The sequence below is a fragment of the Massilia sp. BSC265 genome, assembly GCF_000740675.1.
Classification (GTDB): Bacteria; Pseudomonadota; Gammaproteobacteria; order Burkholderiales; family Burkholderiaceae_D; genus Telluria.
Genome location: NZ_JPXI01000027.1, coordinates 1 through 44,101, shown reverse-complemented (window position 1 = coordinate 44,101; position 44,101 = coordinate 1). Strand labels below are relative to the sequence as shown.

Genomic DNA, 44,101 nt, shown 5'->3' with positions numbered 1-44,101 from the left:
CCAATACGCAACCCTCACCACGGGCCAGCTTGCGCGGAGCGGCCATACGTTCCTCGCGGCTCGATTGTCCGGTAACGCACAGGGCGGGCAAGCCAGCACGAACGAATTGCCCTGTCATGAAACGTGCGTGATCAACGCTTACACAGAAAGCGATAGCCCGGCTCTCACGCGGATTTGCGCACAAGCGGTGCCATTCATTCACGATCAAGCGGGCGCGAATATGATTTCCGGTGAAGAGGCCATCCAGCGCCTTTTGTTCATCGGCCCGGTTCCATGGAACTTCCTTCAGGTCCGTTTCATCATCACAGGCAAAATACTCAAACGGTGCCAACAGTTGCAAGTCGAGCGCATGCCATAATCGCATCTCCACTGCCGGGCTACCGTCAGGACGGCAGTCGAAATACTTGAGAATGGGCCTGCCGTCGCTGCGTTCCGGCGTCGCAGTCAGCCCCAATAGAATCTGGGCTTGGATGCGGGTCGCTACCTCGTCAAAGCTGGCAGCAGCCATGCGATGGCACTCGTCGAATACGACTGTATGCCAATAGCCTTCGCCATAACGACCGAGCAGATCCTGAGACTGCAGACTGTCGATCGTCACGAACAGGTGGTCTGGGCTGTCGAGCTGGATACCGCCCGCCAGCAGCTGACCAAACCCGGGGTCCCTGAGCACTTCACGGAAAGTGCGTATTGCCTGCTGCAAGATCTCAAGCCGGTGTGCGATGAATAAAAGACGTGGGCGACCGCCATTCTGGGCGCAGGTCCGCTGGTAATCAAATGCTGCGATCACGGTCTTGCCGGTGCCGGTTGCTGCTACGACCAGGTTGCGCTTGCGCCCATGCTCACGCTCGGCTTGCAGCTGCTCCAGCATCTCGCGCTGGTAGTTCTTTGGCTGCAAATCGAAAAAGCTCAGCACTTGTGGTGCAGCGTCGTCCCTATACGTGCCACGCTCACGTGAAATGGCTTGATCGAGGGCGGCACGGTGACCCTCGTTGTCAGGGTGATACGGGAAAAACTCGCTGTCATGCCACAGGGTCTCAAAATGCGCGCGGGCCTGCGTGTACATATCGGCCTGGCCGCGCTCGGTAAATTTAGCCGTCCACTCCAATCCACCGGCCAAGGCCGCCTGAGTCAGGTTGGCACTGCCAACGTACGCCGTACCAAACCCGCTGTCGCGTTCAAAAATCCAGGCTTTCGCATGCAGCCGCGTGCGTCGTCCGTCCAGCGACACGCGTACTTCGCAACCAGGCAGGCGTGCCAACTCATCGAGTGCCTGCGCTTCGGTAGCGCCAATATACGTTGTGGTAAGTACCCGCAACCGTGTTGTGGACTGTCCCTTGCCGCCGGTGGCGGTAATGCTCTGCAGGATGTCCCGGATCTTGCGCATGCCCGAGACAGTGATGAAACTCATCAAGATATCCACGCGATCGCTGCTACTCAATTCGTGCCGCAATTCACTCAGCAACGAAGGCGACGATTTTGATGCGGCAAACAGCCAGGGTGTCGTTACGCCAATATCAGGCATGACAGGCGCCGGGCGTTCGCGATGGATAGATGTCAGGTGTCGCGCAGGGCTGGTCAGCAGGCGAATGCTGTCGGCATGGTCCCGTTCCGGATAGCGCTGGTCTAGCTGAGCACGCAGGCTTACCAGCAATCCATTGATGAGCTCAAGCTGCGCATTGACACGTGCATGACGCCCCTCCTGCTCGTCGTCTTCGCCAGTTTCTCTCGGTATGTCTTGCAAAATCTTGCCAAGTTGCTCGGACAACGCATCGATCAACTTCTGCGGCGCTGCCTGAACACCAAGATCACTGAGCGTCAGCTGGTCCGCCCGATACTGTCCAATTTGTTCCGATAGCTCATCAGTGAGCAACAGGTCATAAAGGCCATTGGGCAGCAAGTTTGCCATCGTAGAGCTTCTAGGGAAAAAGAAACTCAAGTATATCTTGCACAGAGGACCACATTGCCTCGGCGCTTAACGGTGCCTCAGCTGCTCAGGAGGCTGGTACACCTCGGGCGTCGCGCATCATGCGCCGGATCGTCACGACATTCACCGCCGCGATCACCACCTCCAGCGCGGTGCCGCCGACCGAGCCGGCGATGATGTTGTTGATGATCCAGAGCACGGTCCCGCACAGCATCGCCACGCGCATCCGCACCCCTTCCAGCAGGAACAGCGCCAGCGTACCGATGCAGGAAGCGCCCAGCGGCAGCCAGTCGCTGGCGCGCGTGGCCAGGGTCAGCCCGAGCGCGAGGTTGGCGGCGACGACGAGGAAGGCCACCCATTTGGAGCGCGTGTACAGCGAGAGCACCGAGCGCAGCAGCGACATGGTCGAACTGGCGACCGCGGTCGGCCTGCCGAGCAGCGCGAAATGGATGATGTAGGCGAGGCACTCGGCCGCCATGAAAATCTTGAAGCGGCGGTCATCCTTCTGCAGGAAGGAACCGACGCCGAGGACGAAGGCAGCGTAGCCGACGTACTGCGCCGGAGAGAACCAATCGATTGTCATCAAGCAGGAAGGTGGAGCACCGCGGGGCACCGCCGGGTGCCATGGACCGGGTCAAAAGAGAAGGATTATAGCCGCCCCATCCATTTCATCCGGGCGCTGCCCGGACGTCACGCCTTCTTGAGCGCGTCCGCCTTGTGCGCCGCTTCGGCGCCGGTCTTGTCACTGACGACCAGGTATTCGGGATGGTCGCGCGAGGCGGCGACGTGGTGTCCCTCGATCTCGGTGGGGGACGTCAGTTTTTTCTTGACCGTGCCGTGCACCGTACCTTGCGACGATTGCCATTGCACCTTGTCGCCGGCTTTGAAAGTGTCTGCCATGCTGGGCTCCTTCGGAGAAAAGGCCAGGCTTGTCCCGACACTGTACCGCGCCGGGATAGGCTTGAACCGGGATCCGTATTGGAACACGGATCACTGCCCTCCTCCACACCTTACCGCGACGACCGTTCCAGATAGGTTGGCTCAGGCGGGCTTGCCCGGCAAGGGCAGGCCTTCCGCCAGCGCCAGCCTTTCCATCGCCGCTTCCAGCACCATGCGGGCACGGCCCGAGGCGAGCTCGAGCTCGCGGTGCAGGCGTGCATCTTCCTGGTTGCGCGAGGCGCACTGCGCGCTGTAGCGCTCGAAGCTGCCGACCATCATCAGGATGTCCGACAGGTGGCGCGGGCATTCGCAGGACAGGCGGTTGCCGGCGGCCGTGATGGCGGCCAGCGCCTGCTCGTCGAAGCGGCGCGGGGCCACCGGCTCCGCGGCCGGTTCGGGCGCGGGCAGGCCCTGCCCCGCCAGGGCCGAACGGCACAGCAGTACCAGTTCGCCGATCTCGGCCGGCACGCGCGCCACCAGGCAGCCCTGGGCACGCAGCGCGCGGATGGTGGCGCTGCCGCAGAAGCGGTACAGCACCACGGTCGTGGCGGGACGCGTCATGTCGCGCGCCGCCACCACCTGGGCCACGGCGGCTTCGTCGAGTTCCGAGGCTTCGATCAACAGCACGTCCAGCGCCGTGCCGTCCGCCAGCGAAGCCACCTGGTCCAGCCGGGCGCAGTGGCGCTGGACCTGCAGCGCGCGTCCGTCGCGGCCGCTGGCGGCGATGCGGCGCACCAGGCTGTCGCCGACCACCAGCACGCGCATCGGTCCGCTGACATCGGCGGCACGCGCCGCGTTCGGCGCGATCATCTCTTCCAGCCGCTCGACCGGTAACCCGGTCAGCACACCGATCGGGTGTCCCAGGTCAACCAGCTGCTTCAGCAGGCCGAGGCGCCGCACCTGCTCGGCCGTGTAGAGGCGCTGGCCGTGGGCCGAGCGCTGGGTTTCCGACAAGGCATAACGTCGTTCCCAGACGCGCAGCGTCTCCACCGGCAAACCCGCCAGCCGTGCGGCGACGCCGCTACGGTAGGTGACTTCGCGGCTTTCGCCCCGCTCTTGATCCATTCTGTCGTTCATTTGACCCGCCCCTGAACCAGTTCATCCAAGACATTCCCGCGACATTTGCGAGACATTGTGAGTGTAACTCAGAATCGTCAAATATAGCTGTTCAGTATCGTTTCAGGCACTGGCCGCAGGGCAGGATCTGCTTACCAGGTGAAGTCGTCCGGAATCTTGAAGTCGGCGTAGGGATCGTCCGCATCGGCGTCAAGCGTGGACTGCTTGACCTGGATGACGCTGGCCGGGTCGCGCTCGGCGATCTTCTCACCGATCACCTTCGGCACCAGCTCATAATTCCCTTTCAGGAACACAATCACCAGCCGGCCCGCGACCAGGTGCTGCTGCACCTGTTCGGACACGTAGATGCGCTCGATCTTGGTACCGTGCGTGAAGTTGTAGGCGATGTCGCCCTTTCCGCTCTTGGCCCGCGGCTGGCGGTTCTGCTCCACCAACTGGGCGATCTGGGCCTTCACTGCCTTTTCGGCGGCGGCAGCGTCGCGCTGGGCATTCAATTCGCGCGCCCGCTCGGCATTCTTGCGCTGCATTTCCAGCGCAGCCTCGCGCGCTTCGTTGACCGACTCGGCACCGGTGCGGCGTTCGATCTTTTTCTGCTTGCTCTTGTCCTGGTTGACCTTCTGGACCTTCTTCTTGTCCACCAGGCCGGCTTTCAGCAACTGCTCCTGCAGCGAGACCATCGTTCTGCTCCTTCGTACTTGCATGGGCCGGGCGGCACGGCGCCGCCCGGCGAAGCCGCTAGCATAGCAAACCGCGCAGGCAAAGGAAGACCAGCTCGCACGCACATCCCATGCCTATGCGCCAGGCAGGTATTGCCGAGTCGTGCAGTGCGTTGCGCGGACAGCACATATTTCGCCACGACATCAGGTTTGGCCGCATAATCGCTGTAATAACAGCAAGCTCGTCACGCGATGTCCTGTCGTTTCCTTCCGCCGCTGCTCCCTGCATCATGACCGCTAAGGAAGCATCGCGCACGTCCCGCATCTCGCGCCTGTATGAAGTCATGGACCTGATGCTCGACTCGGTCGGCGAACCGCTCGCCCTCGACGGCCTGGCGGCGTCGGCCAGCTATTCCAGCTATCACTTCGACCGCATCTTCCGCGAACTGACCGGCTTTTCGGCCGTGGAATACCAGCGCAAGCGGCGCCTGCGCCGCGCCGCCCACCAGTTGCGCCACGAACCCGACGTGCCGATCGTGCGCATCGCCCAGGATTGCGGCTTCCCCTCGAACGCCGCCTTCGCCAAGGCCTTCAAGCAGCAATTCTCGATGTCGGCCAAGGCCTGGCGGGAAGGCGGCTGGCGCGCCTACATGGACCAGCAGGTCGGGCGCGAGAGCGACGTCAGCTTCTTTGTCGCCGAGCCGTCCAACCTGGACGTGATCCTGGCTCCCTACAGCCCGCCCGAACCGGGCAGCATCGCCGCCCGCATCGAAGTGCGCAGCCTGCCGGCCGTGAGCTTGCGCTACCAGCGCTTCTTCGGCCAGTCCGGCGCCGCGCTCTCGATCGCCTGCAATACCTTCATCTGCGAACGCGAACGCCTGGACGGCATCGCCCACGGCGCACCCTGGTACGGCGTCTTTGACGAGGATCCCGGCTTCACCGGCGAGAGCGAGTACTGCTACGACTTCGGCCACACCGGCGCCGCCTCCGACCAGGCCCTGGGCATGCGCGTGCTGCCGGCAGGCACCTATGCCTGCCTGGATTTCCGCCACGAGTGGCCGCGCTTTCGCTCGATGTACGAGGACTGGCTCGACAAGCAGTCGGTGTGGCGCTTCGACAGCACGCGTCCGCACATCCAGCAGGTCGCCCGCGATTGCGACAGCAAGTGGCGCGGCCTGCTGGCGCTGCCGATCAAGAAGCGCTAGCGCTTTCCCGCCAGACGAAGCGGCTCAGCACCAGCACCGGCAGCGCCGCCACCAGCACCCACAGGAAGAAAGCCTGGTAGCCCAGCGCCGCCTGGATGTCGCCGCTGATCATCTTGAACAGCACGAAGCCGAGCTGCATGAAGCCGGTGCCGAGGGCATAGTGCGCGGTCTGGTAGGGGCCGCTGGCGACCACCTGCATGATGAACAGGATCACGCCCACGAAGCCGAAGCCATAGCCGAACATTTCAACACCCAGGCCGGCCGCAATGACGCCGAGCGATTCGGGCTGCGCCACGCCCAGGCCCCAGAACACGGCGTTCGGCAGGTTCATGGCGACAATCAGGAAAGGCATGGCGCGTTTGAGCCCGAGGGCGGCGGTGAAGTAACCGCCGGCGATGCTGCCCGCCAGGAAGGCGATGGTGCCGGCCGTCCCGTACACGGCTCCCACCTGCGCCGTGCTCAAGCCCAGGCCGCCGACTGCGCGTGCGTCGCGCAGGAACAGCGGTCCGATGGTCTGGATCTGTCCTTCCCCTGCGCGGAACAGGATGATGAACAGGATCGCCATCCAGATGCCGGGCTTGGCGAAAAAGGCGCGGATCACGTCGATCAGTGTGGCAGCCACGCCGCACGCCCCGCCCTGCGGCCGCGCGCTTGCCGGCGTCTCGGGCAGCGCCCACAGGTGGTACAGGCCGAGGCCCGCCATCAGTGCGCCGAGCAGGCCAAACACCGTGGCCCAGGCCGGCCCCGGCCCCATGCGGTCCTCGAGGAAACCGGCCAGCATCACCAGGCCGCCCATCGACAGGAACTTGGCGGCGTTGAAGAAGGCGCCCTGCCAGCCGGCGTAGGCAGCCTGCTGGCGCTCGCTCAGGCTGGAGATATAGATGCCGTCGGCGCAGATGTCGTGGGTGCTCGATGCCAGTGCCACGATCGCGAACAGCACGAGCGATGCCGTGAACCAGCCCGGCAGCTGCAGGGCCAGGGCCATCGCGGCCATGGCCAAGCCGCCCGCCAGCTGGAAGCACACGACCACGCCGCGCTTGCTGCGGGCCAGTTCCAGGAAGGGGCTCCACAAGGCCTTGAATACCCAGGCCAGGCCGAGCAGGCCGGTCCAGCGGGCGATCTGCTCGTTGGGCACGCCCATCGATTTGTACATCAGGCCCGCCACCAGTGCCACCGCGTAGAACGGCAGACCCTGCGCCAGGTACAGGGTCGGCACCCAGGCCAGAGGATGGCGGGTTGCGGCGCCAGGGGCGGCCTTGATGAGGTCGTTCATCGCTGTCATGGCTGTTCCACGTTCAGGGTCACAATGCGGCTGGCACGGCCGCGGGTATCGAGGCTGGCGAGCTTTGCTTCGCGTACTCCGTCTACCGGCACGGGCGCATCGTAGCGCGGGCTGTGCACCGAGGGTTCCAGCCCATCCAGAGTGTAATGCACGGCCAGGCCAGGCAGGGCGACATTCACATGCAGCCAGCCCTCGCGCAGCACCGCGCCGGGCGGCGGCAGGCGGTAGTCCCAGGGGCGGGGCGCGCGGTCGAGGCGTGGCAGTTCGCGCCGGCCGAGGCGGTTGGCGAACTCGTTCCAGTCGCGCAGCGCCGCGCCGGCGCGCTGCTGCGGGTCGGGGATGTCCTGCCAGCCGGGGTCCGGCGCCCAGGCCCGCTCGCTCAGGGCGATCAGGCGCGGCAGCGCCAGGTACTCGAGGCGCGCCCGCGAGCGCGCGTTCTCGCCCCACAGCTGGCCCTGCAGGCCGGCGATGCGGTTCCTCCCCGCGCCGTCGAGGGCCTGCAGCGTGCCACCCTCCAGCGTACGCCCCATCGGATCGACGGAGGGGATCGCTCCCACGTCCAGCGGACAGAAGCCGAAGGCATTGCGGGCACCCACGAAGCCGGCCCAGTAATAGCCCGGTTCCTGCGGGTGCTTGGCATAGGCCAGGTCGAAGTACAGGTTGGCGGCGTTCGACAGCACCACGTCGTAACCGGCATTGGCCAGGCGGAAGGCGCAGTCTTCCTGCCCCGAGCCCCAGGCATTGTTCCAGACGTAGACGTGGAAGTCGGGTCCGGCAAAGCGCGGGTTCGGCAGCAGGCGCTCGCCTTCGCGGACCAGGGCGGTCTCGTCCCAACCGGCGAATTCCACCCCATGGCGCGCCAGGATCGCCCGGCAGCGTTCCAGGAAGTCGTCGTGCAGCTGCTGCACGCTGCTCCATCCGCGTTCTGCCATCAGGGCGCGGCAGCGCGGGGAGCCGAGCCAGGCCCCCGGGGGCACTTCGTCGCCGCCGGTGTGGATCACGCGCAGCGGCACGCCCGCTTCGCGGTACAGCATGCAGACTTCGCCCACCACGGTGTCGATGAAACGGTCTACCGAGGACAGCGCGATGCAGATCACGTTGTCGTGCCACAGCTGCACCGATTCGTAGCTCGACGTGTCGTCCGGGTCGCTCAGCAGGTAGGCTTCGGCCCCTTCCCTGTCGCCGGCTGCCAGCAGGCGTAGGTAGCGTGCGCGCATCGCGGTCACGGCGGCGCGCGCATGCCCCGGCATGTTGAATTCCGGGATGACCTCGATGTGGCGCGCATGGGCGTGGCGCAGGATGGTGATGAACTCCGAGGCCGTATAAAAGCCGCTGCCGGCGGAAGCATCGATGTCCGCGCCCGAACCGAAGGAAGGCGGCAGGCACGGGCTGCCGTCGAGGGACACCCCGCGACGCGCCCCGACCGCGGTCAGCTCCGGCAGCGCGCCGATCGCGAGGCGCCAGCCTTCGTCGTCGGTCAGGTGGAAGTGAAAGCGGTTCAGCTTGTAGCTGGCCATGCAGTCGAGCAGGCGCAGGACCGTGCCGACGCCGGCGAAGTGACGGGCGACGTCGAGCATCATGCCGCGGTAGGCGAAGCGCGGCGCATCCACGACCCGGCCGGCCGGCAGCTCGCCCTGCGGCGACAGCAGCTGGGCCAGGCTCTGGATGCCGTTGAAGACGCCGTGCGGGCTGGCGCCGCGGATGCGTACCCGGCCGGGCGCGATATCGAGCAGGTAAGCCTCCATGCCCGTCATGCCTTCGACCTCGCCGATCTCGAGCCTGACTGCGGCGGAGCCGTCGGACGCCGTGCCGGGCAAACCGGCCAGCATGGAGGCCAGCAGCGACGCCTCGTTCCACAAGGCCGGCTCGTAGCTGAGCGGCGCGTGGCGCGACAGCAGGCAGCTGCGGCCATCGAAACGGGCGGACTGCGGGCGTGGGGTGATGCGGCCCACCTGGCTGTCCGGCAGCAGGTGGAGCGACGCGTTCTGCTCGAAGCGCCAGGCCGCGTCGGCGGTCGGCAGCAGGTCGCCGCGCATGCGGTGGCGCTGCTCGGGACGCGCGAAAGGAGCGATCTCCGGGTCGCCCAGATCGCAAGGGGCGCCGCCTTCGGCCGGCAGCAGGTAGAAGCCGAGCGGCGCGTCGGTGATGCTGATCGCCCAGTGCAAAGCCTCGTACTCCACCGTATGCGTCTCGCCCGGCAGCCAGGCGCTTGCGCCCGGCATGGTCAGGCGGAACAGATCGCCGTTGACGTGTTCGACTGCATAGCCGGGACTGACGCTGGAGGCGATGACCTTGCGGCAAGTGTTGAAGCACAGCGCCCAGCCGGGCGCGATGGCCTCAAGCGAATCGTTGCGCAGCGTGAGGCGTGCGCTGAACGCGTCGTCGCGCGTGTAGTTGCTCAGGCATTCCCAGGCGATGGCGATCGCCGGTCCGCCTGGCCTGCGGTCCGTGTTCGGGATCATGTATGTGTTCCGCTGCTGGGGAAGGACGGGCACCGCCCTCCCCTTGGGTGAAGCTTACAACTTGCCGCGCAAGCCGATGTAGAAGGTCCGGCCATTCGAGTAGAACGCACGCGGGCGGTCCTCGTTTTCGGCGTACATCTTGATCGTCTCGTTGGTCAGGTTCAGCGCGTCGAAGGTCAGGGTCAGCTGCTCGGTGAGCTTGACGTTGAGCGAGGCCGCCAGCGAAGGCTGGCTGTCCACGTGCTGGCTGGCGCCGCGGTCCACCCCGGCCTTGTACTTCGACCGGTAATTGTAGGCCAGGCGCGCCGAGAAGCGCTCGTTCTCGAAGTAGCCGGTGAGGTTCCAGGTGTTTTTTGAAGAGTTGAGCAGCTCGCCGCCGTCGTCCAGCTTGCCGTCGGCATGGGTGTAGTTGACCAGGGTGCCGAAGTTGTTCCACAGCGGCTGCTGCCAGCTCACTTCGATACCCTTGTTGCTGCCGGTGGTGTTGTAGGGCGAGGTGATCTGGTACACCGTCTGGGTCCCGCGCTTGTTGTTGTAATACGTGCCGGTCGAGGTGCCCTGGGCCACGATGGAGCGGAAGTCCATGTAGAAGAAGCCGGCCGACAAGAGCGCCTTGGGCGCGTAGTACCACTCCACGCCGACGTCGAAGTTGGTGGCGCGCACCGGGTCGAGGTTGACGTTGCCGCCACTGCCGCTCAGGGCGTCGTCGTTGAGCGAGACCGAGCCGCCCAGCGCGCTGTAGTCCGGACGGGCGATGGTCTTGGCCAGCGCCGTGCGCACTACCAGCGAGGGCGACACTTCGTACTTCAGGTTGGCGCTCGGCAGGTAGTCGCGGTAGCTACGCTTGAAGGTGGTCGGGGTGTAGGGGCCGAAGGCGGATCCGGTAATCGGGTTGGGGCCGCCCGGCAGGTTGACGACCGTGGTCTGGCGCGTCTCGATGGCGCGCAGGCCGACGTTGCCGCTCCAGTTGTCGCCGCCGAAGTCCGCCATCGCATACAGGGCGAAGGTCTTCTCGCCGACCTGGAATTCGTCCATCCAGTTGTGCCGCAGGGTGTAGTCGAGCAGGCGGTTGCCCGGGGCGGCGCCCCACACGCCGAGCGCGGCGCCGTCGTACTTGAAGTAATTCGAGGACAGGTTGCCGCCCAGGTTGCTGGCGAAATCGCGCGGGTACATCTGGCCGCTCCATGCCGGACCGGGCGCCGTGAAGCCGTTCGGACCCGGACGGGTTTCGAGCGGGTGCTCGGCGGTGCGGTGGTGGTCGGTCCAGCGCGCGCCGAAGCGGACTGCCTGCACGCTGGGGTGCTGCAGGCGCCATTCGCCGTCCACCTGCGCGTATTTTTCCTGGTCGACCGACTGCGCCTCGCCGCCGCCGGCCCAGGCAGTGCTGCCGGGCGACGTGGTGTTCCCGCCCGGGTAGCTGACCGACGCCGGCGCCAGGCCGTTCAGGGCATAGACCATGCCGCCGTCGACGTTGTTCTGGTAGAAGACGTCGTCGCGGTCCCAGCCCACGCCGTGGGTCTTGCCGACCTTGCCGGAGAGGGTCAACCGCTCGCTGACGCGGGTCTTGCCGTTCAGGTCGAGATACCAGGATTCGCCGCCGGCGTCCGGGCGGTAGATGTTGTCGACCTCGCCCGCGTTGCGGATGAAGGCGGCGCCCACCAGGGTGCCATTGCGGACAACCGGGTTTTGCGGAATCAGGTTCAGGCTGTTGATCGAGTTGGCCGGCGCCGCCAGCCAGTTGGTGTTCAGGTGCGGGGCGTCCAGCTTGGAATAGAAGCCGTTCAGGTCGATGCTGGTGCCGCGCTGCGGGCGGAACTCGATGTCGAAGGCGCCGCCCTGGCGCTTCTTGGTCTGCTCGAACAGGCTGGCGCCGATGAAGGTCGGCAGCACCACGCCGACCAGCGACGGATCGGCGAGGGCGGCCGCGCTGGTCGGGCTGATCGGGGTATAGCCGAGGATCTCCTGGCCGTCGCGGCGCACGGTGGCTTTTTCGGAGAAGCCCTGCAGCAGCACGCCGAAGGTGTTGGCGGGATTCTTCCAGCTCACCAGGGCCGACAGGTGCGGCTCGGCCTTGTCGGACAGGTCGTTGTAGTTGGCCTGGATCGAGCCTTCCACCGTCAAGGGGTTGCGGAAGTCGAGCGGGCGGCGGGTGATGACGTTGATGGCGCCGGAGACGCCGCCCTCGACCAGGTCGGCGGTCGGGCTCTTCTGCACCACGATCGAGCCCACCAGTTCGGAGGGCAGCAGCGAGAAGCTGCTGGAGCGGCCGACGTTGCCGCCGATCTGGTTCAGCAGGAACCAGTCGCCGGTGCTGATCGCGTGGCCGTTGAACAGGGTCTGCTGCAGGCTCGGGCTGGTGCCGCGCAGGCTGACGCGGTCGTTCTCGCCGAAGCCGCCTTCGCCGCCGGCCGAGGACTGGGTGTTCACGCCCGGCAGGCGCTGGATGGCGTCGGCCACGTTCTTGTCCGGCATCTTGCCGATGTCCTCAGCGGTGACCACCTCGACCACGGCATCGGCATTGCGCTTCTGGCGCAGCGACTGTTCGAGGGCGGCGCGCACGCCGGTCACCACCACGGTCTGGGGCTCGACGGGTTCCTGCGCTGCCACCTGTGCGGACATGCCCATCACAAACACCGAGACGCCCGTTGCGATTGCGGTGCGCCTGACCTGCTTCCCTGCCATCATCTTATTCATGTTCTCTCCAAAACTGAATGGTGATTCCGCGACCGCCGGAACCGCGTCTCTTGTTCACATCGGCCTTCCGGTCTGCTGCCGTGGACGTTCGGGCGTCTCTCGTGTGGAAGGCATTGTGGAGGGAAGTGTCAGGCGATGTTTGTCAAATCTTGCTATGCCAAACAGATTCATGAAGCGGACATATGGGCGTGCTAGCGCACGCCCTGGCCACCAAACAGGAGGGATTTAGAAGAACAGCCTATAGAACCATATTCTTCTATAAGCAATGCTAATAGTTCTATAGAGGGAAAGGCGTGCGCGCGATGGCGCTCTTCAGGGCGGCAAAGCAGGCCGGATCGAGCGCGCTGCCGACCGTCTTCTCCATCATGCCGAGCGCCTGCTCCAGCGGGATCGCACCGCGGTAGGGCCGCTCCGCCGTAATGGCATCGAAGATGTCGGCGGTGGTGATGATGCGGGTCTCGAGGGAGATCGCCTCTTCCTTCAGGCCGCGCGGATAGCCGGTACCGTCCAGGCGCTCGTGGTGGGCGCCGGCGATCGCCGCCAGTTCGGCGAAGGCGTTGATGCGGCCCAGGATGGTCTCGGTAAATGCGGCATGCTGGCGCACCGCCGCCCATTCGTCGCGGTCGAGCGCGCCGGCCTTGTCCAGCACGCTGTTGCTGACGCCCAGCTTGCCGACATCGTGCAGCAGCGCGCCGCGCCTGAGCCAGCGCCGGCGCTGCGCGCTCAATCCCAGCGCCTCGCCGATCATGTCGGTGTACAGCGCCACCCGGGCACTATGGCCGCTCGTATAGGGGCTCTTGGCGTCCACGACCTGGCCGAAAGCTGTCGCAATGTCGTCCAGGTAGTCGTCGTCGAGCACCACTTCCCGCCCGGCCGGCTCGAGCGCGAACACGGCCCGGTCGACATCCTTTGATGCCAGCACGCGCCAGAACCCGGGATCGGCCGCAATCTCTTCGAAGACACGCACCAGGCGCGGGTCGAACCAGCTGCCGGCGCGCCTGCGCACCTCGACCAGCGCGCTGTCGCGACCCGCGGCCGTGTGGAACACGTCGACCACCTGGGCCAGCAGCGCGATGCGCGCGTACACGGGAATCGCCTCGCCCGCCAGCCGGTCCGGCTTGCCCTTGCCGTCGAAATGCTCGTCAAGTGAGTAAATGCCGCAGGAGACGGCGGTTGGGAAGCGCAGCAGGCGCGCGATCTCGGCGCCGCGCTGGCAGCGGGTGGCGATCAGTTCCCGGGCGATCGCGGGACCGTCGCGCAGGATCGTCATCACGCTGCGGAAGCGCTCGGCCAGGCCCGCCTTCAGTCCGGTGTGGCTCAACACGAAGGACAGCACCTGGGGCAGGCTGTCGCCCACAAGCTTGAAGTCGCGCTTGAAGCCCAGGTCATCGGTCAGGTAGAGCTCGCAAATGCGCGCCGCATTGCTGCTGCAGCCGAGGTCCTTCAGCAGCAGGGTGTAATACAGCTCCCACAGCTGTTCATCGGGCAGGCCGGCCGCGCGGCCGATGTGCATCCCGATCCAGCACGCGCGCACGCAATGGCCGGCCGGCTGGCCCTCGGTGATGTCGAGCGCATAGCTCAGCGCACCGATGAGTTCGGACAATTTCATGGCGCTCGGGGCGCGTACCTGCGGCGGGATGGTCAAATCCATGTTCGGGCTCCGGATGCGCAATTCTTTTAGGCAATTGAAGTTGATTCTACGCCACGTAGACGCCTTTGCAATGGGAAATTGACGGTTTTGCTGAAGACGCGGCGACAATGCCACAGACCTGCGGCGGCATCGTGCTCCGGCCTTTTGCACGGCACAGTAGACTGTCCCCAGATTGATGGACGCGCGCCGCCGTTATCCCTTCCTGCGGCGCCCCTGCTCAGAAAGGATGCGACATGACTGCTTCCACCAACGGCACTTCGGTATCGGTCTGGCTCGACACCGCCGAAGTCCCCGCCTACCCTCCCCTGTCCGGCGACCTCGATACCGAGGTCTGCGTGATCGGCGCCGGCATCGCCGGCCTTACCACCGCCTACCTGCTTGCCAAGGAGGGCCACAGCGTCGCGGTGATCGACGCCCTCGGCATCGGCGCCGGCGAGACCGGGCGCACCACCGCACACCTGTTCCCGCCGGACGAGTGGTACACCTTCATCGAAGACAAGTTCGGCGCCGACAGCGCGCGCCTGGTGGCGGACAGCTACGCGCGCGCCATCGACCTGGTCGAATCGATCTCGAATGAGATCAACGTCAAGGAGAACATCGACTGCGAATTCGAGCGCCTCGACGGCTACCTGTTCGCCTTGCCCGGCAACGGCTTCCAGGATCTGGAGAAGGAATACCAGAGCGCCAGGCGCGCCGGCGTGGCGGTGGAATTCCTGCCCGGCGTACCCGGCCTGTCCTTCGACAGCGGCCCCGCCGTGCGCTATGCGAACCAGGCCCAGTTCCATCCGCTCAAATACCTGGCCGGCCTGGCGCGTGCCATCGAGCGCCTCGGTGGCCGGATCTTCTGCGCTACCCACGCGCACCGCGTGCGCGGCAACCAGGAGCAGCAGACCGTCTCCACCGACCGCGGCGAGATTCGCGCCCGCCACGTGGTGCTCGCCACGCACACCCCCTTCAACGACCGCGTCGTGATGCACACCAAGCAGGCCGGCTACCGCACCTACGTGGTCGGCATGCAGGTGCCGCGCGGGACGGTGCCGCGCATCCTGCTGTGGGACACCGGCGACCCCTATTACTACATCCGGCTCGAGACCCCGGACCCTACCTTGGACCACGATATCCTGGTGGTCGGCGGCGCCGACCACAAGACCGGCCAGGACGACCATCCCGAGCACCGCTACGACGAGATCGAGCGCTGGACCCGCGAGCGCTTCCCGATGGCGCAGGCAGTCGCCTACCGCTGGTCGGGCGAGGTGATGGAGCCGTCCGACGGCCTGGCCTACCTCGGCCGCAACCCGATGGACGACGACAACGTCTACCTGATCACAGGCGACTCCGGCAACGGCATGACCCATTGCACCATCGGCGCCATGCTCGTCACCGACCTGATCGGCGGCCGCGACAACCCCTGGACCGCGCTCTACGACCCTTCGCGCAAACCCGTGCACGGCCTCGCCGATTTCGCGCACGAGCAGGCCAACGTCATGGCGCGCTATGGCGAATGGCTGACCGGCGGCGACGTCGACTCGGTCCAGGAAATTCCTGCCGGCGAAGGCGCGGTGGTGCGCGACGGGCTGCGCAAGATCGCAGTCTACCGCGACGCCCAGGGCGGTCTGCATGCGGTGTCGGCCAAGTGCACCCACCTCGGTTGCGCCGTGCACTGGAACTCGGCCGAGCGCTCGTGGGACTGTCCCTGCCACGCCTCGCGCTTCGACATCGAGGGCAAGGTGCTGCACGGTCCGGCGCCCGAGCCCCTGGAAAAGGTCGAACTGGCCGACCAAACTCCGCCGCCGCGCTCGCCCCGCACCGGCTCACGCGGCCGCAGCGTGCGCTGACAACAAGCACCGCGCGCCCGGCTGACTCCCGGCTTGGAAAAAGTAACCGGGAGTCGTTAACGCCTCGCTAATCAAGCTTGATGTCCCGCTAACGAAATGTTGTATATTTCACGCATCTTTGATGTTTTTGTGACAAAAAGGTGGAAATGCGTGGACATTCCGCACAGAAACAACATACTCGTCAATACGAATCGGCCATCCAGAGCCGACGTGTGTGTACGCCTGTGCGTGTTTTGTTGAATAGCGACGAGAAATCCCATGAAGCTCGAGAAGATGAAGATCCGCAGTCTGCTGGCTCTTGGTTTTGGCGCCGTGCTGGTCTTGATGCTGGCCCTGACCGCCGTGACGCTCTACACGATGCATACTGCGAACGAGATGACGCACGCGTTGACCCGCGACGGCATCCGCAAGTCGAACCTGCTGCAGGAATGGAAGTCCGTCATCGAGGTCAACGCAGCGCGCACCATCGCTGTCGCCAAGGCTACCGACCCGGCCACCGAGCAATTCTTCCTCGACGCCGTCAACAAGGCATCGGAACGCGCCAACGGGCTGCAGAAAGAAGTGCAGGAAGCGATGGCCAATGACCCGGAAGGCAAGCGCCTGTTCGAGCGCATCGTCGCCAGCCGGGAAGCCTACCGCAAGGCGCGCGCCGAAGCCTTCAAACAAAAGAAGGACGGCCAGCTGGAATCGGCCGCGCGCTTTTTCGAGACCGACATGATGCCGAAGGTGAACGACTACGTGGGCAGCCTGGAGGCCATGGTCAACTACCAGAAACGCGCCGTCGCCACCCAGGCCGAGGCGATCGACGCTTATGTCGCAGCCAGCCGTACGCTGCAGCTCGGCCTGAGCGTGGCGGCCCTCGCCACCGGCATCGCCTTTGCCTGGCTGATCATGCGCGCGGTCACCGCGCCGCTGCAGCGGGCGCTGGGCGTTGCCCAGCTCGTGGCGCGTGGCGACCTGTCCGGCCACATCGAGGCCGATGCACGCAACGAAACCGGCCAGCTGATGGCAGCGCTGAAGGACATGCGCGATAGCCTGCGCCGCATCGTCGGCGAAGTCCGGCGCGGCACCGACACCATCGCCAGCGCCGCGCACCAGATCTCGGGCGGCAACCTGGAACTGTCCTCACGCACCGAGCAGCAGGCCAGCTCGCTGGAAGAAACAGCAGCGTCGATGGAGGAACTGACCTCGACCGTGCGCCAGAATGCGGACAATGCGCAGCAGGCCAACATGCTGGCGCGCGCGGCATCGAGCAGCGCGGCGCGCGGCGGCGAGACCGTGGGCGAGGTGGTGCGCACCATGGCCGACATCAGCAGCGCCTCGCAACAGATCGGCGACATCGTCGGCGTGATCGACGGCATCGCCTTCCAGACCAATATCCTGGCGCTGAACGCGGCGGTGGAAGCCGCACGCGCCGGCGAGCAGGGCCGCGGCTTCGCGGTGGTGGCCGCGGAAGTGCGCGCATTGGCGCAGCGCTCGGCCACTGCGGCCAAGGAGATCAAGATCCTGATTGCCAATTCGGCCGGCAAGGTCGAGGAAGGCAGCCGCCTGGTGGCCCAGGCCGGCGCCACCATGGAAGAGATCGTGGCGGGCATCGCCGGCGTCTCGACGATCATGGCCGAGATCGCGTCAGCCAGCGGCGAGCAGTCGCTCGGCATCGAGCAGGTCAACCAGGCCGTGACGCAGATGGACCAGGTGACGCAGGAGAATGCGGCGCTGGTCGAGGAAGCGGCAGCAGCATCGGACGCGCTGCGCGAACAGGCGCAAGCCTTGTCGCAACTGGTGGCCACCTTCCGCCTCGACGAGCGCGAAGCCGCAGCGGCGCCGGCGACCAAGGCATCGGCGGCGCGCCGCATCGCAGGAGCAAAGCCGGCACTGGCCGCCTGACGGCCGGAGGCGTAAACGACGACACCAGCCCGGAGGCTGGTGCCGCGTGCGGCCGCACGGGCCGCATGGAGGCAGTTCCGTGGAACCGCGCGGATCAGTAGCCGCGGCCGGTGGTGCCGCCGCCGGTGCCGCCGCTGGTGGTGCTGGAACCGGTGGTACCGCCGGTGGTACCACCGGTGGTGCCGCCGGTGCTGCCCGAACCGGTGGTGCCGCTGCCCATTGAACCGCTGGTGGTGCCGCTGGTGCCCATCGAGCTGCCCGAACCCGACGAACCGCCGGTGCCCATCGAACCGCTCGAACCCGACGAACCGCTGGTGCCCATCGAACCGCTCGAACCCGACGAACCGCCGGTGCCCATCGAACCGCTCGAACCCGACGAACCGCCGGTGCCCATCGAGCCGCTCGAACCCGACGAACCGCCGGTGCCCATCGAGCCGCTCGAACCCGACGAACCGCCGGTGCCCATCGAGCCGCTCGAACCCGACGAACCGCCGGTGCCCATCGAGCCGCTCGAACCCGCCGAGCCGCCGGTGCCGATCGAGCCGCTCGAACCCGACGAGCCGCTTGTGCCCATCGAGCCGCTCGAACCCGACGAACCGCTGGTGCCCATCGAACCGCTCGAATCCGACGAACCGCCGGTGCCCATCGAGCCGCTCGAACCCGACAAACCGCTGGTCGAGCCACGGGTTTCCGGCTCGCTCGAACGGCCGGTACTGGTGCGGCCCGCTTCGACGCCCGAGCTCGAACCGCTCCAACCGCTGGTGCCCGACGCGCCGCTCTGGCCCGCGCCGCTCATGCTGCCCGACGCGCCGCTCTGGCCCTCGTTCATGCTGCTCGAGCTGCTGGTGCCCATCGCGCCGCTGCTGCCCGAGGAACCGCTGGTGCTCGTGCCCTCGTGGCCCTTCTTGGAACGCTTGTGGCTCGCGCTGTCGCTGGTCGCGCCTGCCGCCGAGCTGCCGCTGCTCTGGTCGCTCATGCTGCCACTCTGGCTGCTGGCGCTGGTGCCCGATCCGGTGGAGCCCTGGGCGCTGCCCGACGACTGTGCGTGCACGGTGGTGGCGCCGAACATGGCGGCAGCAACGGAAGCGCCCAGCAGGCCTTTCAGTAGCTTATTCAGTTTCATGGTCGATCTCCTCAATTTGTCTTCGGGGCTGAAATGCTCAACAATATCAATAAGATATTGAATTCAGGATTCCGAGTTTAGAGAGGCCGATTGGCGGGAGGCGCACGGTAGCCGCCCGGAAAACACCGGGCGTTACTTGACTGCGGCGGCTGCCGGGGGGGCCGCCGCTTGCGCCCCGACCTGCGCGGTGACACCGGCTGCCCGTGCCGACAGCGTGCCGAGCTCGGCGTACAGTGCCAGCACATTGCTCTTGTCGTCCGGATAGACGCGGTTCGACAGGAGCACATAGAAAGTCCGCGACTGCGGATCGACCCACAGGATGCACCCGGTAAAGCCGGTATGTCCATATGATCCGACCGGAAACACGGTGCCGCGCGGGCGCTGCGCATAGGGCGAGTCGATGTCCATGCCCATGCCGCGCAGGGCCAGGCCGGCTGGCGACTGCACGGTGGTCAGCAGGCGCACGCTCTCAGGGCTCAACACGCGCACGCCATCGAGCTCGCCACCGCCGAGCAACATGCGGCCGAAGCGCGCCACGTCGCGCGCAGTGGAGAACACGCCGGCGGAACCGCCCACGCCCCCCATGCGCCGCACGGTCGGGTCGTGCACGGCGCCCTGCAACAGCTGGCCCGGCCCCAGGTCGCCATGCAGGGCGGCATCTGCCGTGCCGTCGCCGCGCCGGGTCGGCGCGATGCGCGCAGCCGCCATGCGCTGCAAGGGAAGGTAGCCGGTGTCGCGCATGGCGAGCGGCGCAAAGATGCGCTGCTGCGCGAAGCGGTCCAGCGGCATGCCGGCCACGCGCTCGACCAGCTGGCCGAGCAGGACATAGTTGATGTCCGAATAGCGGAACAAGCTGCCCGGCGCATGGGTCACCGCCTGGGTGCAGGCCAGCAGGTGCGCCGCGTCCTTGCCCTCCCACGCCGGCTTGGCGGGCAGGCCTGCCGGCAACCCGGAAGAATGGGTCAGCAGCTGGCGCACCGTGATCGTTTCCTTGCCACCGTTGGCGCACTCCGGGAAGTAGCGCACCAGCGGCGCTTCGAGGTCGAGCTTCCCTTCCTCGGCCAGCAGCAGCACCGAGGGCGCCGTCGACAGCACCTTGCTCAGCGAGGCCGCATCGAACACGGTATCGGGGGTGACGGGGGTGGCCCCCTCCTCGTAAGTGGTGCGGCCGTAGGCTTTCTCGTAGACCGCGCCGTCGCGCTCCAGGTGGAACACGGCCCCAGGCAGCCTGCGCGCGGCGATGCTGCCCTGGATGGCGCGGTCGATCTCCGCCAGCCGTGCGGCGTCCAGCCGTGCTTCAGCGCGCATGCTGCTTCCCTGCCCCGGCAGCTGTGCGCAGCCCGTGCCCAGCAGGGCGATGCAGAGGGCGCTGAGGAGGGTCGTGCGGCGGCATGGCGAAGTCGGGAATCTGGACATGGACGTGTCAACGGTGGATTGGTCTTTCCGCCCGATCATAAGGATGGGCCGGCCATGGGTCAATCTTTACGTCATGCAAGTTTGTAGCAGCCGCGCACGCCAAAATTAACATCGGCGTATGATCAATGGATGATTCCATTTTCGATCCTCGACCTTTCGCCCATCGTTGAAGGCAGCGATGCGGCAACTTCTTTCCACCGTTCCTTAGACCTTGCCCAGCACGGCGAGCGCTGGGGCTACGGGCGTTTCTGGCTGGCCGAACACCACGGCATGCCGGGCATTGCCAGCGCGGCTACCGCCGTGCTGATCGGCCATGTGGCGGCCGGCACCCGCACGATCCGCGTCGGCGCCGGCGGCATCATGCTGCCGAATCACTCGCCGCTGGTGATCGCCGAGCAGTTCGGCACGCTCGAATCGCTGTACCCGGGGCGCATCGACCTCGGCCTGGGCCGCGCGCCCGGTTCGGACCACACCACCGCGCGCGCCCTGCGCCGCAACCTGGCCTCGGATGCCGACGAGTTCCCGCAGGACGTCGTCGAGCTGATGGACTACTTCGCCGATTCGCCGCGCCGTCAGGTACGCGCAGTGCCGGGCGCCGGCCTGGACGTGCCCATCTGGATCCTCGGATCCAGCCTGTTCGGCGCCCAGCTGGCGGCGGCGCTCGGCCTGCCGTACGCGTTCGCCTCGCACTTCGCGCCGCAGATGATGATGCAGGCGATCGAGCTCTACCGCTCGACCTTCCGGCCTTCGAGGCAGCTCGACAAGCCCTATGTCATGCTCGGCTTTAACGTATTCGCGGCGGAAACCGATGAGGAGGCGCAGTTGCTGGCGACCTCGATGCAGCAGGCTTTCGTCAACCTGCGCACCGGCCGCCCGAGCAAGCTGCAGCCGCCCGTGCCGGGCTACCTGGAGAGCCTGGGAACAGCCGAGCGCATGATGTTGGAGAGCGTGCTGTCCTGCAGCGCGATCGGCTCCCCGGCCACGGTGGAAAGCCAGCTGCGCAGCTTCATCGCGCGCACGAAACCCGACGAGCTGATGATCACCTCGCAGGTCTTCGACCACGCGGCGCGCCTGCGTGCCTACGAGATTACCGCCGAGATCAAGCGCAAGGGCTGAGGCTACAAACCCGTAGGGTGGGCGGCTATACCCGGCAAACCGATATGCCTGTAGCTCTTGAGCCGCCCACGCGTTCAACCAGAATATGAATAACCGTGCCGCCTGTTCGGCAGGGAGTTGAACGCGCGGGCGGCATCCATGGCACCGACATACCGCGCTATCCGGTGGAGCCGCCCACCCTACGAACCCTGCGGCGCCAGCGCGGACGCATCGGGGCGTCGGCCAGCGGCGGCAGCATGCTGTTTTCCCGTCAGGTATTCATCGCAGTATTCCTGAATTGCGCCCTCCCTGGCGCACAGGGCTACAATGCCCCGAAGCCATCCATCTGGAGAAAGCATGCAACGTCGCCAGTTCATCCATTTATCTTCCCTGGCCCTTGGTACGGCCCTGCTGCCCGGCTGCGCCGCGGTAGCGAACCTGACCACCGGTCCCCTGATCGAACGCCACCTGCCCGCAAACTACAGCGGGGTGGCCGCCGTGCGCAAGGATGCACGCGCGACCCTGGTGACCCGTGCCGGCGGCCTGGCCCTGCGCGAGGAGAAGCAGCCCGTCACCAAGGACACCCGTTTCCTGATCGGCTCGATGACGAAGTGGATCAGCGCCGTCACCGTGCTGCGCCTGGCCGACATGGGGATGCTCGACCTGGATGCGCCGATTGCCCGGCACCTGCCGGAACTGCCGGCAGCCAACGGCGCGGTGACGCTGCGCCAGCTGATGTCGAACCGCAGCGGCATCCCGAACGGCCTGGCGGAAGCCTTGAAAAAGGACCGCGCGGTCGAGAAGCTCGAGATCGGCCCGGTCGAGGCGGCCCAGCGCTTCGGCGCCGGCACGCCGACGTCGAAGCCGGGCGAACAATGGGATTACTCGTACACGAACTGGATCCTGGTCGCCGCCGTCGTCGAGCGTGCCAGGAAGAAGCCCTTCACCGAGACGGTGGAAGAACTGGTGCTGGCGCCGAGCGGCGTGAAGGACACGAGTTTCGCCGCCACCGGCTACGAGGACGAAGTCGGCATGGCGGTGGCCTACAACGACGCAGGCCAGCGCAAGACCTCGGCGGTGCCGCCGATGATCGCCGCCAGCGGCACCATGTACAGCACGGCGCGCGACCTGGTTGCGATCGCGGACGCGGTCTACTTCGGCAAGCTGTTATCCGACAAGGCACGCAGGGAGCTGTCCACCATCGTGGTGGCATCGGAAAGCTATGCCCTGGGGGCGCGCGTGAAGACGCTCACGACGAAGGAAGGTGCACGCAGCGTGGCGTGGGTGACGGGCGGCATCGGCGGCTACCGGAGCCTGCTCGCGTATGACCCGGCAGATGGCCGGGCCGTGGTCTTGCTGAACAATACGGATATGGCGCAGGCGGAGCTGGCGAAGATTGGCACTGCATTGTTCGAGAATATGTAGGGTGGGCGGCTCAATCCAGGCCAGTGGCCTGGATTACGAGCCGCCCACCCTACGGTTTACTGCACCGGCTTGCCGTCCACGTCGATCCTGCGCACTTCGCCGATGTCCAGCGCACGGATGCCCGGCTCGATCTTGCTCAGGTCACCCACCACCACCCACACCAGGCGGTCGGGCGTGAAGCTGCGCGCCGCCAGGGTGTTGGCCTGCTGCGGCGTGAGCGACAGCACCTTCTGGGTGTAGGTGTTGTAGTAGTCGTCCGGCAGGCCGTACTGCACGATGTTGGTGTAGGCACTGGTCAGCTGGCCGGCCGTCTCGAAGCCGCCCGGCAGGCCGAGCGTGTTGTTGTCGACCGCAGCCTTCAGCTCTTCCGCCGTGATCGGCTTGCCGCCCGTGATGTCGCGGTACTCGCGCACCAGTTCCTGCAGCGATTCACGAGTCTTGTCGGTCTGCACCGGCGAGACGCTCATGAACGCGCGCTGGCCGATGGCCGGCTGCAGCGAGCTACGCACGCCATAGGACCAGTGCTTGTCTTCACGCAGGTTCATGTTGATGCGTGAGTTGAAGGAGCCGCCGAACAGGTGGTTGACGATCTCCAGCGGCAGCGCGTCCGGATGCTTGCGCGGCACGGCCAGCTGGGCGCCGACGATCACGCTCTGCAGCGCGCCCGGACGGTCGACCAGGTAGACCATGCTCTTCGCGGGGGCGGCGACGTCAGCCAGCACCTTCTTCGGCACTTCGCCTGCACGCCAAGAGGCGAAGGCTTTCTCCAGCATCGGCTTGACCTCGGCCAGCGTGGTGTCGCCCACCACCAGCAGGGTGGCGTTGTTCGGCTTGAACCAGGTGGCGTGGTACTTGACCAGGTCGTCGCGGGTCATGCGCTGCACGGCGTCTTCGGTACCGGTGCCGGTGAAGGGCTTGGCATACGGGTGCCCCTGGCCGTACAGGATGCTCGGCAGGACGCGCAGGGCCATCGTCTGCGGCACGGTCTTCTCACGGGCGATCGCGGCCAGGCGGTCCTTCTGCAGGCGCTCGAACTCGTTCTGCGGGAAGGACGGGTTCAGCACCAGGTCCGAGTACAGGTTCAGCGCTTGCGGCATGGTGGCCTTGAGCGTGTTCATGTAGACGATGCCGCTGTCGAGGTTGGCGCCGGCGCCGAACTGCGCACCCAGGCTCTCGAAGGCTTCGCCGATCTCCAGCGACTTGCGGGTCCTGGTGCCCTCTTCGAGCATGCGCATGGCCAGGCTGGCAACGCCCGGCTTGTCAGCTGCGTCCGAGGCGTAGCCGCTGTCCACCAGCAGCTGGAAGTTCACCACCGGCGCGTCATGGCGCTCCGCCAGCACGACCTTCAGTCCATTCGACAAGGTCATCTTCTGCATTTCCGGCAGCTTGAGCGCCATCGGCTTGCCAAGCGCCGGTTCCTTGCTGCGGTCCACGCCGGGCTTGCCCGCGGCCAGGCCGGTCGGGTACGGGTCGACCTGCAGGACGAAATCGCCTGTGCTCAGCCAGTCGTTCATGGCCTTCTTCACGGAAGCCGGGGTGGCGTCCTTGATGCGCTGCAGATAGACCTTGTAGCAGTCCGGATTGCCGGTATAGGTCTGGCACGAGGCCAGCAGGTCGCTCTTGCCGCCGAAGCCGCCGACGCGCTCGATCATGCGGGTGTACTGGGCCAGGATGGTGGTCTTGGCCAGGCGCAGCTCATTCTCGGTCGGGCCGTTCTTCATCAGGGCCTGCAGCTCCTCGTCGGCGATGCGTTCCATCTTCGCCACGTCGGCGCCCGGGCGCGCGGTCAGGGTCATGTCGAACTGGCCGCCGATTTCCGAGCCGTCGGCGCTGGCGCTGGCGCCGGTCGCGATCTGGTCCTTGTACACCAGGCGCTTGTACAGGCGCGAGGTCTTGCCGCCGCCCAGCACCAGGCCGGCCAGGTCGAGCTGCGCCTGTTCCGGCGTGTTCGCGCCCGGCACGTTCCAGGTGCGGTAGATGCGCGACTGCGTCACGCGGTCCTGCGCGGTCGTGCGGTGGGTGCCGGTGCGCTTGGCGATCCAGGCTTGATGCTTGGCCAGCGGCGGACCCGGAGGAATGTGGCCGTAGTACTGCTCGACCTTCTGGCGCGCCACTTCCGGCGTGATGTCGCCGGACAGCACCAGCACGGTGTTGTTCGGACCGTAGTTGGTCTTGAACCAGTCCTGCACGTCGGTCATCGAGGCCGCGTCCAGGTCTTCCATCTTGCCGATCACGGTCCAGGAATACGGGTGGCCGACCGGATAGGTATTGGTCACCAGCAGTTCGTAGGCGAGGCCGTAGGGCTGGTTCTCGCGCTGGCGCTTCTCGTTCTGCACCACGCCGCGCTGCAGGTCGAGCGTCTTCTTGTCGACGGTGCCGAGCAGGTGGCCCATGCGATCGCTCTCGGCGAACAGCGCATAGTCCAGCATCGAGGTCGGCACGTTCTGGAAGTAGTTGGTGCGGTCCTGGTTGGTGGTGCCGTTCAGATCGGTCGCACCGATGCCCTGCAGCGCGCTCAGGTAGGTCTTCTTGAAGTTGTCGCTGCCGCCGAACATCAGGTGTTCGAACAGGTGCGCGAAGCCGGTCTTGCCCGGCTTTTCATTCTTGGACCCGACGTGGTACCAGGTGTTGATCGCCACCACCGGCGTCTTGTGGTCTTCGTGGACCAGCACCGTGAGCCCGTTCTTCAAGGTGAACTTGGTGTACTTGATGTCGGGGATGGGAATGTCGGGCGTGCTGGCCGAGGACTTGGCCGAAGTCGGGGCCGGGGCCGCGCTTGCGGCGGATACCCCAGTGGCCAGCGCGAGCGCGACGGCCATCTGGAGAGTGCGACGAACGGATGCTGCCATGCTGCTCCTCCAAAGGATCATCCGGATGGGATGGGAAACGGCGGGTTGCCGTGAGCCGGCCGTTCCGTGCGAGCGAAACGGCCGATCCTTGCATTCTAGGCAGCTTTTGTTATTGCAATAAAGAATTAATTGCCCATGGAGGAGGAATCCATGCGCACTGCATCGCCTATGTGGTTTTCGTGGGTGGAGTTACTGGGGAACGATCCGCAGCAAACTGCCTTTCGCCTCATCGGTAATCGCGTACAAGTGCCCGTCCGGCCCCTGGCGCACGTCGCGCACGCGCTTGCCGATCTCCAGGCGCTCCTGCTTCGCCACCTTGCCCTGCGCATCGAAGGCCACGCGGCGAATATCCTGGGTGGCCAGCCCACCCGAGAACAGGCTGTTGCGCCAGGCCGGGAAGGCTTGACCGGTGTACCACGTGAGGCCCGAGGCACCGGTGGACGGCGACCAGACGACCAGCGGATTCACCATGCCCGCGACCACGCGCTTGCCGATCGGTTCGCGGGTCTTGTAGTCCAGGCCATAGCTCTGCAGCGGCCAGCCGTAGTTCTTGCCGCCTTCGATCACGTTGATCTCGTCGCCGCCGCGCGGGCCGTGCTCGCTGGCCCACACGCGCCCGTTCGGGTCGACGGTCATGCCCTGGATGTTGCGGTGGCCGATGCTCCACAGCTCGGGCAACGCGCCCTTCTGCGCCGCCAGCGGGTTGCCCGGCGCCGCCTTGCCCTCGGCGGTCAGGCGCAAGATCGAACCGTTGTGGCTGCCCACGTTCTGGGCCTGGTCGCGTGCCAGCATGTTGCCCACGCGCGCGGGCGGGTTGCCGCCGTCGCCGATGCTCATCAGGATCGTGCCGTCCTTCATGAACACGATGCGCGAGCCGAAGTGCTGGCCGCCGCTCTTCAAGGGCGCGGCGCTGAAGATCTTCTTGATGCCATGGACGCGCTTGCCGTCGAAGACGCCCTGCACCAGCGCGACGGAATTCGCGTCCTCGGTGCCGCTGGCCATGGTCATGTAGACGCGCGGGTTCGGGCCCTTGTCGTCCGGATGGATGGCGATGTCGAGCAAGCCGCCCTGCCCCTCCGTGAACAGCGCGGGCAGGCCGTCGACCGGGATGTTCTGGACGCGCTTGCCGTCCACCAGATGCAGTGTGCCCTTCTTGCCGGTGACCAGCATGCGGCCGTCGGCAAGCCAGGTCATGCCCCAGGGCTGTGGCAGGTTGTCCACGACGGTCTCGACTTTCCAGCCCTTGGCCACAGGCGGCTCTGCCACCGGTTCGACTTCCTGCACGGCCTGCGCGCCGGCAGAGGCTGCAAGCGATGTAAGCAAAGCGGCAAGTCCCAGCTGGCGAAGCGTCTTCATCCCTTGATAACTCGTCATCTAAACTCTCCCGTAATTGGTCAAAGCATTAATAAAGTGGCCTTTTTACCGCATTTTCCTGCATTTTCTCTGCACGTTTAACACAAGAGGCGTAGAATTTACATTTGAGAGAAACTATCGCAACCATAAGGATCTCCTACGATGATTCAACGCCGCGCATTCCTGAAGTCCTCCCTCTTCCTTGCAGTACCCTCTCTCAGCATCCCGGTATTTGCTAAAACGGCACAGCCCGCTACTGGCGAACGCGTCCTGCGACTGTACAACACGCACACCGGCGAAAAGCTGAAGACCACGTTCTGGGCCGAGGGCCAGTTCATCCCGGATGCCATGAAGGACATCAACAAGGTGCTGCGCGACCACCGCAACAACAAGGTCGCCCAGATGGATCCCGAACTCCTGCTGCTGCTCACCCAGCTCAACGACAAGCTGGAGAACAGCAGGGAACTGCACATCATTTCCGGCTACCGCTCGCCGGAGTCGAACGCCAAACTGCATGCCGCCAGCGGCGGTGTCGCCAGGCGCAGCCTGCACATGGATGCCAAGGCGATCGACATCCGCCTGCCGGGCAAGGACCTGAAGATGCTGCACAAGGCAGCCATGTCCCTCCAGGGCGGCGGCGTCGGCTATTACGCCAGCTCGCAGTTCGTCCACATGGACACCGGCCGCGTCCGTTACTGGTGATGCCATGGCGCGGCTCCTGGTCCGCGTCATCCTCGGCCTCGCCGTCCTGGCCGCTGGGGTCCATTCTCAGGCTGCCCACGCCCAAGCCGGCGGGCAGCCGGCGACCGTCAAGGTGCAATCCACGCGCGACCCGGTCGATAAATCCTACCGAAAAATGATCAAGGGCATGGAACGCTTCGAACGCGAGCGTGCCCTGGCGCCCACAGCGCCCCTGCGCTTCCAGCTTCTCCCGCGCCTGCCTACCGTCGACATGAGCGGCATTACCCTGCGTATCGCGGGCGACACGGTCAGCGTGCCGGTACCGGTCGCGCCCGATAACAGCTTCGTCCTGCCGCGCGTCGATGCCGCGCTGCGCGAAGACGCGGCCGTGGTCGCCAATCGCAAGACCACCAGCATGACCTGGCGTGCGCAGATCATCACGCCCGGCCTGCCTCCGGGCACGCGGCGACTCGGCGATATGCGCCTGGAGTGCCTGGTAGGCGTGGAGGCCGGACTGGTGTCGAATAGCTCCCCGTTGTTTGGCTGGATCTCGAATGCCCTCACCACGCCCGAGCAGGTGTGCAATAGCCCGAATGGTAACTATCTGTTCTTCGCCGAGAGACCGGTATTTTCCGTGCGCCTGCGTGCCGGCGAGCGGGTCGAGACCCTGCCTTTCAACATGCTGTACGCAGGTGGAGAACTGAGCAAGGCCGACCTGCAGTTCTGCGACTGCCAGGTCATGCTGGATCGCACCTTTTACGCGCCGATCTGGGACAAGTCCTGGCCGGACGATACGCTGGTCGAGTTCGACTACATGGAGGATGCGCCATGAAGCAAGCGCTATTTGCAGCCTTGCTGCTTGCCGGCTGCGCCACCGGCTCAGCGCCGCCCGGCACGCAGGTGGCGGCCGAGCGGCTCCAGCAAACCATCGTCCCGGGGAGCACGACCAAGGCGCAGTTGCTGGCGGCCTTCGGCCCGACGAAGAGCGTCGTGTTCGATAGGGGCTTCGAGGCCTGGGTGTACCAGGCGCCTGCGGGCGGCGGGCGCTTCGCCGAGTTCGTCGTGCTCATCAATCCTGCGGGCCTTGTTGCCAAGACCCGAACACGGGATCCTGCCTCGCCTTGACCTCACGGACACCTCCCTCACGCACGCTGCCATCCCTTCCGGGATAGGACTTCGCCATGCCTGACGTGCTCCGGGAAGCTCAGTGCGTTTCCAGAAACTGGACCATCCGGGACAACGGGAACAAAGCACAAGCGACCATTCCGAGACACACGCACGCTTGCCTGAACTGCCATCCTCTGCTGGTGAAATCATCCTGTTCGCCTTTGCGATGACCGACAACGCGATGGCACATGCGATCGAGACGTAGAGCAGGTGGGCGAGGACGATGCAAGACGCCATGGTTACCCGAGACTGCGCTTGAACACAGCGACGATTTCACGCGTTGCGCCATGCGCCAACATCGTCGTGTCGAATACGGAAACCACTATTGACCCGCTCTTGTTGTTTTACCCATTAGAATTTCCGTCGAGAAATTAGTTTCTCTTGATAAAGTCTTGCCGATTCAAGCCGGTTAATTATTCCCAACAACCACTTCAGGCAGGACTTATGTCAATCAACCAACTCGTCTATGTTAGTCAAGCAGTGCGCAAGATGTCGGTCGACGACCTCCGCGATATCCATGCCCAGGCTCGTTCGAATAACGAGCTGGTCGATGTAACGGGCAGTCTGTTCTACAACGGCGGGTGGTTCCTGCAGGTGCTCGAGGGTCCCGCGCCAACGCTGTCCAAGCTGTATCAAAAAATCGAACGCGATCCCCGCCACAAGAACTCGCGCGTGCTCTACAACGAGCCTGCCAGCTTCCGCACTTTTCCTCGCTGGAACATGAACATGACTAACCTGGATGAACGCCAGGCGGACAAGTATGATGAGCTCGTCGAAGTCATGGAAGCGGTCCGCGCCAATCGAAAAATTGGTTCCGCATCGCCAGCAGTGACTTTATTGAAGATCTTTAAGGGCTGAGCTGAGGTTTTCTGCCTGCGCGTGCCGTAGTAGAGTTGCGCATCTTCATTGCACAGGATGCCGACATGCCGCGCAAGCTCGTCCTTCCCCTCGTCTTGACAGCCCTGCTCGCCACCGCTGCGCAGGCGCAAAGCCTGTCTCCAACCGAGCAACGCATCGCCGACGAGGTCAAGGCCTGGCAGCCGGAAGCGATCAAGCTGCTCGAGCGCAGCAGCCGCATCAACAGCGGCACCTTCAACCTGGCCGGCGTGCGCGCGGTCGGCGAAGTCTATCGCAGGGAGCTGGAAGCGCTCGGCTTCAAGACCGCCTGGATCGACATGCCGCCCGACATGAAGCGTGCGGGCCACCTGGTCGCGAACCGCATGGGCAAGCAAGGCAAGCGCCTGCTGCTGCTCGGCCACCTCGACACCGTGTTCGAACCCGACGCGCCCGCCCCGCTGTGGGAACGCGAGAGCGAGACCACGGCGCGCGGCCAGGGTGTCGGCGACATGAAGGGTGGGAACGTCGTCGCCATCGCCGCGCTGCGTGCACTGCACCATGCCGGGGCACTGGAGAACACGACCGTCACCGTGGTATTCACCGGCGACGAGGAAGAAGCCGGCCACCCGCGCGACATCTCGCGCCGCGACCTGATCGAGCTGGCCAGGCTCAGCGACGTGGCGCTCAGCTTCGAAGGCGCCGTCACCGGCCCGGACGGCCAGCCGATGGCGACCGTCGGACGCCGTGCCACCGCTTTCTTCGACCTCGACATCAAGGGCCGGCAAGGCCACTCGCAGGGCGTGTTCGGCCCTGCCGGCTACGGCGCCGTGTACGAGGCCGCGCGCATCCTCGACGCTTTCCGCCAGCAGGTGGTCGAGCCGGGCCTGACCTTCAACCCGGGCGTGATCCTGGGCGGCACCGACGTTACGTTTGACGAGGCCAATGCGAAAGGCACGGCCGCAGGCAAGACCAATGTCGTGGCCAACACGGTGACGGTGCGCGGCGACCTGCGCTACCTCGACTATGCCCAGCGCGACCGCGCCCACGCACGCATGCGCGAGATCGTCGCGCAAGGCCTGCCGGGCGCCAGCGCCAGCATCGGCTTCCGCGACTCCTATCCGCCGATGGCGGTCACGCCGGGCAACCTGAGGCTGCTCGAGCTGTATTCGCAGGCCAGCAGCGACGCCGGCCTGGGCACGGTCGGCGCGGTGCCGGCAACGATGCGCGGCGCCGGCGACATCCAGTTCGTCGCGCCCATCGTCGACAGCCTCGACGGCCTGGGCGCGAGCGGCGGCGGGGCCCATTCGCCCAACGAGCACGTGGACCTGACCTCGCTGGAGCGCTCGGCGATCCGCGCCGCGCTGCTGATGTATCGCCTGACGCGCTAGCTGCTGAGGACTTCGAGACGGTTGGCGCCTTCCCGGTGGCCGGACGTTCCGGCGGGGCGGCGCGCGAAATGTCCTCCAGCGTGCTGTCGACCGGCGCGCCCTGGCGCACGGCGAGGCCGCCCAGCGAGACCATGCCGGCCAGCGCCATGCTGTCGCGCTCGACGACCGGGATCCTGCGCAACTGCTGGTCGCCCATCTGCTGCAGCACCTCGCCCATGGACTGGTCGGCGAAGCACCACGACACGTCCTTGCTCATCACCTCGGCCATCGTGGCATCAAGCGGGGCGATGCCGCGCGCCACCGCACGCGCCGCGATGTCACGGTCGGTGACCATGCCCATCAGGCGCCGGCCGTCGCATACTGGCAACGCGCCCACATCCATGTCGCGCATCAGTTGCGCAGCTTCCTGCAGTTTGGCGTCGGGCCCGACGGTGCGCACGTTCATGATTTCGGAAATGGCTTGCGTGACATTCTCCCTAAAACATTGAACGGAATCCCTCCACGGAGATGCTTAGACCGCGCACGGTAGGCCGAATTTCAATGGCAAAGCCCGCAATCGCTGGCAGAATGGGGGTACCGATGTGCTGGTCGACGATGTGCTGGTCGACGATCTACTGGTCGACGATCTACTGCTCAATCACTGCGAAGCTGTTGATTTCCAGGAGTTTGTCATGCGTACGTGGACTCACTTGCAGGCCCTGCTGCTGATCCTTGTTTCCCTCGGGCTGACGGCTTGCGGCGGCGGAGGCGGCAACCCGGGCAATGTCGGCACAACGGGCCCCACCCCGGCGCCGCCGGCGGCCACCACCGGCTCGCTGGCGGTCACGGCCAGCGGCCTGCCCGCCGGCGTGAACGCTGCGATACGCGTCAACGGCCCATCCAATTACCAGCAAGACCTGACTGCTTCGCAGACCCTGTCCGGCCTGGCGCCGGGCAGCTACAACCTCAGTGCGGCGCCGGTCACTGCCGGGGGCATCACCTACACGCCCTCGCCCGCCTCGCAGGGCGCGGCGGTCACCGCAGGCGCCACGGCCAGCGTCACCGTGGCCTACGCCAGTGCGCCGGTGAGCATCGCGCTGAGCCAGGTAGCGGCCAACCTCGACAACCCGACCTACCTCACCGCCCCGTCGGGCGACGCGCGCCTGTTCATCGTCGAACGCGCCGGACGCATCCGCATCGTCGACAACGGCAATACCCTGACGGCGCCCTTCCTCGACATCAGCAGCCGCGTCTTCACAGGCGGCGAAGGCGGCCTGCTGTCGATGGCCTTCGACCCGCAGTTCTCCAGCAACCGCCACTTCTACCTCTACTATACCGACCCGCAGCAGAACATCGTCATCGAGCGCTTCAGCGTCGGCAGCAATCCGAACCTGGCCGATCCGACGTCGGGCCTGGTCATCCTGCGCATCCCCCATCCGGGCTTCACCAACCATTTCGGCGGCCAGGTCGCCTTCGGCCCGGACGGCAACCTCTACCTCGCCACCGGCGACGGTGGCGGCGCGGGCGACCCGAACCGCAACGGCCAGAACCTGAATTCCCTGCTCGGCAAACTGCTGCGCATCGACGTGCGCAACGCCACTGCCGCGCAGCCCTACGCAATCCCGGCCGGCAACCCCTATGCCAACGAGGCCGGACGGCGCGCCGAGATCTGGGCGGCCGGGCTGCGCAACCCGTGGCGCTTTGCTTTCGATGGCAGCCAGCTCTACCTGAGCGACGTCGGCCAGGACCGGCGCGAAGAGGTCAACATCGGCGCGGCCGATGCGGCGGGTCTCAACTACGGCTGGAACACGATGGAAGGCACGCTGTGCTACAACGCCGCCACCTGCGACCGCAGCGGCCTGACCCTGCCGGTCTTCGAATACGACCACGGCAGCAACGACGCCAACGGCTGCTCGATCACGGGCGGTTTCGTCTACCGCGGCAGTGCGATTCCCGGACTGCAGGGGCGCTATTTCTATTCCGATTTCTGCCGCGGCTTCCTGAAGAGCTTCCTCGCCGGCGGCGGCAGTGTCAGCGAGCAGCGCGACTGGAGCGTGGGCGACATCGGCAACGTGGTCTCCTTCGGGCAGGATGGCCAGGGCGAGTTGTACCTCATGACGTCGCGCGGTATCGTCTATAAAATTGGACGTTCCGCCAACCCCTGAAGCGCATCGTCGACGTAAAATAGAGAAATGGCACGCTTACAACTTACCTTCCCCGAAGACCAATTCTACTATTCCACCCCGATGTCGGTGCGCGTCACCGACATCAACGCGGGCAACCATCTCGGCAACGATTCGATGATCTCGATGATCTCCGAGGCACGGGCACGCTTCCTGTTCGAGTTCGGCGTGGCCGAGACCGAGCGCGACGGCACCGGCATCATCGTCACCGACCTGGCCACGACCTACCGCGCCGAAGCGCATGCGCGCGACCAGCTGCTGTTCGAGGTGGGGGTCATGGACTTCAACAAGTACGGCGGCGACATCATCTTCCGCATCACCCGCCCGCGCGACCGCAAGCTGATCGCCATGGCCAAGCAGGGCTTCGTCTTCTTCAACTACAAGACCAGCCAGGTCGTGATCATGCCCGAGGACTTTCGCGGCAAGTTCGACCGGGTGAACTGGGTCGACTGAGAGCGCCTAACAATTCCCCCTATGGCTGCGTTGCATCGTCTCGCCGTACTAGCGTACTGTCTTCGACGCTGCCCCTTGCCCTAGGGGTTTTGTTAGGCGCTCCAAGGCGGATAGCGCCGGCACACGAACGCCGGCTTAGCGGCCCGGTTCTTCCCGGCGGTGTCCACTACCAGCTCCGGTTCGATCCGGCAGCCTTCGAGCTTTACGTCGCCGGCATCGACCGGCCGTACCACTCGCGCACGCCGGCAAAGCCGCCGGGGATTGGCGTATCGAAGCCGGAAAACGAGATCCCGTAGCGCTTGGCCAGCGTGTCCGACACCGGGCAGGCGAAGGCGTCCGTGACGCTCATCGTTGCCGCGATGGCAAGGAAGATCACTTTCATCGTCTGCTCCGCTCCAACTCCTGTCATTCACCCCGGACGATAGCAAAGTTTCGCTCGTCAAAAACACGCGGATTGTTCCATCCCGCACTGCGCATTTCACGAATTCGTCCCTATATCGCTGAGCGAGCTGATTTTCCAAAATTAGTTGGAACTTTTCGGCCCCGTCATCGGAATCCAGGTAAAGATGACGACCATGACCACGATCACCCTCGACACCGCCGACCACGAACTGCTGCGCCTGACGCATACCGGCCGCGCCGATGCCTTCACGGCGCTGTACCGGCGTCACCAGGGCCCGCTGTACCGCTACGCGCTGATGCGCTGCGGCTCCCCGGAGATGGCCGCGGACGTGGTGCAGGAAGCCTTCATGGGCCTGCTGACGCAGCGCTTCGGTTTCGATCCGCTACGCGGCCAGCTGCAGCACTTCCTGTTCGGCGTGGCGCGAAACCTCATCTTGAAGCTGGAGGAAGCGCGCCGGCGCCAGGTGGCGCTGCCGGAGCTTGACGAGGATGGCGAGCTTGACCTCGACGTCGCCGGCGAGGGCGTTGAGCCGCTTGCCCGCCTGCTGGGCAACGAGGCGGCCGAGGAAGTGCGGCGCGCACTCAGCCTGCTGCCGGCGCACTACCGCGACGTGGTCATCCTGTTTGAACTGCATGAACTGTCGTACCAGGAGATCGCCGCAGTCTGCCAGGTGGATATCGGCACCGTGCGCTCGCGCCTGTCGCGCGGCCGGGCGGCCCTGGCGAAGCGGCTGCAGGCGCATGCACCGGCGGCATGCCTTGCGAATTGATGGCGAATTGATGGAATAGATGATGGATACCAAGGACAACCAGGACGAACTGACTCCCTGCTTCGCTGCACTGCGCAGCGAGCTGGCCGGCATCGACACCCCGCGCTGCGTCGAGAAGGAACTGCTGCAGGCCTTCCAGCGCCAGTTCACACCGGAGCGGCGCTGGTACCAGGCCCTGAGCCTGCCCCAATGGGGCACCGCCGGCGCCCTGTGCTCGCTGACCGCGGTCGTGCTGCTGCTGGCGCAGTCGCCGCACGAGGCGGTGAGCGTGAGCAGCCGGCCGCTGGTCGGCTTCGACGGCGGCGGCGCCTTCGTCGCCCTCGATTCGCTCGAGCGCATCGAAGCCGAACCCGGTGCGCAGCTGGTCGAGGCCGAGGTGCCGCGCACCGTGCTGGCGCCGCTCGGCGTGCCGGTCAGCCCGGAAAACGCGGCCGACACCGTGCGCGCGGAAATGCTTGTCGCCGCCGACGGCCACCCGCTGGCCGTGCGGCTCAGTTCCACCAACTAAGTAACATACTCACCCACAAGAGGAAACGACATGAACAAGAAGATTCTGCTTGCAGCACTGCTGGCCTGCGCCTTTGCCCCGGCCCTGGCCGGGGAAATGGGCTTCGAAGAAGAGCCGCGCGTCCGTATCGTCACCCGCGAGCTGCACGGCGACGGCATCAACTTCGCCGACGGCGTGGGCGCCGGCGCCGCGATGGTGCACATGTCCCGTAACCGCCTGGTCAAGAATGCGCCCTACAGCGCCGAGATGGTGTCGGAACGCACCCAGACCCTGGGCGACGGCAACCAGATCGTGCGCAAGACCAGCACGATGAGCTACCGCGACAGCGCGGGCCGCACCCGCACCGAGGTGCGCAACGAGGGCGGCGAGGTGCTCACCGTGATGATCCACGATCCGGTGGAAGGCGTGCACTACGTCCTGCGTACGCGCGACAAGACCGCGATCAAGATGCCGATGCCGAACGCCACGGCCATCGTCGCGCGCGAACAGGCCCGCGCCGCCGCCGCCCAGGGCCGTGTCGCCGCCGACCAGGCGCGCATCAAGATCGAGGAGCTGCGCCGCGAAGGCAAGCTGCCGGAGGGTGAGCGCTTCATCATCAAGCAGGTCGAGCGCTCCGGCGGCGCAACGGGCGAGCACAAGGACGTGCAGATCCGCATCGCCCAGGCGGCAGGACCGCAGGCCGCGGCGCGCGTGGCCCCGGTGCTCGCCGGCGCGCTCGGCGACCGCAAATGGGCCAGCAAGACGGAAACCAAGGACCTCGGCACCCGCGAATTCAGCGGCCTGAAGGCGACCGGCGTGCAGCGCAGCTACGAGATCCCGGCCGGCGAAATCGGCAACCGCAACCCGATCGTGGTCAGCACCGAGACCTGGACCTCGCCGGAACTGCAGGCCGTGGTATACCAGAAGCGCAGCGATCCGCGCAGCGGCGAAGTCGTCTACCGGGCGGAGAACCTGAAGCGCGAGGAACCGGCGGCCGCCCTGTTCACCGTGCCGTCCGACTATACGGTGAAGGACTCGGCGGCACTGGCCAGGGAGGCAGCCGAGAAGGCGGCGGCGCGCGCCAGGGTCGACAAGAACGGCTGATCACCGACAAAAAACCGGCGCCTCAGTTCACTGGGGCGCCGGTTTGCACTGGTGCGTCACAAGAGATCAGGACTTCTTCTGCAGGATGGTCTTGTTGAACCACTCTTCGATCATGCGCTTTTCGAAGCGCAGCCGGCCGCTGTCGTGCAGGCGGCTGCTGCGGTGCAGGTAGTTCATGTCGGACAGCTTGGCATTGCCGCTGCTGAGAACCTGACCATTGGCGCTCAGGGTGTAGCGCAGCTCCATGACCGGCCAGTCCGCCATGCCTTTCAGCACGCGCAGGTCGTTCGCGCCACGTGCGTTAGGGTATTCACGGCCGGCGAGGTCGATGTCGGTGACCTCCACCTTCAGCTCCTGCCCGGCAGGCAGCTGCTTGCCCAGTTCGGTGAAGTAATCCGCCAGGTCGTCCAGCACTTCCTGCCGTTGCCATGGCGCGAATGGCAGGTCCGAGAACTTGTCGGACTCCACATAATTGACGGTCACGCCCGCCGAGGCGGCGCTGGCACCCAGCGCGAGCAGGCCCGCGAGGGCCATCTTGCCAATCACCGTTTTCATTGCTTTCCCTTTCATGATCCGGACTGCCTGATGTTCCGAATATACGCCCTTTGCGCCGCCTTTCCAGTGCTAACTTGTCGACGTTTTGTATCGAATTGTTAGGCGGCACCCGCTTGTGTCGCCTCGTTTATCGACCTTTTGCATCCGAGCGTTAGCTTACGCACAGGGCATATTCCGGGCTCGGCCGACAATGGCAGCGAGGAGGTCGAATCGTGCCCGAAGGACCGTCGCTATATATCCTGAAGGAGCTGGTGAAGGATTTCACCGGCCAGCAGATCGTCCGTGCCGACGGCAACGTCCGCGCCATCGATCCCGCACGCCTCGTGGGCCAGCAGATCGAGGCCATCCACACCTGGGGCAAGCACCTGCTGATCGAGACACCCGCCATGGTGGTGCGTGTCCACTTCCTGTTGTTCGGCACCTACCGGATCGACGAGGGACGCGAGGGAAAGACGCCTCGCCTGTCCATCGAGGCGGCCAACGGCCATGTCCTCAACCTCTACGCCTGCCAGGTCAGGGAGATCGACCGCGCCACCTATGCCGCCTACGATTTCAGCGCCGACGTCATGTCGGACGCCTGGGACCCGAAGAAAGCGCGCAAGAAGCTGCGTGCGCAGCCCGACATGCTGGCCTGTGACGCCCTGCTCGACCAGGACATCTTTTCCGGCGTCGGCAACATCATCAAGAACGAAGTGCTGTTCCGGATCCGCGTGCATCCGCTGTCAACGGTCGGCGCCCTGCCGGCGCCCAAGCTGCGGCTGCTGGTCGACGAGGCCCGGCAGTACTCTTTCGATTTCTTGGAATGGAAGCGTCAATACGTGCTCAAGCAGCACTGGCTGGCCCATGCAAAACGCATATGCCCGCGCTGTCAGATTCCCTTCCTGAAAGCCAAGCTCGGCCGCACCAACCGCCGCAGCTTCTACTGCGAGCGCTGCCAGAAACGCTATACCTAAGTGTGTTTATCCCTCATCCATGTTACATCGCCTGGCGCTATGTGACATCATTAACCAACACTTTTAATGTTGCCTGTTGTTAAGGACTGATGGCCGTACTACAATCGATTTGACTTGCGGCTATGTCTCCTGCGTTATTCGCCGCTTAATGTTGCGATTGATCAACCAAAGCCAACGGTAAGCCTATGTCCTTCCTCTCCAACGCGGCTCCAAAGCTGGCTCCATGGAAAGTCCTGCTGGTGGACGACGAGCCCGACATCCATGACATTACCAAGCTGACCTTGTCCCGCTTCCGCCTCGATGGCCGCGCGCTGCAGTTCCTGCATGCCTACAGCGGCGAGGAAGCCAAGGAAGTGCTGGCGCGCGAGAAGGATATCGCACTGGTGTTCCTGGACGTGGTGATGGAGAGCGAGGACAGCGGCCTCGAAGTCGCACGCTGGATGCGTCACGAGCTTGATAACCAATTTACCCGCATCGTCCTGCGCACCGGCCAGCCGGGCCAGGCGCCGGAAGAACGCGTGATCGTCGACTACGACATCAACGATTACAAGGAAAAGACCGAGCTCGATCGCACCAAGCTGTTCACCACCACCTTCGCCGCCCTGCGCGCCTACCGCGACATCATGAAGGTCGAGGATGCCCGCCGCGCGCAGCAGACCTACCGGGAAGGCCTGGAGCGCGTGATCGCCGCTTCGACCCACATCTTCCAGCAGCGCAACCTGAAGGATTTCGCCAACGGCCTGCTGCAGCAGGTGGTGGCGCTGCTGCGCCTGGAGCAGAGCATGCTGCTGCGCCTGAAGGGCGCGAGCGTGATCACGGGCGAGAGCCAGTACGAAGTGCTGGCTAGAATAGGCGACATGGACGGCGACGAGATAGGTCCCGAGCTGGTGGCCCAGCTCGACGACGCGCGCCATAACCGCATCTCGCGCCTGCATGGCGACACCTATGTCGGCTACTTCCCGAACCGCACCGGCAAGGCCTCGCTGCTGGTGCTCAAGGGGGTGGAAGAGATCGCGGAGATCGACGCCCAGCTGCTCGAAGTGTTCTGCTCGGGCGTGGCGGTCGCCTTCGACAACATCCTGCTGAACCAGGAGATCACCGACACCCAGGCGGAACTGATCCTGCGCCTCGGCGACGTGGTGGAATCGCGCTCGAACGAAGCCGGCAACCACGTGCGCCGCATGGCCCAGGTCTGCCACCTGCTGGCCCAGGCTTCCGGCATGCCGGAAGACGAAGTCGCCACCCTGATGCACGCGGCGCCGATGCACGACGTGGGCAAGATCGCCACGCCGGACGCGGTGCTGCTCAAGCCGGGCAAGCTGACCGAGGAAGAGTGGGAGATCATGAAGCAGCACCCGACCGTGGGCCTGCAGATCCTCGACGGCTCCCAGCGCCCGATCCTGAAGGCCGCGGCCGTGATCGCCCACCAGCACCACGAAAAGTTCGACGGCAGCGGCTATCCGCAGGGCCTGCGGGGCCAGGCCATCCATCCCTACGCCCGCATCGTGGCGGTGGCCGACGTGTTCGACGCCCTGAGCCACAAGCGCTGCTACAAGGACGCCTGGCCGGCCGAGAAGGTCACCGAACACCTGCGCGAGGTGGCGGGGCACCACCTGGATCCTTACTACGTGGACCTGCTCATCAAGAACATGGACAGGGCGCTCGAAATCAACGCGGCTTGGCCGGATTGATTCGGTAGGGTGGGCAGGTTTCCTGCCCACGCGGTCAGTCCGAGCGAGATCTGCCGCACCGGCTGCTATGCCTTCAGCTATCACCGCGTGGGCAGGAAAACCTGCCCACCCTACAATTGCATTACCTCTTCAGCGAGCGCGGGAAGCGCAGCCGATACCGCAGCCCCTCCCCCGGCGCGCTGTCCGCCTGCACCGTCCCGCCCAGCGCCCCCGTCACCAGGTTGTACAGGATGTGCGCCCCCAGCCCGCTGCCCCCGGTACCGCGCTTGGTGGTGAAGAAGGGGTCGAACAGCTTGCCCAGGGATTCCTTGTCCATCCCGGCGCCGTCGTCGGCATACTCGAACACCACCTGCTCGCCTTCCTGCGCCACGCGGATCGTGATGCGGCCCGCCTGGTCGCGCTCGAAGCCGTGCAGCAGGGAGTTCATGACCATGTTGGTCACGATCTGCGACACCGCGCCCGGCGAGCTGTCCAGTACCAGGTCCGGCGGGCAGTCCACTTCCACCGCCACCTTGCGCCCCTTGAGCCTGGGCTGCAGCGACAGCAGCACTTCCTGCAGGTAGGCGTGCAGCTTGAAGCTGCGGACGTCGCCCGAGGACTGGTCCACCGCTACCTGCTTGAAGCTGCGCACCAGGTTTGCCGCGCGCTGGGTGTTGGTGGTCATGATGCGCAGCGACTGGTCGACGATGTCAAGGAAGGCATTCAGGCTGTCCTCGGTCAGCTCCCCCGCCGCCATCTCTTCGCGCGTGAGCTTGAGTTCCTGCACCAGGTGGCTGGTCGCGGTCACGCAGATACCCAGCGGCGTATTGATCTCGTGGGCCACGCCGGCCACCAGTCCGCCCAGCGACGCCATCTTCTCCTGGCGCACCAGCTCGCCCTGCGCCACCTGCAGCTTGTGCAGCGCTTCGTTCAGCGCCGCGTTCTGCACTTCCAGCGCTTCCTTGGTCTTGCGGATCTTGCGGTCGGCCTGCATGCGCGCCAGCGCCACCGCCACGTGGCTGGCCATGAAGGCCAGCAGGTCCAGTTCCGCCTTGGTGTACATCACCGAAGGGTCGTAGCTCTGCACCACCAGCACGCCATAGGGCTGGTCGTGCACCAGCATCGGCGCCCCCATCCAGCTGGCGATGCCGGGGTTTCCGAACGGCTCCTGGACCAGGCCGTTGGCGACCAGGTGCTTGGCACTGGTGGCGTCGTGGAGCTGGGCCTGCTTGCTCGCCAGGACATAGGAACACATGCCCTTCCCCACCGGGAAGCGCGCCACCGGTGCCGTGCTGTCCTTCTCGTCCACGAAATAGGGAATGCTGATTTCCCGGGTGTCGGGGTGGTGCAGCGCGATCAGGAAGTTCTTCGCCACCATCAGCTCGCCGATGATGCCGTGCAGGCTGGCGGTGAGGGTGGCGGTATCCAGCGCCTGGGCCGACAGGCTGGCAATCTGGTACAGCGCGTGCTGCACCTGCTCGGCGCGGCGGCGCTCCGCCACTTCGACCGCCAGCGCCGCGGTGCGCTCCTGCACCGCGCGCTCCAGCCGGTCCATGCTCTGCAGGCCCTGCAGCGCGTTCGACACGTGGTTGGCGATCTGCGAGAACAGCGCCTGGTCTTCCTCGCTGTAGGTGACGCCCTTGGTATAGCTCTGGATGACCATCGCGCCCAGCGCTTGCTGGTGGCGGTCGAGCAAGGGCGCGCCCATCCAGTGCTCGGCAGCGGCACCGTGTCCCCACTGCATGCCTTCGCGCTCGCGCGCCTCGAAGTCGTTGGCGGTAATCATCAGGCGGCGCTTGTTCACCACCACCCAGGACGTCGGCGATTGTTCCGGAGCCGCCAGCGGCACCTTTTGTCCCGTTACCGGCACTTCGGCGTCGGCTTCGTCGACGAAATACGGGAACCAGATCGTCCCCTCCTCGCGGTCGCACAGGGCTACATAGAAGTTGGCCGCATACATGATGCGGCCGAGCGCGCGGTGCACCGCGCCGATGAAGTCGACGATGTCGCTGCAGGTGGCCGACAGCTCCCCGATTTCGAGCAGCATCGACTGGACCGCTTCCAGCCGGGCGAGACGTTCCATTGCTTCCTCAAAAGAAATTAATTCTAAGAGGAAATATTAGCAGCTCGGCTCCCGCAGCCGAAGCCTTATTCGAGCGAAGTGTGGCTTATCCGCGCGGGGCGCGGAAATCGTTCTCGATCCAGGCGTAGGCCGAGGCCGGGGTCAGCTTGAAGCTGGCCGGCACCCGCACCTTGGCCACCTGCTCGCCCATCTCATCAAGGGCGGCCAGGATGGCATAAGGGTCGTCATCGTCCGGCACGATGTCCAGCGTCACCTTCAGCTCGCCGTTCTCGGTGGAGACGATCGTGTTCTTGTGCAGCATCGCGTGCAGGTGCTGCTCGTGGCGGCGGATGACTTCCGATGCGGTCTTGACCAGGGTATTGAAGGCGTTGACGTCGAGCGGCTTGGGGTTCTTCTTGTCGCGGCCCATGGTCCAGGGACCGACCAGCGCCGGTTCCGGCTCGCCGTCCTTGTACATGGCGACGGCCCAGCCTTCGTCGTCCTCGTTCTTGATCACGCGCGCGGTCCAGCCGTTGGCCTGCCACAGGCGGGCTTCCTGCACCAGGGCGTTCTCTTCGCCTTCGTGCTCGTGTTCGTCGTGTTCGTTCATGGTCGTGTTTCCCTATGCCTCAAAGCAGAGATCATAGAGGAAACCGGCCACAGGAAGAAGCCCGTTTTCCTTAAACCTCAGGCGTAACGCGGGCAGCGCCAGTCCGGACCGCGCGGCGGCCGTACGGGCGGACGCACCGGGGTCGGGCGTGGATCGACCGCGGGAGACGGCATCTCCCGATTGAACGGATTGATGATGATCGGCGGGATGGTAGGCGGCGCCGATGGCGGGCCTTTGGGACCGCTGTTGGCCAACGCGGGATGCAGGACGGCCAGGTGGTCCCCCAATTTCTGGATGACAGCGTGCATAGGATCCCCCTGTTTCAGAACAGGCTGTCAGTATAGGAAAGGATTCGTTCATTGCAAGGGCAAATCGACCACGTTCGTTGCCTCGTGGTTGCACTGCCTTTCGGCACGCTTTCTCGCCCATTCATCGCGTCTGCACGCGTCCCGGCGCGCGGAATGTGCAGCCTGTCGCAAAGCCGTGGCCGGTCCAGGCGTGGGCACTTACAGTTCCACCATGCCGCATTGAGACGCGCACCCGAAACCTAGCCTATTGAAGAGGACCACCATGAAAACCTTCGCCAAGATCGCCCTCCTGTTCGTGTTCGCAGTCCTGCTGCTGGACATCGCCTTCGATGCCGCCGATTTCATGCGCTTCCATCTCGATGGCGAGGAGTTCGACGGACCGCTGGGGGCCCTGCTGGGCGTGCTGTTCGCGGGCGGCGGCATCGTCATCGCCGCCATCGTGACGGTGGTGGTGGGCGTGGTGCTGGCGGTGGTATTCGCCGGCGTCGGCGTGATCGTCCTCGGTGCCCTGGGCTGTGCTGCCGTCGCCGTCGCGCTGGCGCTGTCGCCGCTGCTGCTGCCGCTGCTGGTGCCGGTGGCGATCGTCTGGTACCTGGTCAGCCGTAGCCGCAAAGCACATGTGGAGCAGCCGATGAAGCCGGCACAGCCGGCGGTTTGAACCCGCAACGCATGTCCAGAACGGCCGGGTCTTCCCGGCCGTTTTCGTTTGCCGCAGGGCTTGATGCGGAACAGGTAGAATCGGCGCAAGACCACTGAACCCATTGCGACATGCAAGCCCCGCCTCCGCCAGCCGTGCGCACGATTCGCCCCACCCCGCTGTCGCGGCTCGTGATCGTCACGGCCGGGCTGATCGCGGCGCTGGGCCTGATTACCGGCGCGATGCTATACGCCAGCTACCAGGATGCGCTGCGCGGACAGCAGGTCACGCTGCGCAACGTCGCCATCGCCTTCGCCGCGCAGACGGCCGGCGTGGCCCAGGCCATCGACAGCGCGGCGCAACAGGCCGCCCGCATGGTGCTGACGGACGACAGTCCGCCCTCGTCCGGGCTGGTCGGCGGCCGTGATGGCCTGGCCCACCCCTATCTGCTGCGCATCGTGTTGTTCGACACCGCCGGCAACACGATCGGCAGCATCATGCCGGGCAGCAGCTCGCGCGACCTGCCTGCCATCAAGCCGCCCGCGGGCGATGTTTCGCGCCATATCACGATGACCGACATCGACCGCGCCACCGGACGCGGCATCCTGAATTTCGTGCACCCGGTGCGTGACCGCAGCGGCCGCCGCATCGGCACCGTGGTGGCGCAGGTCGACTCGGTGCGCTTCGAGCGCCTGTACAACCTGGTCGAACTCGGCAACGGCGGCTCGGTGACGCTGCTGCACCGCGACGGCACCATGCTGGTGCGCGGCCCAGGTTTCCCGGCCGGCATTGGCCGCTCCTTCGCCGATACACCCCTGTTCCGCGAGCAGCTGCCGCGCGCCAGCCGCGGCGCATTCGAGGCAAGCAGCCCGATCAACGGCGCGCCGGGCCTGTACGGCTACGACGTGGTGGAAGGCTTCGACCTGGTCATCATTACCGGCATGGCGCGCTCGGTCGCGATGGAGGCCTGGTACGGGCGGCC

At 65.6% G+C, this 44,101-nt stretch carries 38 protein-coding genes and 1 pseudogene; 20 read left to right on the top strand and 19 right to left on the bottom strand.

Annotated elements, in window-relative coordinates:
- The 5 genes from MA09_RS07070 to MA09_RS07050 form a co-directional block, all read right to left on the bottom strand.
- On the bottom strand, nucleotides 1–1,906 hold a 1,906-nt coding region (locus MA09_RS07070), incomplete at its 3' end, for a DEAD/DEAH box helicase family protein (protein WP_036246504.1).
- 85 nt (nucleotides 1,907–1,991) lie between these two features.
- Nucleotides 1,992–2,507 (bottom strand): YgjV family protein, encoded by a 516-nt coding sequence (locus MA09_RS07065; protein WP_036246502.1) that lies wholly within the window; start codon nucleotides 2,505–2,507, stop codon nucleotides 1,992–1,994.
- A gap of 107 nt (nucleotides 2,508–2,614) precedes the next feature.
- Nucleotides 2,615–2,824 (bottom strand): DUF2945 domain-containing protein, encoded by a 210-nt coding sequence (locus tag MA09_RS07060; RefSeq protein ID WP_036246500.1) that lies wholly within the window; start codon nucleotides 2,822–2,824, stop codon nucleotides 2,615–2,617.
- A gap of 141 nt (nucleotides 2,825–2,965) precedes the next feature.
- Nucleotides 2,966–3,928, bottom strand: a complete 963-nt coding sequence (locus tag MA09_RS07055) for a MerR family transcriptional regulator (RefSeq protein WP_229440591.1) — start codon at nucleotides 3,926–3,928, stop codon at nucleotides 2,966–2,968.
- Between the two features lie 143 nt (nucleotides 3,929–4,071).
- Complete coding sequence (locus tag MA09_RS07050) at nucleotides 4,072–4,617, bottom strand: DUF2058 domain-containing protein (protein ID WP_036246498.1); 546 nt, start codon at nucleotides 4,615–4,617, stop codon at nucleotides 4,072–4,074.
- A gap of 269 nt (nucleotides 4,618–4,886) precedes the next feature.
- On the opposite strand from MA09_RS07050, the gene MA09_RS07045 reads away from it, so the two are divergent.
- Nucleotides 4,887–5,801 (top strand): helix-turn-helix domain-containing protein, encoded by a 915-nt coding sequence (locus MA09_RS07045; protein WP_036246495.1) that lies wholly within the window; start codon nucleotides 4,887–4,889, stop codon nucleotides 5,799–5,801.
- Here MA09_RS07045 and MA09_RS07040 read toward each other — a convergent pair.
- The 4 genes from MA09_RS07040 to MA09_RS07025 form a co-directional block, all read right to left on the bottom strand.
- The gene (locus tag MA09_RS07040; protein ID WP_051933238.1) at nucleotides 5,788–7,083 is read right to left on the bottom strand and encodes an MFS transporter; all 1,296 of its coding nucleotides are present in this window, start codon (nucleotides 7,081–7,083) and stop codon (nucleotides 5,788–5,790) included. The genes MA09_RS07045 and MA09_RS07040 overlap by 14 nt on opposite strands.
- Entirely contained in the window at nucleotides 7,080–9,545 is a 2,466-nt protein-coding gene (locus MA09_RS07035) for a family 20 glycosylhydrolase (protein ID WP_036246494.1), read from the bottom strand. Before MA09_RS07035 ends, MA09_RS07040 begins: the two co-directional genes overlap by 4 nt.
- A gap of 54 nt (nucleotides 9,546–9,599) precedes the next feature.
- A complete protein-coding gene (locus tag MA09_RS07030; RefSeq protein WP_051933236.1) occupies nucleotides 9,600–12,239 on the bottom strand; it encodes a TonB-dependent receptor in 2,640 nt (879 codons plus the stop codon).
- Nucleotides 12,240–12,516: 277 nt separating this feature from the next.
- Nucleotides 12,517–13,890, bottom strand: a complete 1,374-nt coding sequence (locus MA09_RS07025) for an HD-GYP domain-containing protein (RefSeq protein ID WP_081897458.1) — start codon at nucleotides 13,888–13,890, stop codon at nucleotides 12,517–12,519.
- Between the two features lie 233 nt (nucleotides 13,891–14,123).
- Between MA09_RS07025 and MA09_RS07020 the strand changes: the two genes are divergently transcribed.
- Nucleotides 14,124–15,725: an FAD-dependent oxidoreductase gene (locus MA09_RS07020; RefSeq protein WP_036246492.1), complete on the top strand. Its 1,602-nt coding sequence runs from the start codon at nucleotides 14,124–14,126 to the stop codon at nucleotides 15,723–15,725.
- Between the two features lie 258 nt (nucleotides 15,726–15,983).
- Complete coding sequence (locus MA09_RS25510) at nucleotides 15,984–17,612, top strand: methyl-accepting chemotaxis protein (protein WP_051933235.1); 1,629 nt, start codon at nucleotides 15,984–15,986, stop codon at nucleotides 17,610–17,612.
- 94 nt (nucleotides 17,613–17,706) lie between these two features.
- Here the strand turns inward: MA09_RS25510 and MA09_RS24815 are convergent, their stop codons facing one another.
- On the bottom strand, nucleotides 17,707–18,735 hold the full coding sequence (locus MA09_RS24815; protein WP_161783202.1) for a hypothetical protein: 1,029 nt from the start codon (nucleotides 18,733–18,735) through the stop codon (nucleotides 17,707–17,709).
- Between the two features lie 132 nt (nucleotides 18,736–18,867).
- On the bottom strand, nucleotides 18,868–20,043 hold the full coding sequence (locus MA09_RS07005; protein WP_051933233.1) for a serine hydrolase: 1,176 nt from the start codon (nucleotides 20,041–20,043) through the stop codon (nucleotides 18,868–18,870).
- A 237-nt stretch (nucleotides 20,044–20,280) separates the two neighbouring features.
- Here MA09_RS07005 and MA09_RS07000 point away from each other — a divergent pair, with 237 nt between their 5' ends.
- The gene (locus MA09_RS07000; RefSeq protein ID WP_036246490.1) at nucleotides 20,281–21,267 is read left to right on the top strand and encodes an LLM class flavin-dependent oxidoreductase; all 987 of its coding nucleotides are present in this window, start codon (nucleotides 20,281–20,283) and stop codon (nucleotides 21,265–21,267) included.
- Nucleotides 21,268–21,603: 336 nt separating this feature from the next.
- Nucleotides 21,604–22,671, top strand: a complete 1,068-nt coding sequence (locus MA09_RS06995; RefSeq protein WP_036246488.1) for a serine hydrolase — start codon at nucleotides 21,604–21,606, stop codon at nucleotides 22,669–22,671.
- A 56-nt stretch (nucleotides 22,672–22,727) separates the two neighbouring features.
- Here the strand turns inward: MA09_RS06995 and MA09_RS06990 are convergent, their stop codons facing one another.
- On the bottom strand, nucleotides 22,728–25,520 hold the full coding sequence (locus MA09_RS06990; RefSeq protein ID WP_036246485.1) for a pitrilysin family protein: 2,793 nt from the start codon (nucleotides 25,518–25,520) through the stop codon (nucleotides 22,728–22,730).
- Nucleotides 25,521–25,709: 189 nt separating this feature from the next.
- Nucleotides 25,710–26,876 carry a PQQ-dependent sugar dehydrogenase gene (locus tag MA09_RS06985; protein ID WP_229440589.1) on the bottom strand — a complete coding sequence of 389 codons (1,167 nt, stop codon included), beginning with the start codon at nucleotides 26,874–26,876 and terminating at the stop codon, nucleotides 25,710–25,712.
- 159 nt (nucleotides 26,877–27,035) lie between these two features.
- Here MA09_RS06985 and MA09_RS06980 point away from each other — a divergent pair, with 159 nt between their 5' ends.
- From MA09_RS06980 to MA09_RS06960, 6 genes are all read left to right on the top strand, one after another.
- The gene (locus MA09_RS06980; protein ID WP_036246483.1) at nucleotides 27,036–27,575 is read left to right on the top strand and encodes a DUF882 domain-containing protein; all 540 of its coding nucleotides are present in this window, start codon (nucleotides 27,036–27,038) and stop codon (nucleotides 27,573–27,575) included.
- 4 nt (nucleotides 27,576–27,579) lie between these two features.
- On the top strand, nucleotides 27,580–28,386 hold the full coding sequence (locus MA09_RS06975) for a hypothetical protein (protein ID WP_036246481.1): 807 nt from the start codon (nucleotides 27,580–27,582) through the stop codon (nucleotides 28,384–28,386).
- On the top strand, nucleotides 28,383–28,679 hold the full coding sequence (locus MA09_RS06970; protein WP_036246479.1) for a hypothetical protein: 297 nt from the start codon (nucleotides 28,383–28,385) through the stop codon (nucleotides 28,677–28,679). Before MA09_RS06975 ends, MA09_RS06970 begins: the two co-directional genes overlap by 4 nt.
- 82 nt (nucleotides 28,680–28,761) lie before the next feature.
- On the top strand, nucleotides 28,762–28,926 hold the full coding sequence (locus MA09_RS24810; protein WP_161783201.1) for a hypothetical protein: 165 nt from the start codon (nucleotides 28,762–28,764) through the stop codon (nucleotides 28,924–28,926).
- A 239-nt stretch (nucleotides 28,927–29,165) separates the two neighbouring features.
- A complete protein-coding gene (locus MA09_RS06965; RefSeq protein WP_036246476.1) occupies nucleotides 29,166–29,579 on the top strand; it encodes a BLUF domain-containing protein in 414 nt (137 codons plus the stop codon).
- Between the two features lie 65 nt (nucleotides 29,580–29,644).
- Nucleotides 29,645–30,946 carry a M20/M25/M40 family metallo-hydrolase gene (locus MA09_RS06960; RefSeq protein WP_036246510.1) on the top strand — a complete coding sequence of 434 codons (1,302 nt, stop codon included), beginning with the start codon at nucleotides 29,645–29,647 and terminating at the stop codon, nucleotides 30,944–30,946.
- Nucleotides 30,947–31,124: 178 nt separating this feature from the next.
- Here the strand turns inward: MA09_RS06960 and MA09_RS24040 are convergent.
- Nucleotides 31,125–31,391 (bottom strand): annotated as a pseudogene (locus MA09_RS24040) (CBS domain-containing protein); the annotation flags it as partial.
- Nucleotides 31,392–31,617: 226 nt separating this feature from the next.
- Between MA09_RS24040 and MA09_RS06950 the strand changes: the two are divergent.
- Together MA09_RS06950 and MA09_RS06945 are read left to right on the top strand one after the other, a co-directional pair.
- The gene (locus MA09_RS06950) at nucleotides 31,618–33,090 is read left to right on the top strand and encodes a sorbosone dehydrogenase family protein (RefSeq protein ID WP_036246508.1); all 1,473 of its coding nucleotides are present in this window, start codon (nucleotides 31,618–31,620) and stop codon (nucleotides 33,088–33,090) included.
- 27 nt (nucleotides 33,091–33,117) lie between these two features.
- The gene (locus MA09_RS06945) at nucleotides 33,118–33,561 is read left to right on the top strand and encodes a thioesterase family protein (protein WP_036246473.1); all 444 of its coding nucleotides are present in this window, start codon (nucleotides 33,118–33,120) and stop codon (nucleotides 33,559–33,561) included.
- A 202-nt stretch (nucleotides 33,562–33,763) separates the two neighbouring features.
- Here the strand turns inward: MA09_RS06945 and MA09_RS06940 are convergent, their stop codons facing one another.
- On the bottom strand, nucleotides 33,764–33,943 hold the full coding sequence (locus MA09_RS06940; protein ID WP_036246472.1) for a hypothetical protein: 180 nt from the start codon (nucleotides 33,941–33,943) through the stop codon (nucleotides 33,764–33,766).
- A 193-nt stretch (nucleotides 33,944–34,136) separates the two neighbouring features.
- On the opposite strand from MA09_RS06940, the gene MA09_RS06935 reads away from it, so the two are divergent.
- The 3 genes from MA09_RS06935 to MA09_RS06925 are packed head-to-tail and all read left to right on the top strand — an operon-like array spanning nucleotide 34,137 to nucleotide 36,324.
- Complete coding sequence (locus MA09_RS06935; protein ID WP_229440587.1) at nucleotides 34,137–34,733, top strand: RNA polymerase sigma factor; 597 nt, start codon at nucleotides 34,137–34,139, stop codon at nucleotides 34,731–34,733.
- A 19-nt stretch (nucleotides 34,734–34,752) separates the two neighbouring features.
- Nucleotides 34,753–35,241 carry a hypothetical protein gene (locus tag MA09_RS06930; protein WP_036246469.1) on the top strand — a complete coding sequence of 163 codons (489 nt, stop codon included), beginning with the start codon at nucleotides 34,753–34,755 and terminating at the stop codon, nucleotides 35,239–35,241.
- Nucleotides 35,242–35,271: 30 nt separating this feature from the next.
- Entirely contained in the window at nucleotides 35,272–36,324 is a 1,053-nt protein-coding gene (locus MA09_RS06925; RefSeq protein WP_051933232.1) for a hypothetical protein, read from the top strand.
- A gap of 66 nt (nucleotides 36,325–36,390) precedes the next feature.
- On the opposite strand, the gene MA09_RS06920 is transcribed toward MA09_RS06925, so the two are convergent.
- The gene (locus tag MA09_RS06920) at nucleotides 36,391–36,879 is read right to left on the bottom strand and encodes a DUF3016 domain-containing protein (protein ID WP_036246467.1); all 489 of its coding nucleotides are present in this window, start codon (nucleotides 36,877–36,879) and stop codon (nucleotides 36,391–36,393) included.
- A 212-nt stretch (nucleotides 36,880–37,091) separates the two neighbouring features.
- Between MA09_RS06920 and MA09_RS06915 the strand changes: the two genes are divergently transcribed.
- Nucleotides 37,092–37,832, top strand: coding sequence for a DNA-formamidopyrimidine glycosylase family protein (locus MA09_RS06915; protein ID WP_036246465.1), 741 nt, complete (start codon nucleotides 37,092–37,094; stop codon nucleotides 37,830–37,832).
- Between the two features lie 185 nt (nucleotides 37,833–38,017).
- Nucleotides 38,018–39,523 carry an HD domain-containing phosphohydrolase gene (locus MA09_RS06910; protein WP_036246464.1) on the top strand — a complete coding sequence of 502 codons (1,506 nt, stop codon included), beginning with the start codon at nucleotides 38,018–38,020 and terminating at the stop codon, nucleotides 39,521–39,523.
- 121 nt (nucleotides 39,524–39,644) lie between these two features.
- On the opposite strand, the gene MA09_RS06905 is transcribed toward MA09_RS06910, so the two are convergent.
- The 3 genes from MA09_RS06905 to MA09_RS24480 all read right to left on the bottom strand — a co-directional run bounded on the left by MA09_RS06905 (nucleotide 39,645) and on the right by MA09_RS24480 (nucleotide 42,482).
- Entirely contained in the window at nucleotides 39,645–41,585 is a 1,941-nt protein-coding gene (locus MA09_RS06905) for a GAF domain-containing protein (protein ID WP_036246462.1), read from the bottom strand.
- Between the two features lie 85 nt (nucleotides 41,586–41,670).
- Nucleotides 41,671–42,174: a hypothetical protein gene (locus MA09_RS06900; RefSeq protein WP_036246461.1), complete on the bottom strand. Its 504-nt coding sequence runs from the start codon at nucleotides 42,172–42,174 to the stop codon at nucleotides 41,671–41,673.
- 77 nt (nucleotides 42,175–42,251) lie between these two features.
- Complete coding sequence (locus tag MA09_RS24480) at nucleotides 42,252–42,482, bottom strand: hypothetical protein (protein WP_152594581.1); 231 nt, start codon at nucleotides 42,480–42,482, stop codon at nucleotides 42,252–42,254.
- Nucleotides 42,483–42,744: 262 nt separating this feature from the next.
- Here MA09_RS24480 and MA09_RS06895 point away from each other — a divergent pair, with 262 nt between their 5' ends.
- Together MA09_RS06895 and MA09_RS06890 are read left to right on the top strand one after the other, a co-directional pair.
- Entirely contained in the window at nucleotides 42,745–43,140 is a 396-nt protein-coding gene (locus MA09_RS06895; RefSeq protein WP_036246458.1) for a hypothetical protein, read from the top strand.
- Nucleotides 43,141–43,250: 110 nt separating this feature from the next.
- The coding region (locus MA09_RS06890; protein ID WP_036246457.1) for a hypothetical protein at nucleotides 43,251–44,101 on the top strand (851 nt) is incomplete at its 3' end.

Excerpts from the sequence above, each read along its gene's own strand:
- MA09_RS07065 (WP_036246502.1), bottom strand. The coding sequence starts at position 2,507 with ATGACAATCGATTGGTTCTCTCCGGCGCAGTACGTCGGCTACGCTGCC.
- MA09_RS07060 (WP_036246500.1), bottom strand. The coding sequence starts at position 2,824 with ATGGCAGACACTTTCAAAGCCGGCGACAAGGTGCAATGGCAATCGTCG.
- MA09_RS07055 (WP_229440591.1), bottom strand. The coding sequence starts at position 3,928 with ATGGATCAAGAGCGGGGCGAAAGCCGCGAAGTCACCTACCGTAGCGGC.
- MA09_RS07050 (WP_036246498.1), bottom strand. The coding sequence starts at position 4,617 with ATGGTCTCGCTGCAGGAGCAGTTGCTGAAAGCCGGCCTGGTGGACAAG.
- MA09_RS07045 (WP_036246495.1), top strand. The coding sequence starts at position 4,887 with ATGACCGCTAAGGAAGCATCGCGCACGTCCCGCATCTCGCGCCTGTAT.
- MA09_RS07040 (WP_051933238.1), bottom strand. The coding sequence starts at position 7,083 with ATGACAGCGATGAACGACCTCATCAAGGCCGCCCCTGGCGCCGCAACC.
- MA09_RS07035 (WP_036246494.1), bottom strand. The coding sequence starts at position 9,545 with ATGATCCCGAACACGGACCGCAGGCCAGGCGGACCGGCGATCGCCATC.
- MA09_RS07030 (WP_051933236.1), bottom strand. The coding sequence starts at position 12,239 with ATGAATAAGATGATGGCAGGGAAGCAGGTCAGGCGCACCGCAATCGCA.
- MA09_RS07025 (WP_081897458.1), bottom strand. The coding sequence starts at position 13,890 with ATGGATTTGACCATCCCGCCGCAGGTACGCGCCCCGAGCGCCATGAAA.
- MA09_RS07020 (WP_036246492.1), top strand. The coding sequence starts at position 14,124 with ATGACTGCTTCCACCAACGGCACTTCGGTATCGGTCTGGCTCGACACC.
- MA09_RS25510 (WP_051933235.1), top strand. The coding sequence starts at position 15,984 with ATGAAGCTCGAGAAGATGAAGATCCGCAGTCTGCTGGCTCTTGGTTTT.
- MA09_RS24815 (WP_161783202.1), bottom strand. The coding sequence starts at position 18,735 with ATGAAACTGAATAAGCTACTGAAAGGCCTGCTGGGCGCTTCCGTTGCT.
- MA09_RS07005 (WP_051933233.1), bottom strand. The coding sequence starts at position 20,043 with ATGCGCGCTGAAGCACGGCTGGACGCCGCACGGCTGGCGGAGATCGAC.
- MA09_RS07000 (WP_036246490.1), top strand. The coding sequence starts at position 20,281 with ATGATTCCATTTTCGATCCTCGACCTTTCGCCCATCGTTGAAGGCAGC.
- MA09_RS06995 (WP_036246488.1), top strand. The coding sequence starts at position 21,604 with ATGCAACGTCGCCAGTTCATCCATTTATCTTCCCTGGCCCTTGGTACG.
- MA09_RS06990 (WP_036246485.1), bottom strand. The coding sequence starts at position 25,520 with ATGGCAGCATCCGTTCGTCGCACTCTCCAGATGGCCGTCGCGCTCGCG.
- MA09_RS06985 (WP_229440589.1), bottom strand. The coding sequence starts at position 26,876 with ATGAAGACGCTTCGCCAGCTGGGACTTGCCGCTTTGCTTACATCGCTT.
- MA09_RS06980 (WP_036246483.1), top strand. The coding sequence starts at position 27,036 with ATGATTCAACGCCGCGCATTCCTGAAGTCCTCCCTCTTCCTTGCAGTA.
- MA09_RS06975 (WP_036246481.1), top strand. The coding sequence starts at position 27,580 with ATGGCGCGGCTCCTGGTCCGCGTCATCCTCGGCCTCGCCGTCCTGGCC.
- MA09_RS06970 (WP_036246479.1), top strand. The coding sequence starts at position 28,383 with ATGAAGCAAGCGCTATTTGCAGCCTTGCTGCTTGCCGGCTGCGCCACC.
- MA09_RS06965 (WP_036246476.1), top strand. The coding sequence starts at position 29,166 with ATGTCAATCAACCAACTCGTCTATGTTAGTCAAGCAGTGCGCAAGATG.
- MA09_RS06960 (WP_036246510.1), top strand. The coding sequence starts at position 29,645 with ATGCCGCGCAAGCTCGTCCTTCCCCTCGTCTTGACAGCCCTGCTCGCC.
- MA09_RS06950 (WP_036246508.1), top strand. The coding sequence starts at position 31,618 with ATGCGTACGTGGACTCACTTGCAGGCCCTGCTGCTGATCCTTGTTTCC.
- MA09_RS06945 (WP_036246473.1), top strand. The coding sequence starts at position 33,118 with ATGGCACGCTTACAACTTACCTTCCCCGAAGACCAATTCTACTATTCC.
- MA09_RS06940 (WP_036246472.1), bottom strand. The coding sequence starts at position 33,943 with ATGAAAGTGATCTTCCTTGCCATCGCGGCAACGATGAGCGTCACGGAC.
- MA09_RS06935 (WP_229440587.1), top strand. The coding sequence starts at position 34,137 with ATGACCACGATCACCCTCGACACCGCCGACCACGAACTGCTGCGCCTG.
- MA09_RS06930 (WP_036246469.1), top strand. The coding sequence starts at position 34,753 with ATGATGGATACCAAGGACAACCAGGACGAACTGACTCCCTGCTTCGCT.
- MA09_RS06925 (WP_051933232.1), top strand. The coding sequence starts at position 35,272 with ATGAACAAGAAGATTCTGCTTGCAGCACTGCTGGCCTGCGCCTTTGCC.
- MA09_RS06920 (WP_036246467.1), bottom strand. The coding sequence starts at position 36,879 with ATGAAAACGGTGATTGGCAAGATGGCCCTCGCGGGCCTGCTCGCGCTG.
- MA09_RS06910 (WP_036246464.1), top strand. The coding sequence starts at position 38,018 with ATGTCCTTCCTCTCCAACGCGGCTCCAAAGCTGGCTCCATGGAAAGTC.
- MA09_RS06905 (WP_036246462.1), bottom strand. The coding sequence starts at position 41,585 with ATGGAACGTCTCGCCCGGCTGGAAGCGGTCCAGTCGATGCTGCTCGAA.
- MA09_RS06900 (WP_036246461.1), bottom strand. The coding sequence starts at position 42,174 with ATGAACGAACACGACGAACACGAGCACGAAGGCGAAGAGAACGCCCTG.
- MA09_RS24480 (WP_152594581.1), bottom strand. The coding sequence starts at position 42,482 with ATGCACGCTGTCATCCAGAAATTGGGGGACCACCTGGCCGTCCTGCAT.
- MA09_RS06895 (WP_036246458.1), top strand. The coding sequence starts at position 42,745 with ATGAAAACCTTCGCCAAGATCGCCCTCCTGTTCGTGTTCGCAGTCCTG.